The organism is Treponema pectinovorum, assembly GCF_900497595.1.
Taxonomy (GTDB): Bacteria; Spirochaetota; Spirochaetia; order Treponematales; family Treponemataceae; genus Treponema_D; species Treponema_D pectinovorum.
In genome coordinates, this window is record NZ_UFQO01000004.1 from 230,687 (window position 1) to 273,883 (window position 43,197).

Annotated in this window: 39 protein-coding genes (1 of these 39 running past the window's edge); 26 read left to right on the forward strand and 13 right to left on the reverse strand. The window is 36.1% G+C overall.

Going from position 1 to position 43,197, the window contains the following annotated elements; genetic code table 11:
* On the reverse strand, window positions 1-188 hold the 5' portion of the coding sequence (locus tag FXX65_RS07775; RefSeq protein WP_246104359.1) for a winged helix-turn-helix transcriptional regulator. Its footprint begins 136 nt before the window's first position; 188 of the gene's 324 nt are visible here — the first part of the coding sequence; it begins with the start codon at window positions 186-188; its stop codon lies off the left edge, out of view.
* Window positions 189-322: 134 nt separating this feature from the next.
* Here FXX65_RS07775 and FXX65_RS07780 point away from each other — a divergent pair, with 134 nt between their 5' ends.
* From FXX65_RS07780 to FXX65_RS07795, 6 genes are all read left to right on the forward strand, one after another.
* Window positions 323-712, forward strand: a complete 390-nt coding sequence (locus FXX65_RS07780) for a nuclear transport factor 2 family protein (protein ID WP_147615795.1) — start codon at window positions 323-325, stop codon at window positions 710-712.
* A gap of 228 nt (window positions 713-940) precedes the next feature.
* A complete protein-coding gene (locus FXX65_RS09725; RefSeq protein ID WP_222704226.1) occupies window positions 941-1,237 on the forward strand; it encodes a hypothetical protein in 297 nt (98 codons plus the stop codon).
* A 94-nt stretch (window positions 1,238-1,331) separates the two neighbouring features.
* A complete protein-coding gene (locus tag FXX65_RS09730) occupies window positions 1,332-1,556 on the forward strand; it encodes a hypothetical protein (protein WP_222704227.1) in 225 nt (74 codons plus the stop codon).
* Between the two features lie 75 nt (window positions 1,557-1,631).
* Window positions 1,632-2,069 carry a hypothetical protein gene (locus tag FXX65_RS07790; protein WP_147615796.1) on the forward strand — a complete coding sequence of 146 codons (438 nt, stop codon included), beginning with the start codon at window positions 1,632-1,634 and terminating at the stop codon, window positions 2,067-2,069.
* Between the two features lie 277 nt (window positions 2,070-2,346).
* On the forward strand, window positions 2,347-2,484 hold the full coding sequence (locus FXX65_RS09640) for a hypothetical protein (RefSeq protein ID WP_187116247.1): 138 nt from the start codon (window positions 2,347-2,349) through the stop codon (window positions 2,482-2,484).
* 74 nt (window positions 2,485-2,558) lie between these two features.
* Complete coding sequence (locus FXX65_RS07795; protein WP_147615797.1) at window positions 2,559-2,918, forward strand: hypothetical protein; 360 nt, start codon at window positions 2,559-2,561, stop codon at window positions 2,916-2,918.
* A gap of 194 nt (window positions 2,919-3,112) precedes the next feature.
* On the opposite strand, the gene FXX65_RS07800 is transcribed toward FXX65_RS07795, so the two are convergent.
* The 3 genes from FXX65_RS07800 to FXX65_RS07810 form a co-directional block, all read right to left on the reverse strand.
* The gene (locus FXX65_RS07800) at window positions 3,113-4,042 is read right to left on the reverse strand and encodes a sugar phosphate nucleotidyltransferase (RefSeq protein ID WP_147615798.1); all 930 of its coding nucleotides are present in this window, start codon (window positions 4,040-4,042) and stop codon (window positions 3,113-3,115) included.
* A 90-nt stretch (window positions 4,043-4,132) separates the two neighbouring features.
* Window positions 4,133-4,933 carry a hypothetical protein gene (locus FXX65_RS07805; RefSeq protein WP_147615799.1) on the reverse strand — a complete coding sequence of 267 codons (801 nt, stop codon included), beginning with the start codon at window positions 4,931-4,933 and terminating at the stop codon, window positions 4,133-4,135.
* A gap of 267 nt (window positions 4,934-5,200) precedes the next feature.
* On the reverse strand, window positions 5,201-5,902 hold the full coding sequence (locus tag FXX65_RS07810) for a queuosine precursor transporter (RefSeq protein ID WP_147615800.1): 702 nt from the start codon (window positions 5,900-5,902) through the stop codon (window positions 5,201-5,203).
* A gap of 146 nt (window positions 5,903-6,048) precedes the next feature.
* Here FXX65_RS07810 and thrA point away from each other — a divergent pair, with 146 nt between their 5' ends.
* The 4 genes from thrA to FXX65_RS07830 are packed head-to-tail and all read left to right on the forward strand — an operon-like array spanning window position 6,049 to window position 12,817.
* Complete coding sequence (gene thrA / locus FXX65_RS07815) at window positions 6,049-8,544, forward strand: bifunctional aspartate kinase/homoserine dehydrogenase I (RefSeq protein ID WP_147615801.1); 2,496 nt, start codon at window positions 6,049-6,051, stop codon at window positions 8,542-8,544.
* Window positions 8,545-8,553: 9 nt separating this feature from the next.
* Window positions 8,554-10,491, forward strand: coding sequence for a 3-deoxy-7-phosphoheptulonate synthase (aroF, locus tag FXX65_RS07820; protein ID WP_147615802.1), 1,938 nt, complete (start codon window positions 8,554-8,556; stop codon window positions 10,489-10,491).
* Window positions 10,492-10,508: 17 nt separating this feature from the next.
* Window positions 10,509-11,000, forward strand: a complete 492-nt coding sequence (gene ilvN, locus FXX65_RS07825) for an acetolactate synthase small subunit (protein WP_147613991.1) — start codon at window positions 10,509-10,511, stop codon at window positions 10,998-11,000.
* The gene (locus FXX65_RS07830) at window positions 10,997-12,817 is read left to right on the forward strand and encodes a hypothetical protein (RefSeq protein WP_147615803.1); all 1,821 of its coding nucleotides are present in this window, start codon (window positions 10,997-10,999) and stop codon (window positions 12,815-12,817) included. Before ilvN ends, FXX65_RS07830 begins: the two co-directional genes overlap by 4 nt.
* 74 nt (window positions 12,818-12,891) lie before the next feature.
* Here FXX65_RS07830 and FXX65_RS07835 read toward each other — a convergent pair whose 3' ends face one another.
* Both FXX65_RS07835 and FXX65_RS07840 read right to left on the reverse strand, forming a co-directional pair.
* A complete protein-coding gene (locus FXX65_RS07835; RefSeq protein ID WP_147615804.1) occupies window positions 12,892-13,449 on the reverse strand; it encodes an MBL fold metallo-hydrolase in 558 nt (185 codons plus the stop codon).
* Window positions 13,446-14,123: a pentapeptide repeat-containing protein gene (locus FXX65_RS07840; RefSeq protein ID WP_147615805.1), complete on the reverse strand. Its 678-nt coding sequence runs from the start codon at window positions 14,121-14,123 to the stop codon at window positions 13,446-13,448. The genes FXX65_RS07835 and FXX65_RS07840 overlap by 4 nt, the downstream gene beginning before the upstream one ends.
* Before the next feature lie 11 nt (window positions 14,124-14,134).
* Between FXX65_RS07840 and FXX65_RS07845 the strand changes: the two genes are divergently transcribed.
* Window positions 14,135-14,476, forward strand: coding sequence for a hypothetical protein (locus FXX65_RS07845; RefSeq protein WP_246104360.1), 342 nt, complete (start codon window positions 14,135-14,137; stop codon window positions 14,474-14,476).
* Window positions 14,477-14,479: 3 nt separating this feature from the next.
* Window positions 14,480-15,349 carry a glutamate racemase gene (gene murI / locus FXX65_RS07850; protein ID WP_147615806.1) on the forward strand — a complete coding sequence of 290 codons (870 nt, stop codon included), beginning with the start codon at window positions 14,480-14,482 and terminating at the stop codon, window positions 15,347-15,349.
* Window positions 15,350-15,506: 157 nt separating this feature from the next.
* On the opposite strand, the gene FXX65_RS07855 is transcribed toward murI, so the two are convergent.
* The gene (locus FXX65_RS07855) at window positions 15,507-16,706 is read right to left on the reverse strand and encodes an NADP-dependent isocitrate dehydrogenase (protein WP_147615807.1); all 1,200 of its coding nucleotides are present in this window, start codon (window positions 16,704-16,706) and stop codon (window positions 15,507-15,509) included.
* A gap of 314 nt (window positions 16,707-17,020) precedes the next feature.
* Between FXX65_RS07855 and FXX65_RS07860 the strand changes: the two genes are divergently transcribed.
* The 4 genes from FXX65_RS07860 to FXX65_RS07875 all read left to right on the forward strand — a co-directional run bounded on the left by FXX65_RS07860 (window position 17,021) and on the right by FXX65_RS07875 (window position 22,277).
* On the forward strand, window positions 17,021-18,823 hold the full coding sequence (locus tag FXX65_RS07860) for an AMP-binding protein (protein WP_147615808.1): 1,803 nt from the start codon (window positions 17,021-17,023) through the stop codon (window positions 18,821-18,823).
* 178 nt (window positions 18,824-19,001) lie between these two features.
* Window positions 19,002-19,682, forward strand: coding sequence for a response regulator transcription factor (locus FXX65_RS07865; protein ID WP_147615809.1), 681 nt, complete (start codon window positions 19,002-19,004; stop codon window positions 19,680-19,682).
* On the forward strand, window positions 19,683-21,041 hold the full coding sequence (locus FXX65_RS07870; protein WP_147615810.1) for a sensor histidine kinase: 1,359 nt from the start codon (window positions 19,683-19,685) through the stop codon (window positions 21,039-21,041). It begins immediately after the preceding gene.
* A 12-nt stretch (window positions 21,042-21,053) separates the two neighbouring features.
* The gene (locus FXX65_RS07875) at window positions 21,054-22,277 is read left to right on the forward strand and encodes an LL-diaminopimelate aminotransferase (protein ID WP_147615811.1); all 1,224 of its coding nucleotides are present in this window, start codon (window positions 21,054-21,056) and stop codon (window positions 22,275-22,277) included.
* Window positions 22,278-22,555: 278 nt separating this feature from the next.
* Here the strand turns inward: FXX65_RS07875 and FXX65_RS07880 are convergent, their stop codons facing one another.
* Window positions 22,556-23,779, reverse strand: a complete 1,224-nt coding sequence (locus tag FXX65_RS07880; protein WP_147615812.1) for a hypothetical protein — start codon at window positions 23,777-23,779, stop codon at window positions 22,556-22,558.
* A gap of 204 nt (window positions 23,780-23,983) precedes the next feature.
* On the opposite strand from FXX65_RS07880, the gene FXX65_RS07885 reads away from it, so the two are divergent.
* From FXX65_RS07885 to cimA, 5 genes are read left to right on the forward strand one after another with little or no spacing between them, the layout of a single operon-like run.
* On the forward strand, window positions 23,984-26,383 hold the full coding sequence (locus FXX65_RS07885) for a chemotaxis protein CheA (protein WP_147615813.1): 2,400 nt from the start codon (window positions 23,984-23,986) through the stop codon (window positions 26,381-26,383).
* 17 nt (window positions 26,384-26,400) lie between these two features.
* Window positions 26,401-27,834, forward strand: a complete 1,434-nt coding sequence (locus tag FXX65_RS07890; RefSeq protein WP_246104361.1) for a CheR family methyltransferase — start codon at window positions 26,401-26,403, stop codon at window positions 27,832-27,834.
* A 21-nt stretch (window positions 27,835-27,855) separates the two neighbouring features.
* Entirely contained in the window at window positions 27,856-28,338 is a 483-nt protein-coding gene (locus FXX65_RS07895; RefSeq protein ID WP_147615814.1) for a chemotaxis protein CheX, read from the forward strand.
* A gap of 18 nt (window positions 28,339-28,356) precedes the next feature.
* Window positions 28,357-28,791 (forward strand): response regulator, encoded by a 435-nt coding sequence (locus FXX65_RS07900; protein ID WP_147614010.1) that lies wholly within the window; start codon window positions 28,357-28,359, stop codon window positions 28,789-28,791.
* A 58-nt stretch (window positions 28,792-28,849) separates the two neighbouring features.
* Window positions 28,850-30,454: a citramalate synthase gene (gene cimA / locus FXX65_RS07905; protein WP_147615815.1), complete on the forward strand. Its 1,605-nt coding sequence runs from the start codon at window positions 28,850-28,852 to the stop codon at window positions 30,452-30,454.
* A 116-nt stretch (window positions 30,455-30,570) separates the two neighbouring features.
* On the opposite strand, the gene pyrE is transcribed toward cimA, so the two are convergent.
* Entirely contained in the window at window positions 30,571-31,257 is a 687-nt protein-coding gene (pyrE, locus tag FXX65_RS07910; protein WP_147615816.1) for an orotate phosphoribosyltransferase, read from the reverse strand.
* A gap of 154 nt (window positions 31,258-31,411) precedes the next feature.
* A complete protein-coding gene (gene cdd, locus FXX65_RS07915) occupies window positions 31,412-31,813 on the reverse strand; it encodes a cytidine deaminase (RefSeq protein WP_147614013.1) in 402 nt (133 codons plus the stop codon).
* A 121-nt stretch (window positions 31,814-31,934) separates the two neighbouring features.
* Between cdd and leuB the strand changes: the two genes are divergently transcribed.
* From leuB to FXX65_RS07930, 3 genes are all read left to right on the forward strand, one after another.
* Window positions 31,935-33,029 (forward strand): 3-isopropylmalate dehydrogenase, encoded by a 1,095-nt coding sequence (gene leuB, locus FXX65_RS07920; protein ID WP_147614014.1) that lies wholly within the window; start codon window positions 31,935-31,937, stop codon window positions 33,027-33,029.
* A gap of 118 nt (window positions 33,030-33,147) precedes the next feature.
* On the forward strand, window positions 33,148-34,854 hold the full coding sequence (locus FXX65_RS07925) for a DUF5312 family protein (RefSeq protein WP_147615817.1): 1,707 nt from the start codon (window positions 33,148-33,150) through the stop codon (window positions 34,852-34,854).
* Window positions 34,851-35,765, forward strand: coding sequence for a polyphenol oxidase family protein (locus FXX65_RS07930; protein ID WP_147615818.1), 915 nt, complete (start codon window positions 34,851-34,853; stop codon window positions 35,763-35,765). Before FXX65_RS07925 ends, FXX65_RS07930 begins: the two co-directional genes overlap by 4 nt.
* A gap of 79 nt (window positions 35,766-35,844) precedes the next feature.
* Here FXX65_RS07930 and argS read toward each other — a convergent pair whose 3' ends face one another.
* Window positions 35,845-37,689 (reverse strand): arginine--tRNA ligase, encoded by a 1,845-nt coding sequence (gene argS, locus FXX65_RS07935; RefSeq protein ID WP_147615819.1) that lies wholly within the window; start codon window positions 37,687-37,689, stop codon window positions 35,845-35,847.
* Window positions 37,690-37,796: 107 nt separating this feature from the next.
* On the opposite strand from argS, the gene FXX65_RS07940 reads away from it, so the two are divergent.
* Together FXX65_RS07940 and yfcE are read left to right on the forward strand one after the other, a co-directional pair.
* Window positions 37,797-38,936, forward strand: coding sequence for a glycoside hydrolase family 88/105 protein (locus FXX65_RS07940; RefSeq protein WP_147615820.1), 1,140 nt, complete (start codon window positions 37,797-37,799; stop codon window positions 38,934-38,936).
* A complete protein-coding gene (gene yfcE, locus FXX65_RS07945) occupies window positions 38,933-39,490 on the forward strand; it encodes a phosphodiesterase (RefSeq protein ID WP_147615821.1) in 558 nt (185 codons plus the stop codon). Before FXX65_RS07940 ends, yfcE begins: the two co-directional genes overlap by 4 nt.
* Before the next feature lie 167 nt (window positions 39,491-39,657).
* On the opposite strand, the gene FXX65_RS07950 is transcribed toward yfcE, so the two are convergent.
* Together FXX65_RS07950 and FXX65_RS07955 are read right to left on the reverse strand one after the other, a co-directional pair.
* On the reverse strand, window positions 39,658-41,328 hold the full coding sequence (locus FXX65_RS07950; RefSeq protein WP_147615822.1) for an AMP-binding protein: 1,671 nt from the start codon (window positions 41,326-41,328) through the stop codon (window positions 39,658-39,660).
* Window positions 41,329-41,431: 103 nt separating this feature from the next.
* Window positions 41,432-42,115 carry a GTP pyrophosphokinase gene (locus tag FXX65_RS07955; RefSeq protein ID WP_246104362.1) on the reverse strand — a complete coding sequence of 228 codons (684 nt, stop codon included), beginning with the start codon at window positions 42,113-42,115 and terminating at the stop codon, window positions 41,432-41,434.
* Between the last annotated feature and the right edge of the window lie 1,082 nt (window positions 42,116-43,197).

The following is a 43,197-nucleotide window of genomic DNA, read 5'->3' on the forward strand; positions in this document are numbered from 1 at the left end:
ATTAGTTTATCTTTTTCAAGCTGACGGAGCTGTCTTGTTAAAACAGTTCTAGTTGTTGTGGGCATTAATTTTTCGAGTTCATTAAACCTTTTTGTACCCGTACTCAGATGATACAAAATTATAATCGCCCATTTTCCTTGCAATACTCTTTGAGTAGTAGCGAAGGGACACTTATCATAAATCGACATTATAAAAATCCTTCTTAAGTATTATATTTGATACTATATATTATAAATATTCGTACTTATAAATTCAAGACTAAAGACTATAATGATACTTAAAGAAGTGAGAAACACTTCTCAATATTTACTGGAGAAATGTTATGAAACATGAAGTAATGAAGGTCTTTGCTGCTTATCGAGATGCACTGGAAAAGGGTGATTTTGCGGGAGCTTTTGCAACTATGTCCGACACTGTTGTATGGCACATTGGAGGGGAAAGTTCGCTTTCAAGTACGATTATAGGGAAACAAGCATTGGGTGAGCGTCTAGGAGAATTCGCAAAAAGGAGCGGCGGCACATTTAAAGTTATTACCAATTGGGCTGCGAGCAACGAGTGTTTTGTTGCTGCAAGTGTTATCTCCGTGGCACAGAGAGGAACTGATAAGCTAAATGATCCGGGTATTGATTTATTCAAAATAGAAAATGGAAAGATACAAGAAGTATGGACTTTTGCCGAACAACAATCGGCAGAAGACAAATTTTGGGGTTAAGATAGAATTTTTCTGTGTTATAGATAATTCATCGTAGTAAAATAAATAAAAGGCATCTAACACCCACTTCAACTCTGACATTTGTTTTGGCGTAAAACTTGCTTAATGTGCCTTTACGGCACCGCAAGTTTTGAGCCAGCTTTGCCGCTGCTATGCGCATCGGCAAAGCCACAAATGCAGGTTAAGCGGGTGTTATGTGGATTGCCCACTGGGCAACAGGATAGAAAAATGAATAAAATCTGGGGATTTTTGCGAGAAACAACAGAGTTGGCTAAAAAAGTAGGAATAGATAAAGATACGGGCTTAATTAGGACAGGATTAGATGAATATTTGAAAATTATATTTCCAGAAACCAAAGATTGGCTGCATGATAAAGCATTTGGAGAATATAACGGACAAAAGTATAAAATAAGACCAGACTATCGAAGTGAAAATTTGAAATTAATCATTGAGTTTGATGGACTTCCTCATTATAAAAATCCTGCTGTGATAGAAAAAGATTATATAAATCAAAAAGATATATGAAGATAATAGGTATAAAGTTGTAATAGTCCGGTACTTTATTCAACTTTCAAAGGAAGTTGTAGAAAAACTGTTTGGAGTTGAGGTACCAGACCTCTTGTTTGATGCAACAATTCCTTCATTAGGTATTAATGGACAACATTCTACTGCATATTTATGTCCTGCAGGAATCAGAATAATGGTTAAAGAATTTCTTGATTATCCTGAACAATATCAAGTAAATCTTAAAGCTTTAAAAGATGCGAATAATCCGACCTTATCTGGAGTAGGCTTATTGGAGAAAGAAATGGAAAAATTAAAAAAAGAGGAAATTAATGATTGAAATAATAAAAGTTGTAACTCCAATACTAACAGCAATTGTAGGTCTTTTTACAAAAAATTTTTTTTATCTCGTTCTATGAGAAAAACTGAAATTTTTAAACAAATTAGAAAAGAATATCTTGAGGATAAAATAATAGGATATTATTATTTCCAATCGTTCTTAGGGGTTTCTTTACCTAAAAATCAAGTTGATTTTATTTTAAATTCAGAAGAAGCTTATTCGATATTAAAGGTGATAAAAAATTCTAATGGTAAATATACATTTGATGGCAAGAAATTTAAGAGTAAAATAAACAAATTGCAATGCGTTTTTGCTTATACTGGATACTTTATTTCTTCACTTGTTTTAATGTTTTATTTATTATTTTATGGTGAAATACAAACGTATATAAGTTTAAAATTATATATACTATTTTTTATCTTCTTGTCTGCTATCTTTATGCCAATTTTAATAAGTAGTATAATTCGCATTTCAGAAATAAGGGATGTGCAACAATTAGAAAAATTTACATAAAAAAGAAAAAGGTGTACATAACACTCTTTTCAAAAGAGATAAGTTGCTGGGTAACTTGTGCTTAAGGAAAACTTTTATGTTGACAACCTCATAGGCGTCAAGGAGCAAGCGTGTACTTATACAAAATTTTGAAAAAAAAGAATTAAGAAAAGCCTATGAAAATGGCAAAGTTAATGAAGTTTCAACGGGGAAATTTTATTCGGTTGCTTCTTCAAGTAGGTTTGCAGTTGCATCATTTTCAGAAAATATAAATGGCATTATTTACCCTGCAAAAAGAATGAACATATATGGAAAAATTCAGAATGTGAATATAACTTTTGAAAAGGAATTACAGATAAATGACATGCCTTCAAATCATTATCCGCAAATTGATTTAATGCTTGAGACTGTAGAAGATCTGCATTTTTTGAAGTAAAATGTCACGAAATATTTGATAATAATAAAGAAATAAAACTAAAACAAAAGTATAAAGATTCTAAATTTTTCAAAATGTTGTTTGCATCTTCTATTGATAATAATGATAAATTTATCAGAAAAAATGGGAAGTTTTTAACTTCTGCTGACTTTTCGTGCGTTTTAAATACACATCATTTTGATTTTAAACAGTTTCTCTGTCATTTGATGGGAACCCTTTGTTATCAAGAATCTTGTAAAAAGAAAATTCATTTCTATTATTTATTTTATAAAAATGTAGAATACGAAAAAGTTGATTCAACTCTTTATTCAGAGCTGGAAATTGAATTAAAAGGCATTTTTGCGAAATTCGGAAGGTATTTTAGAAATATAGACTTTGGATATCTTTATAATGATAAATTTGATTTGCTGGAAAAAATAGAAAAGAACTCATAACACAGTTTTCAAAACTGATATTATGTTTTCGTGCAATGCAGTCAAAAAAATTGGTAGACAGATAAGGAGTGTCAATTCCAAATATTTTGCGTGTTATCATCTTTAGATTAACACCCATTTTTTATTAAAACGATATCTGCTTTTCTAAGCCGTGATATTCAATCACAGTCAACTTAGAAAAGCATTTTTTACTTTTATTTTTCCCAAAGTTTTTCTGGATAGTAGCCTGTTGCAATTTTTTTTGCGATTGCGTCTTTTACAACTTGCTTGTCTTGCGCGTAAGTCATTCCAAACCAGCTTTCTTCTGACTTAAACACTTTTATCTTTCCTTTGCCTTCTTTTATCAAAGAACTTGCGGCAACTGGTAAAAGTGCTTCTGCCTTTGGTTGAGTTAATCCTGTTGCCTTAAAATCCTGCCAATAGCGTTCAAACTCCTTGAATGCCTGTGGTGTAAAACCAAACAAGTTCATGCTTACGGTTTCTTCGCCAGTAAGTGAATATTTTTTGTCGTCTAGCTCTGAAATTATTTCGTTCCCGCTAAAATCTTTGCCTGTGTAGTAGATCTTTGTGTTTTCTGTTATGGTCTTTAATTCTCCGTTTTCTACGGTGCAAATTCCACGGCTTACAGAACCATTGCGACTCATCGTTTTGCCTAGAATGTAGCCTACCATTGCGTGTTCTGTTGATGAGTTTTCTATTGAAGAAAGATATTTGCCCAAAGTTTCAAAAGCTTGTCTTCCATAATAATCGTCTGCGTTTATAACTGCAAAAGGGCTATCCAATTCTTTTTGAGCACACAAAACTGCGTGCAAAGTCCCCCATGGTTTTGTTCTTCCTGATTTTTGTGCAAGTGCGTATTCTTCCGAAGTTAAAAGCGAGTCCTGCGATTGAAAAACGTATTCTGCATTGAAATTTCGCGCAACTCTGTCAAACAGTTTTTCTCTAAAATCCTTTTCAATATCTTTTCTGATTATATAGACTACTTTTTTAAATCCGCTTTGCATTGCGTCGTATGCCGAATAGTCTAACAAGCATTCTCCGTTTTTTCCTACAGTATCAATCTGTTTTACTCCGCCGTATCGGCTTCCCATTCCTGCTGCGAGTACGAGTAAAGTTGGTTTCATACAAAAATAACTCCAATAAATTTTATATTTGTTTTTGATATTTTTTAATCTTTTCAAAATCTTATCATTTTAAAAGGCGTTTATCAATTTTTAAGCTTTAGATTCGCTTTCTTTTTTAGATGGATTTATATCTTGGCTTTTTTCTTCTTGAATTGATGGCAGAGTCTTTTTTTTGTCTTCTTCGTTTTCTTCTGAATTTTGATTTTGATTGTTTGTGACGGCTTCCGCTTCTGTTTTCGCTTCTTCTTTTATTTCTTCAAGTTTTAGCTTTCCTTTTATCCGTAAGATTTCGTTTTTTAAACTTACTTTTAATTTTCCTGTATATTTTTTATTTGATTTTGGATCTGGCGTGTCGTTTTCTAAGGTGAGTTTTTCCCAATCTAAGCGCTCCGAATTTTTGGAGTCTGCATATTCGCTTTTTACGGTGAAAACGCCTTTATTATTTTGTGCAAAGGATTTAAAAATCAAAAAAGATTCTTCCAGCGAAAGAAAGCCCTCGTTATCCGATTGAATTTTATAAGCGTTGCCGCGATGTGTAAAACTCAAAGTTATTTTTTTGCCCGTTTGCTGAACTTCTAATTCGTCTTTTTGTGCACTTTGCAATGGAGAAATTGCAAACAACAAAAGTGAATAAAGCCCTTTTGGTGCAAGATTTGAGTTTTTGTCGAAAAGGACTTTTCTAAGCTCGCCAGTTGAATATTTTTTTGACGCGCTTGTAATTGCATCAAAAGTGTCGCTCGTCTTTTTTCCGTCGACAATCCAAATTAGGTGATTTTTTTTGTCGCTTTTTTGAGTGTTGAACCTAAAATCTATTTCTAAAGTTTGTGCAAAGAGATTTGTGTTTAAAGCAATTAAGATTGCAAGTACAAATAATTTTATTTTGCGTTTCATCGTTTTGATTGTAGCGAAAAAAAATCAAATGTCGAGAGCTATGCAGAAGAGATTGTCATTTACGAAAAACTTCCGTGTTTTTCGTAAAAGGACAGTTTTTGGCAAAACTGTCAATGTCTCTTGTAACTGCACATCCTGTGCAGAAGAGATTGGAGGGGTGAGCGAAGCGAAAACAAACGAGGTGCGTTTGGTCGAAGGCGTTTAGCCGTAGCCCCGCAAAGCTCGGTTTTTGCTTTAGCAAAAATCTGCCCTTCTCATAAAAAAAAGTTAAACTATTTTTTTTGACATCTTTCTTGCAAGGTACAAAAACGGTGTGTCTAAAAGGCTTGTTGCTATGTATATTGCATAGCCAGAGAGTATTATAGAAATTACGGTTTTTGCATCGTAAGTGAACATAAATGCCAAAAGGTTAAAGATTACGATGTTAATCAATTGGCTTACGAGAGTTGAACCGTTGTTGCGCAGCCACAAAAATCGCTTTGAGTCACCAGTTTTTTTTGTAGTGAGATTCCATAAAAAGTGGTATGCCCAAACGTCGTAAAGTTCGCTGATTGCATAGGCTACAAGGCTTGCTATCATTATGCGCGGTGTGTTTGAAAATACTGCTTTAATCGAAGCGGACATAAAGTCGTTTTCTGATGGTATGAATAAAAACCAACTTTGGCTTATTGCAATGAATGTGATATTTGTCGCAATGCCTAGCCATACGCATTTGTTTGCCTTTTTTTTGCCGTAAACTTCTGAAATTATATCGGTTACCAAAAAACTTGAAGCAAAAAGTACGTTGCCTAAGGTTTGTTCCATTCCGAATGCGTTTACGAGTATTAATACTTCGATGTTTGCAGCGATGGTACAGATTACTGTCCACATGTAAAGACCTGTTTTTGCAAATAGTCTGAAAAACAGCAACACAGCGCCAAAGTATACAAATACTGACGCAATCAAAATCATTTCGTTTTGAAATAACATAAAAATTCTCCCTTACCGGTAATGCAGGCCGGCGGTTTAGTATGATTTGCAAAGTATAGCGATTTTCCAAAAATATTCAAATTTATTGTAAGAGGGTGGGCATTTCACTATACTGAACTGGTTTATAAACGGCAAATGAGGTTTTTATGCTTACATTGAAATTTGGTGGCACATCTATGGGCTGTGCTAAAAGAATCTTGGATTCTGTTGACATAATGATAGAGCGCGCTAAAAATGAAAGAATTGCAGTTGTGGTTTCTGCGGTTGCTGGTGTTTCTAACGCTTTGCAGGCGGCAATTGATGGTTGTATTGCTCAAAATCAACCTGCAACTTTTGTTTGTGGCATAAAAAAAACTCACGAAGAAATTTGCGAAGAATTGCAATCTTGTGTCGAAGGCTTTGATGCTACAAAAGTTATGGCAAAACTTGAACCTAATTTTGTAGAACTTGAAAAACTTCTTTCTGGAGTTGCGTCTTTTGGCGAATGTCCAACTTCTATTCACTGTCGCATAATGGGAATGGGCGAGTTATGCTGCGTTCCTATTGTAAAGGCTGTATTGAAGGCAAAAAATCAAAACGTTTTAAAACTTGATAGCAGAAAATTTATTTTTACGACTGGCGATCAAAAAGAAGGCGACCCAGACTATTCACGCACGACCGACGCTCTCGGAAGGTATCGCGATGGAGCGGAGCAAAATCAAGCGCAGATTTTGTTATTTCCAGGATTTGTCTGCGGTTGGGCGGCACATTCTGAAGACGAAATAAAACCTGGTCTTTTAGGGCGCAATGGTTCTGATTTTTCTGCGGCGATAATAGGCTCTTGTCTTTCTTCTAAGAGGGTTGAGTTTTGGACAGATGTCGACGGAATCTACACCGCAGATCCTCGCGTTGTAAGCGATGCAATTTTGGTCGATGATATGACTTATGAAGAAGCGATGGAACTTTCGTTTTTTGGCTCAAAAGTTCTTCATCCAAAAACTCTTTCTCCTTTGGCTGCAAAAGGAATTGAAGCATGGAGTTTAAACTCTCAAAATCCTAAAGCACGCGGAACTAGAATTGCTAAAGGTCCTTTTGAATGCAATCAAAATGTTGGACCTGTGTGTGGAATTTCATGCCTAAAAAAAACCGCTCTTGTCTCTGTAAGTGGCAGTGGAATGAAAGGTAAAACTGGAGTTGCAAGCAGGATTTTTGCTGCTGTTTCCAGAGCAGGCATAAGCATGCTTTTGATAACTCAATCTTCTTCAGAATACACGATTTCGTTCTGCATAAGACAAGAGCAAGCTGTTGCTGTAAAAGACGCTTTGGACAGCGAATTTGACATTGAAATTCGAGACGGACTTATAAATCCAATATCTGTTATTCATGACTGCGCAATCGTTTCCATAGTTGGAGACGGAATGCGGGAAAATCGAGGAGTTGCAGGCAAATTCTTTAACGCTCTTTCAAGCCGTGGTATAAATATTCTCGCCATTGCACAAGGTTCTAGCGAGCGTTCAATTTCTACCGTAATACAAGGCGAATTTGGTGACCTTGCCGTAAAAACTACTCATAGTTTTTTCTTCAATACAACTCAAGTTGTAGAAGTGTTTGCTTTTGGTGCTGGAACTATAGGAGCGGCTTTGCTCGACCAAATTTATGAACAGCAAAAAAAATTGCGCGAGCAGAATGTGGAAGTAAAGGTTTGCTGTATCTGCACTTTAACTTCTATGATTTTAGATGGCAATGGACTTGACCTTTCTTGCTGGAGAGAATCGCTACAAAAATCAGATAAAAAATCTAATTTGGATGAAATATTAAAATTCGTAAAAGATTTTAAACCTCTAAATCCAATCTTTGTAGATTGTACTGCAAGTTATGAGCTTCCAGAGCGTTATCTTGACATTTTGAATGCAGGCATGAACATTGCAACTCCAAACAAACGCGCAAATTCTATGAGCATGGATTTTTATAAAAAGATTCGAGAAAATGCGAATAAAAATCATGTGCGGTTTTTATACGAAACTAACGTAGGCGCTGGACTTCCAATAATCGACACTTTACAAAATCTTTTTAAATCTGGAGATTCGCTTGTTGGGTTTAACGGAATTATGTCTGGTTCTCTTTCGTATATATTTGGTCAACTCGATGAAGGCAAGACTTTTAGTCAGGCGGTAAAGGAAGCCAAAGAGCTTAAATTTACGGAGCCGGATCCTCGTGACGATTTAAAAGGTACAGATGTTGCACGTAAGGCTTTGATAATTGCAAGAGAAGCTGGAATGTCCATTGAGCTTTCTGATATAAAGATGAATTCGATTTTTCCAGAAGATTTTTCAATTGAAGGTAGCGTAGAAGAATTTATGGATAGGCTTGAACAGGTTGATTCTTACTTTGAAAAGAAAATTGAAAATCTAAAAAAATCGAATAAAGTTTTGCGAATGGGAGCATCAATAAAAGATGGACAGGTTTATGTAGGCATGCTTGAAGTTGGCGTGCAAGACCCTTTGTATGGTGTAAAAGGTGGCGAAAATGCTTTCGTATTTGAAACTGCTCGCTATTCACCAATTCCTTTAACAGTAAGAGGTTATGGAGCGGGAGCTGGTGTTACTGCCGCCGGTGTATTTGGCGATGTACTTAGGGTTGTTTCTTTTAACCCATCAAAATAAGGCAAATATATGGTAATCGTATTAAAAAATGATGCTACAGAAGCAGAAAAAAAGACCATAAAATCACTTTTAAAATCAAAAAATTTTAAGATAAACGAAGTTAAAGGTGAAGAATCAACAATTTTTGCTGCGGTTGGAAAACTTTCGATGGATATTAGAGAAGTCGAAGTTTTGGCTGGTGTTGCAAAAGTTGTTCCAATTTCAAAACCCTATAAGATGGCTTGCCGCGAATTTAAACCTGAAAACACTATTGTAGAAATTTCTAATAATCGCGGTCAAATAATAAGGGTTGGAGGAAGCCGTCTCATATCGATTGGAGGCCCTTGTGCAGTAGAAAGCCACCAGCAGATGATGGACGCTGCCAGTGCGGTTGCTTCTTCTGGCGCTACAATGCTTCGCGGTGGTGCATACAAACCAAGGACTTCGCCCTATGCGTTTCAGGGATTGGGGGAGGAAGGCTTAAAATATCTAAAAGAAGCAGGCGACAAATACGGACTTCCAGTTGTTACAGAAATTGTTGCAAGTGAGTACATTCCTGTTATGGAAGCAAACGGTGTTGACGTTTATCAGGTTGGCGCACGCAACATGCAGAATTTTGAGCTTTTAAAAAGGCTCGGAAAACTCGGCAAACCTGTAATCTTAAAGCGCGGACTTTGTGCAACAATACAAGAATGGCTCATGTCCGCAGAATATCTTCTTTCCAGCGGAACAGAAAATGTAATCCTGTGCGAAAGGGGAATACGCACCTATGAAACTGCAACACGCAATACTTTAGATTTGAGTGCAGTGCCTGTTTTAAGGAGCCTTACGCATCTTCCTATAATTGTTGACCCAAGTCATGCTTTGGGTGTGCGAGATAAAATTCCTCCAATGGCTTTAGCTTCTATTGCAGCAGGGGCAGATGGAATCATAGTCGAAGTTCACTGCAATCCAGAAAAAGCACTGTCCGATGCAGCACAGGCTTTGTATCCAGAGCAGTTTGACAAAATAATGCGTGATATAGAAGCGCTGGCACCAGTTATTGGCAAAGAAGTCGCACATATCCGCTCAAAAGAAAGTTTTGAATCCCATAAATCAGAAGCGTTTGTCGATAAATTCTCTCTTCCTCTGTGTGCTTACTCTGGAAGCAAGGGTGCGTATGCGGAACAGGCGATTTTAACTTATTTTGAAGATTCGGCAAAACCTGTAGAAACTTCATCATTTGACGAAATTTTCCAGGAAGTTGTAGATGGCAAAGTTCAATATGGAATGATTCCCATTGAAAATTCCACAGCAGGTTCAATATACAACAATTACGACAACCTTACCCGTTACGAAGATGTTTCAATAGTTGGAGCGGTTACAATAAGAATTGAACACAGCCTTCTCGCTCCTAAGGGTGCAACTTTGCAAACAATAAAACATGTTTACAGCCATCCACAAGGACTTTCCCAATGTTCTGCTTTCATAAAAAAACACGGATATATTGGGGTTGATACTGTTTCTACAGCGACAGGTGCCCAGCTTGTGAGCGAAAAAAATGACATAACTTGTGCTGCAATCTGCAATGCAAGAAATGCAAAACTCTACAACATGGAAATTATTCAGCAGGGAATAGAAAATAATCCAAATAATTACACTCGCTTTGTGATTATCGCAGCAAATCACACTCAGAATTCAAAGAATATTATTGAAGAAAAAAGGCCAAATAGAGCGAGCATAATGTTTTCTACAAAAAACGAAGCTGGTGCACTTTATGATGCTTTAGGCGTATTTAAAAAGGCAAATTTGAGCATGAACAGGCTCGAATCCCGTCCCATTGCAGGAAAACCCTGGAAATATTGGTTTTATACCGATGTTGTTATTCCACCAGAAGCGAAAAATCCTGTAAAATACATTGACGATTTTTTAGTTGAATTAAAGACACTTGCAGAAGACATAAGGCTTTTGGGTGTATACGCAGAGTAAAATAAAAGGTGGTTTTTATGGAAAAATATGTGCTTTCTGTTCTTGTTGAAAATAAATCTGGTGTTTTAAGTCGGGTTTCTGGTCTTTTTAGCCGTCGTGGCTTTAATATCGATTCTCTTACTGTATGCGAAACTCACAATCCTGGACAATCGCGGATGACGATTGTCGTTTCTGGCGACGAGTATATTTTAGAGCAGATTGAAAAACAACTCTCAAAATTGATAGAAATCATCTCTATAAACCACTGCAAAAAAGAGTCAACCTGCCAGAGAGAAATGGCTTTAATAAAAGTAAAGGCGGCAGGAACTCAAAGAGCGGTAATAATCGAAACCTGCGAAATTTACCGAGCACATATCGTAGATGTTTCTTTTGATTCTGTAATTATAGAATCCACAGGAAGCGAAGAAAAAATTGAAAGTCTCATAAAACTCCTTGAACCTTACGGAATTCTTGAACTCGTAAAAACAGGAATAACAGCGATGGAACGCGGAGAAGGGGTGATGAAGTGATTAAACCTTGCAAAAAAATCTTTTTACTTTTTTTTCTTGGTTTTTCTGTATCGATTTTTTTTTCTTGTTCTTCAAAATCAAATTTTGATTTGAGTTTTGCACCTTATTCTGAGCAATCAATCGGACACGAAACGTCTTATAAAAATTCTAAACTTAAAAAGATAAACAAAGCAAGTTTAAAAGCATATTATTTTTCGCCTTTGCAAAATCAATATTTAACTCAATATGCAAAAGAACGAAAAAATGCAGGGCTTTTGCTAAGATTTTTTGTAAAAAAAACAAAAAAGTCACAAGCAAATGAAAATTCAATAGAGCAGGAATTCGATGCAGATTTTTTGAACGAAAAGACCGATTCTGCATCCTTTGGTTTTTTATACAAAACGGCCTTATCTTCTTCAAACTTGAAGTCGGAATTAAAAAAAGACAGACCGATTGTTTCAATAAATTTTAACGATTTTGAAGGCGAAACCTTTGATGTTCTTTTTTCAATCTCTAACGAAAGAGAGTTGCCCTTAGGATTTTTCATAGATTCAAAAGAAAAAATTTCTATTGTAAACTGCCAGATTCAAGCAGCTTGCTCTGGTTTTGATTTTTCGGGTGATATTCCTCTTTTTGCTTTTGGTCCAAGCGGCGGAAAATTACAAAAAGATGTAAAAAATGTTGATTTGCGCTCGCTTTCGCAGTGTTTTGTAACACAAAATTCAAATGAAAATCTCATGCCTTCCATTGAAGTTTCGTTTTACAAAAATCTTGAACAGTCAAATACTTTTTCGGAACTTATAATCGGCGGAGAAAAACTTTCAATCAAAAAAAATGAAGGGGGGAACTTTTCAATTCCGCTTGCTTCTCTAAAATATCCTTATTCTATCGTTGAACTTTCGAAAAATTCAAAAAATTTATCTTCTGTTTTGCTAAAAGAAAGTGATGCAAATCGCTTAAAAAAATCTTCTGTCGTAAAAAATTCTCCGATAGTCCCAATAAAAATAGACCCCGGGCTTATAATCAAATGGGATAAAAAGAATTGGCGCACAAAAGATTATGAACTTTTTGAATGGGACAGGTTTGACGGAGTTTTGTGTTTTGATACTGCAAATTATTCTGTTCAGGATGATTTTTTTCTTCGCCTTGCGTTTTTTACAGAAAAAAAAGGTTATAAAGGCAGACTTTTAACAGATAAAGAACTGTCCTATATGCACGGCTATAATGCTCACGATTATAAGGCTTATGACCTTGCTCGTTTTTTTGACCTCGCACAAAAACAAAATTTTTCGTTAAACGAAAAAGAAAGGCTTTTAAAAGAGATTTTGCTTGAAAACGGTGTTATAGGGGTTGATGATAAAGGAAATATTCAAGAAGGAAGGGGAGCGGTTATATCCTTAAGCCAGGAAAATCAGCCATATCTTCGACCTGTTTTTTTGGCGCACGAAAGCTGGCATGGAATTTTCTTTGTTGATGAAGATTTTAGAAACACTACAGCAAGCATTTATTATTCACTTATGGCAAGCGAACCTATGGCGCTAAATTTTTTGCTTAAATATTTTCAAGTTACGCCTAGTTTAAACTATGACACAAACGACGAATATCTCATGAAAAACGAATTTATGGCTTATATGTTGCAGCGACCTGTAAGTTACTGCGAAAAATATTATGTGGACATGGCTAGTCGCGCTCATGCTCAAAAATTTATAAAAGAAGAGTCGGATTACATAATTCAAACTAAAGCGGCTGGCTTTGTAGGCTGTGCGCAAATGTTTGAAGAATATGTCGGTAACAGATGGAATCTTGCAGCGGGTAGGGTTTGGCTGATAAGCCGATAAGATATTCAATTTATATTGCAGTAGTTTTGCATTTCGCTTTTGCAAAAATCGCTCGTACTAGCTGCGGGAGAATTTTATATATCGATATTAAAAGAACGCTCTGCCGCAACGCAGGTTAAAGGTCCGTGCCCTGGCATTATAGAAATATCTTCGTTTAAACTCAGTATTTTTTGGTTTATTCCTTTTTTTAAAATCATCTTAGAATAATTGGAATTTGTTTCGCCGATTGTGCCCGCGCCAATTACATCGCCTGTGAATAAAGTATTCCCAATTTTAAATACCAAAGAATCTGGAGTGTGCCCAGGAACAGACATATATTCTATATGGAGATCTGCAACTGTTATGCATCCGTCGCCGTGGATTGGAGTTGTCATAATCCCAGAAATTTTTTGTTCTACAGCGTATACTTCGCATTCGTAGATTTTTAAAAGAGTTGAAAGACCTTTTGTGTGTCCAGGATGATTGTGTGTTATGAGGACTGCAACAGGCTTGTAAGAGTTGTCTTCAATCTGCTTTATCATTTGGTTTGTAATTTTTGCAGGGTCAATTATTATCGCTTGTTTTGTTTTTTCGTTTACGACTATGTAGCAGTTTGAAAAACTTTCTGCGTTCATGTGCAAGTAGATTTTCATTTTTGCCCCTCTTTTTTTGTGTCGTCTAATGAGTCAAGGCCTGTCAAAAGAGCACTTCCCTGAATATAAAAAATCGCTTCGTTTGTGTTTGAAAGTTTAAAAGAAACATTATTCCGAACGGACTCTACAAAGCAGGTCTGTTTTATGTTGCAATTCCTTATAGAAGTATCCGTTAAATTTGAGCGGATAAAGCGGCTATTGTATAAATCAGAATCGTCAAAAGACGATTGGTACGAAGAAAGCCCACAAAAATTATTTTGAATTAAGTCTGAACCTGTAAAAAGCACGTGGCTCAATTTTGCACCAGCAAACGAAGAAAACTGAATATTGCTTCCAAGCAAATTGCAGTCGGTAAAAACCGTAAAGTCAAATTTGCACATTCTAAAACGCAAGTTTGTACAATTTAATCCTGAAAAAAAACAGTGCGAAAAATCACAACCGTAAAAACTGTAACCAGAAATATCGAACGCAGGAAAAGTGATTCCTGAACAGTTTATGCCCACAACTTTTTTATTGTTGTAAAGATATTTGAACAGAGCATTTTTTGTGGCTTCTGGATTTTGAATGTGCTTATAACAAAAATGCGAATCTTCAATCAAGTTGCCATTTTCATCAATAGAAGAAATTGCGAGCCGCTTACATTCTGGGTGTGAGCATGGGTTGTTCAAAAACATTCTCAAATTGTATGGAATTGAATGATTTTAATCAAATGGGTAAAATCGGAACGATGAAATTGACTTGCAGAAAATGCGGAAAATCAATCGAAATCTCTCAAGTTTATAGAACTACAACCTGCCCAAGTTGCAGTGCGGATTTACATTCCTGCATAAACTGCAATTTTTATTCAAAAGGAAGCCACTACGACTGTAAAGAAACCGTCGAAGAAAATATTGCAGACAAAGAAAGAGCAAATTTTTGCGATTTTTTTTCTTTTAACAAAGATTCTCTATCGGGTACAAACATTTCTCTCAATTCAAAAAAAGCGGACGAAGCGAGGGCTTCTTTTAACGCTCTGTTTGGAAATTAAACGATGGATTTAACTCTTCCTGCCGATTTTGCTTTTTTGGATTCTGGCACAGGCGGAATTCCTTACATGCTTGCCTTAAAAGAAAAACAGCCGCAAAAAAAATGCGTTTATCTTGGCGACACAGAGCATTTTCCCTATGGAGAAAAATCAGAAGACGAAATAAAAAACTGTGCAAAACTTGCGGTAAATTTAATCATCAAAAAATGGGCGCCAAAAACTTTGATTGTCGCTTGCAATACTATTTCGGTTACCGCTCTGGATTTTTTAAGAGGAGAGTTTCCCTTGCTTCCAATCGTGGGAACGGTGCCTGCAATAAAACTTGCAGCGCAAATTACAAAGAACAAAAAAATAGGTTTTTTGGCAACCAATGCTTCGGTAAATTCGCCGTATAGCCAGAAGTTAATAGATGATTTTGCTTGGGATTGCGAGGTTTTAAAGAGGGGAGACCCAAAACTCATATCTTTTATTGAAAGGGAATTTTTTACTGCAGATGAAAATCAAAAGATACAAGCAGTAAAACCAGCCGTGGATTTTTTTAAGAAAAACGGCTGCGATACGATAATCTTAGGTTGTACTCATTTTACGCACATTGCAGATGTAATACAAAAATTGGCAGGAAACAACATAAAGGTAATAGACAGCAGGGAAGGTGTTTCCAACCAAGCGATAAGGCTTGAAAATTCAATTCTCAAAAAAAACATCGAAACCGATTTTTGTAAATCGCAGGCGACAACATGCCACAATCAAAATGCCATAGAGCCTTTTAAAGATTTATCCTTTTATGTAACAAAGGCAGAAAAAAAAGAGACTCTCGAATACAAGAGTCTCTGCCAAAAATTGAATATCACCTGGGGCGGAATCGCAAAACCATAAATCGTTTTTGTTTTATATAGCAGTCCGAAAGAGTTTATTGTTTATGACAAAATCTTTCGTTTGTCGCAACGTCTGCATTCAAAAAAGTGGTTGTATTCAAAACGGCGATTGCCTTTTCTCCCCAGCACAGTTTTTTAGCAATTTTGATTTTAGATTATCATTTTAACTTTGCAGCAATTTCGTCTATAAATTCCCACGAATTTACTATGCGTTTTGCCTTAGGTTCTGCAAGGAGTGCAAGATCGCCTGTCATAACACCGCTTTCAATAACATCGATTGTTGCTTTTTCCAGTTTTTTTGCAAATTCTTTTAATTCAGGAGTGTTGTCGAGTTCCGCCCTTTTTGCAAGCGCGCCAGTCCACGCAAAAATCAGTGCAACAGGATTTGTGGAAGTCTTTTCGCCTTTTAAATAGCGGTAGTAGTGTTTTTGCACAGTTCCATGGCTTGCTTCGTATTCAAATTCGCCGTTAGGGGAAACAAGTATGCTCGTCATCATCGCAAGCGAGCCGCAGGCAGAAGCAATCATATCACTCATAACATCGCCGTCATAGTTTTTACAAGCCCAAAGCATTCCGCCTTTGCTCTTCATAATTCTTGCAACCGCATCGTCAATCAAAGTGTAAAAATATTCGATTCTCGCTTTTTCAAATTTTTCCTTGAATTCTTCATCAAAAATCTTCTGGAAAATGTTTTTAAAATTTCCATCGTAAATTTTAGAGATTGTATCTTTAGTTCCAAGCCAGCAGTCAATTTTTTTATCAAGCGCAAACGAAAAACAGCAGCGTGCAAAACTTTCTATTGAACAGTCCATATTGTGAATTCCCTGTAAAATACCAGGTCCTTTCATTACTTGAATCGTCTTTCTTATTTCTTTTCCATCTTCACCAGTAAAAACCAATTCCGCTTTTCCAGGCTGGTCAATTTTTAGCTCGCAGTTTTTGTAAACATCGCCGTATGCGTGCCTTCCCAAAACAATCGGTTTTTCCCAGGTGCTTACCGAGCAGTGAATATTTTTTACAAAGATAGGCGTTCTAAAAACGGTTCCGTCGAGTTCTTCGCGAATAATTCCGTTAGGCGAGCGGGTGAGCTGTTTTAAGTTGTATTCTTTAACTCGTTCTGCATTGGAAGTTATGGTTGCGCATTTTACTCCAACTTTTAAACGCTTAATGCTTGCAGCGCTGTCGTAGGTAACTTTGTCGTCTGTGTCATCGCGGTTTTTAAGTCCCAAATCAAAATATTCGGTTTTTAATTCAACAAAAGGTTCAAGAAGTTTTTCTTTAATCACTTTCCACAAAACTCTAGTCATCTCATCACCGTCAAGTTCGGCAATCGCATTTTTCATAATTATTTTAGCCATTTAAAAGTCTCCAAAAATATGATGAGCAATTATATAAAAAAAAAGATAAATAAAAAATATCTTATGGGGCTTCCCACAAAACTAAAGTTTTGTGGGGCAGGCTGTCCGCCCTTGCGCTTTCGCTCCATTATGGCTCGCTTTAACGCTCGCCATAACTTCCGGGGCTCCCATCCTTAAGCCGATTCAAATTGTTTTGTGCGAAATTCATTTTTTTGTTCATAAATTAGACAAAGCCTTGTTAATGCTTTATATTTTTTTGAGGGGAGAATGCTTTTTTGCAGTTTTTAAAATTTTAGCGTAATTTTGGAGCATTTATGGAAACTTTGCAGGATTTGGGTACTTATACATTTCCCGCACTTTTAAAAAACAGCGTAAAAAAATTTGCAGAACGACCAGCCCTTTGTTTTGTAGAAGGTGAACCTTTTTCTTATTCTCAAGTTGCACAAAAAACAGTTCAAATTGCACAAATGCTCAAAGGTCTTGGACTTTGCAAAGGCAGCAAGGTTGCAATCCTTTCCACAGGAAGACCAGAATGGGGCATCACTTATTTTTCAATCGTAAATTATGGCATGATTTGTGTTCCTCTCCTGCCAGATTTTTCGGAAGTTGAACTCCAGACTATTTTTGCACATTGCGAAGTTGATGCAATTTTTATTGAGCAAAAACTCCTTTCAAAAATCGAAAAAATCTCTACTGCGCTTCCGAAGTATGTTATAAGCATAGAAGATTTTTCTGTTTTAAAAGTGAACACTCATCTTTCAAAAACTCAAAATGAAAATTCTTTTTTGGGAAAAACGCTTGATTTTTTCAAAGATGAAAAACTTTTGAGCGTTTTCATAAGCGAAGATGATACTGCTTCTATCATCTACACTTCTGGCACAACAGGACGCTCCAAAGGCGTTGAACTTTCGCACAAAAATCTGGTCTGGTGTGCAGTTTACGGTCAGTTTTTTCATCGTGTAAATAAATTTGACAAGTGTCTTTCTTTTTTGCCGCTTTCGCATGTTTACGAGTTTACGATAGGATTCTTAATGCAAATTTTAAACGGTTCTTGCGTCTACTATCTTGGAAAACCTCCAGTTGTAAACGCACTCCTCAGCGCTTTTAAAAGTGTACAGCCGACTATTGTCCTTTCGGTTCCACTTGTAATGGAAAAAATCTACAAAGCAAAAGTCGTTCCAGAACTTACAAAAACAAAATTTTTAAAGTTCTTATACGGAATCAGAATCTTTCAAAAGCAACTTCATAAAATTGCAGGCAAATCGCTCAAAAAGAAATTTGGTGGCCGCCTTGAGTTTTTTGGAATTGGAGGTGCAAAAGTAGACCCTGCCGTTGAACGCTTTATGAAAGATGCAAAATTTCCTTATGCAATAGGATATGGGCTTACAGAAACTTCGCCATTGCTTGCAGGCAGTGGAGTTCGTTTTACTTCCCCAGGAAAAATTGGCGTTGCTGTTCCAGAAGTTCAGTTAAAAATCAACAATCCAGATCCAAAAACTCATGTTGGAGAAGTTGTTGCAAAAGGTCCTAATGTGATGAAAGGCTACTATAAAGATGAAATGCTTACAAAGCAGGCTTTTACGACAGACGAAGATTCTGTAGGAAAAGGATTTTTTAAGACTGGCGACCTTGGAATTTTTAAAAAATATCGTGGAAAGCAGTATTTGATTTTAAAAGGGCGCAACAAAAATATGATTTTAGGACCTTCCGGCGAAAATATATATCCAGAAGACATTGAGTTTGTTTTAAATCAGCATCCGCTTGTAACAGAATCGTTGGTTGTAGAAGACGATTCAGGTCTTGTTGCTCTTGTGCAAATGGACGAAGAAAAACTCAATGAAAAAGCTGAACAAAACGTAAAGCGGAACGAAAATTTAAAAGACCTTGTAAAAGAGGTTCAGGAAAATTTTGATAAGCGTGCAGAGGAATTTAAAAATGCAGTCGCCTACGAAAAAGCTCGCCTCATAAATGAAATTCAGTTTTACATAAACTGCCGTGTAAATAAAAATTCAAAAATAAGTAAAATTCAAACAGTTTCAGAATTTCAAAAAACTGCAACTCAAAAAATAAAGAGATTTTTGTACGATTTACGATCCAAAAAAAGCGGAAAAAATTAAACTTCAAAACTTGCGATGCAATCTTAATGTAATTAGATTATCGCAGGTTTGCTTTAGTTTGCTTGTTTTGTGCCTTCGTTTTTCAACTTTTTTTGAAGAAAACCGTTTTTTTTTTTGTACAAAACTGCTTTATTTTATTTTTATTTAAGTTTACAATGCTAAAGTATATAATAGAAAAATGCGAATATTACTTGTAGAAGATGAAGAGAGACTTTCTGCTGCTCTGGTGCAAATTTTTAAAAATAATCAAATTGGTGTGGATGCTGTCTATAACGGTAATGATGGTTTAGAATATGCATTGGTAGGAAATTATGATGCAATCATTTTAGATATAATGCTTCCTGGAATTGACGGATTTAAGGTTCTAAAAGCGTTGCGTGCACAAAAAAATAATGTTCCAATAATGGTTTTAACGGCAAAAGATGAAATTTCCGATAAAGTTTCCGGATTAGACTGGGGTGCAGACGATTATGTTACAAAACCGTTTGATGTGAATGAACTTTTAGCCAGACTTCGTGCTCTTACAAGACGCAAAGGAGAAATTCGAGAAGATATAAGGCAGTTTGGAGATTTAATTTTGAGTTCCAGAAACTGCGAACTTCAATCTGCCGACGGAAAAGCGATAAAACTCTCATTAAAAGAATATCAAATCTTGGAAAGACTTTTTGATCATCCGCATCAGATAATAACAAAGGAATATTTAATCGACAAAATTTGGGGTGGCGACAGCAATATTGAATACAACAACGTCGAAGTCTATATCAGTTTTATCCGCAAAAAGATAGAAAATTTAAATGTAGGAATAAAAATAAGAACCGCACGCGGAATAGGCTACTTCCTAGAGGATGAAAGTAGATAATTGAAATTATTAAAGATAACTCGTTTAAAAATAATTATTCTCGTAATGTCTACGATAACAGTTACAGTTGCTTTCGTAATGTTTACTTTAAACATAATACTTTCGAGTGTGGTGTATAATGAAGCCTGGCAATATCTTGAAAAAATGGCAAAAAATGATGGAATTGACAAAACTTTGCCGGTAATAAATTACGATTTTATTTTAAATACAAAAGAACATAACGAAAATTCATTGGAAAAACACGATAAAGAATTCGGTGCCCTAACAAATGTAGAAGATAACTATCCTTTTGGTGTTTTTAATAATCCTATAGAGCACTATATAGGAAGACACTACTATCATCTACCAATTGCAAAAAATTTAGATTTTCATTTTTCTTTTTCATTAAAAATTGACCTAATTAATAATAAATATGAGTATGTCTACGGTAAAAACCAAAATTTTTATGATGGCGATATTGAAAAACTTTGTCTCAATATTATAGAGAAAAAAAAACATCGAGGAATATATAAGGGGTATTTTTACATTGTTCGTAATTATGAAGATAATACTTCTTTAATATGCTTGATGAATCGTGTATCAGAACTTCAATACTTAAAAAATCTATATATATCTTCAACAATCATCTTTTGTATTTCGGTTTTTATATCTTTTATCATAAGTTTTATTTCTTCAAGGCTGTTATTACTTCCAGTAGAAGAATGTTTTGAATCTCAAAGACAGTTTATATCGGATTCAGGACATGAATTAAGAACGCCTATTGCTACAATAGAGGCAAATCTTGCTGTTGTTATGAGCGAGTATCCAAATAACAAATGGTTGCAATACATAAACGAAGAAAATAAAAGTATGGGAAAACTTGTAAACAATCTTTTGTTTTTGAGCAGAAACGATAAATACTGGAAAAAAGTTACATTTAAACAATTTGATTTGACATCAGCTATTAATAATGCAGTTCTTCCATTTGAAAGCATCTTATACGAACAGAAAAAAAATCTTAATATTCAAATAAATCGTAACATGAAACTTATAGGTGATGAAAACGCTATAAAACAAGTGATAACAATCTTAATGGATAATGCAATAAAGTATTCTTTAACAGGCGGAATAATTAGAGTTCTAGCGTACAGCGAAAATCAATTTTATTTTATAAAAATCTACAATACTGGAATGGGAATTCAGTTAGAAAATTTGACAAAGGTTTTTGATCGATTTTTTAGAGAAGATTCTGCTCGTACAAAAGGTGGATATGGACTTGGACTTGCTATTGCACATAACATTATAAGGGAAGCTGGGGGAGTTCTTACTGTGGACTCTGACGGAAAAACTTGGGTTGAATTTACGATAAAGCTTCGATAAACTTTGCCTATTATGATTAAAAGAAATATTGGTTTTTCAAACCTTACAGCAGGCTACCTTTTTCCAGAGGTTGCTCGTCGTCGCCGTGAATATGTTGCTCTTCATCCAAATGCAAAGATAATAAGCCTTGGAATAGGAAACACGACAGAGCCTCTTTCAAAACACATTGCAGCAGCAATGTCAAACTATGCTTTAGGACTTTCAACATCAGAGGGATATTCTGGCTATGGAGATGAACAGGGAAATCCTGTTTTGCGTGCAAAAATCGCTTCTGTTTTTTATCCTGGGCTTGCAGAAGAAGACGAAATATTTATTTCCGACGGAGCAAAATGCGACATCGCTCGCATCCAAACTTTATTTGGTTCAAAAGTAAATGTTGCACTCCAAGATCCCGCTTATCCGGTTTATGTTGACGGTTCTGTTGTAATAGGTGCTGCTGGCAAAAATACAGGCAATGGTTACAAAGGAATTACCTATCTTCCTTGCACTCCAGAAAATGACTTTTTCCCAGAACTTTCAAAGGTAAAAAAGAATTCTTTAATATATTTTTGCTCTCCAAATAATCCAACGGGAGCAACAGCCACAAAAAATCAATTACAAACTCTCGTCGATTTTGCAATTTCAAACGGCTGCATAATAATCTACGATGCAGCATATTCGGCATTCATCCGTGACGAAAGTCTGCCAAAAACGATTTTTGAAGTTCAAGGTGCAAAAAAATGCGCAATCGAAGTAAATTCTTTTTCAAAACCTGCGGGTTTTACAGGTGTTCGATTGGGGTGGTCTGTAGTTCCAAAAGACTTAAAATTTGCGGACGGCACAAGCGTAAACCGCGACTGGAACAGAGTTATGACAACTCTTTTTAACGGAGCGTCAAATATAGCCCAAGCAGGCGGAATTGCTGCTCTGGATGAACAGGGGCTTTTGGATATGAAAGCTCAGGTTGATTTTTACTTGGAAAACGGAAGGCTTATAAAAGAGACCCTCGAAGGCGAAAATTTCAAAAAGGCAGGCGTTGTTTCGTATTTTACAGGAAATGGCCCTTATGTTTGGGCAAAATTTCCTGGCAAAAAGAGTTGGCAAATCTTCGATTTAATCCTCGACAAATGCAATGTCGTTACAACTCCAGGTTCTGGTTTTGGTCCTAGTGGAGAGAGTTTTGTGCGCTTTAGTTCCTTTGGGCACAGAAGTGATGTTCAAGAAGCGTGCAAACGGCTTTCAGAACTTCAGTTGTAAAATTGCGGATTTCTATCAGATTATAGACAAATGGCGCACCTTTTGGTGCGTTTTTTTTGTTTATACGAAAGGGGGAAGTCTCCCCCTCGCTCCCAAGTCCTCGTCGCTTTGCTACTGCGGTCTTGTACGCTACCCCCTCTCCTAGGGGCTTCGCCCCTAAGACCCCATTGTTTATTTTAAGAGATGATTTTTTCGCTGGTGACAGTTTTTTTTTAATAGTTCGCCGTGTATTTTTTAATTTTTATTTTTAGAGATGAATAATTTTCACCTAAAAAAAATTACAAAACAGATTTATATCCAATGTTCAATTTAAAATTGTTTTTCCATTCATCCTTTGAAAAACCTGTAAGTTTTGCTTGCAACATCATTTTTAATTCTCCTGTCATCACAGGAACATTTACAAACGGACTAACTTTTACAGTGTAATCTTCTTTTATCAATTCTTTTATATCTTTTAAATCGTAAAAATCTTTTCCTTCAAGAGAAAAAGTTGTGTTAAATCCAAAAGTTATATCTTTGTTTTTTACGTATAATTTGTCGGTAAATATACAAAGATTTGCGCCTAAAGTGTTGTCCTTTTCTACAAAGACCAATTTTTCTATCTTTTCTTTTGGAATGCTAAATAAAGTTATGTGTGCTTGAAATTTTCCTGTGTAAAGGCGAGGTTCAACCAAAAGATACAACTTCTCAGAAGAAAGTTTTATTTGCTTTGAAGAAGAATCTATGAGTGTGTTTTCAAAACCTGCTTGAATAAAAAGATTTGGACTGTATTTTTTGCCGAGCAATAAATCAATTCCCGCATGCAGATATAATTCATCAATCAACAAAATTACGTTTTCGCTTCCATTTTTTGAATTGATTGGTGCGGCAAACCCCATCGCATAATCTAAAGTCATATATTTAAATACGGAGGCAAATCTTAAATCCATATTTATCTGCTTTTGCTTTTCTTCATTTTCGTTGTTTTTATAGATGTAAAGTCCTGTGGCAATCGGCTGGTTATTTATGTGAACAACATAAGAACCCCCAATTCCATTTAATGTATAAGGAGTCGCCCCTTTTAAACCGAGCCAACTTTCTGTCATAAGAGACGTTATTCCTGCTATTCCAAATTGTCTCTGCAAAAAGATGTCTGTTCCAATTCCTTCAATATTGCCTGAAAAAAGACTTACAAATTGCGTTATCCCCAAAAAAGGTTTTATATATGTTAGCGAAAGTTCATCAAGACAAAAAACGGCGGGTGTTTTTTCCGTCATTTTTGATTCGATTAAATCCTGTGTTTGAATGCTCATAGCAGTTCTAAATAGAAGGTTTTGGTTAAAATCCAGTTGCCCTGCAAAATATCCGTCTAACTTTAGCGCAGGCGAAAAATTTGAAGAACTTGAATTTGATTCTAAATCTCCCTTTATTCCTGCATAACCGCTAAAGGAGGCTGAATAGGAGAAAGTTGTTGCAAAAAAAATAAATGTAAAAAACTTAAAAATAATCGATTTATAATTCATTCTGAAATTTCTCCCATAATTGTAAACTTCATTTTTATAGAAAGTTTCGTTTTTATTTAAATATAACTTTCCTCGTTGATTATCGGCATAAATTTGCATTTGGTTTAGTCTAAAATTATAAATCAAAATTGTGCTTGTCTAAAAACATATTGTTAAAGTCTTTTTATTGCTTGACTTTGAAAATTGAACTGTTAAAATATGGCTATGAGTGATTATCTTGATATCAACAATGAGGAACTTTTAAAAGATTACTTCTCAGAAGCAAATCTTATGGTTGATAACCTCGAAAGTAATATACTTGCAATAGAAAATGATCCAAACAATCACGAGGCTATTGATGAGATTTTTAGAGCAGCGCATACTTTAAAGGGAAATTCTGCAACAGTCGAATTTTCAGAGATTTCCACCTTTGCACATACAATGGAAGATCTTTTGGATGAAGTTCGCTCGGATAAAGTAAAGGTCACAGAAGACGTTGTTGATACTCTTCTTACTGCATTGGATGTTATAAAAGCCATGCTTGAACAAAGGCAGAACGGTTCTATCTATGGAGAAAGCGTAGAAGAAATTTCTTCAAAAATAAAAAGTCTTTTATCAGAAGCTGGCGGAAAATCTCCTGCGCCTGCAAAAAAAGTTGAATCTCCTGTTCAAAATAAAGTTGCTCAAGCTTCATCTAACACAAATTCTGGCAAGACTTCTTCTGATGAATTAAAAATAGATATGTCGGAATTTGAATTACTTGAGTTAAAACAGAGCCTTGGAAAAGGGCAGAGCCTTTGGGGTATTACTGTCGTATTTGACGAAAATAATCCTATGAACACTGTAGGCGGAATTCAAGTTTTTGCAGCTTTAAAATCTTGCGGCACGGTTTTAAAAACTGTTCCGGATTTTGAAGAACTTTACGAAGATAGGTTTCATAAAGAGGTTATTTATTATGTTGGTTCTTCAAATTCTTTAGAAGAACTTGAAGACACTGCATTTTTAAACGATGTAACTTTGAGTGTAGAAGCCAAATGCCTTGATAATGCAGTTGCTTCTTCATCTGACTTATATACTTCACCTGCTGCTGAAGAGAAAGAGGCAGAAAAAGCGCAAGTTGTTGAAACTAAAGTAGAGGAAAAAGCGGAAGAACCTGTTCAGTCGAAAGTTGAACCACAAACTGCGGCAGAACCTGCGAAACCTGCAGTAAAACAAGCACCAGCAACTGGACATGCTCAGCAGAGTTCTATTTTGAGAGTTGATTCAAAACGAATCGATTATCTTTTGAACCTTGTTTCAGAAACAGTAATAACAAAGGCTTCTTTTAATCAGAGTGCGCAACAGCAGTCTGATATGCTTGTTCAATTTCAATCTCTAGATTCTTCTTATAAAGAAAAAATCAGAAAGATGTTTGAACAGTTGCCTCAATATTTAGAGCAAATTCAAAATGGTGTTTCTGTAAAAGATATTAGAAACAATATTCTCCAAGAATATGGTGATATTTCGAACTACTTTGATGCTTTTGAAGCAAGGTTTAAAGATTTAAATACGAAATTCCATTCTGCAACACAGAATTTGGGACGCATCGCTGGAGAACTGCAAGAAGGCGTAATGAAAATACGAATGGTTCCTATAAGCCAAATTTTCGATCGTTTTCCTCGTGTTGTTCGCGATTTGCAAAAGGATTTGGGCAAAAAAGTCAATCTGTTAATCGAAGGTGAAGATACAGAACTCGATAAAACTGTAATCGACGATTTGATGGATCCTATAATGCACTGTGTTCGTAACTCCGTTGATCACGGCATTGAATCTCCAGAAAAGCGCAAAGAATCTGGAAAAGATGAAACCGGTACTGTCTTATTAAAAGCTTCCAACGAAGGAAACATGATAATAATCGATATAATCGATGACGGTAAGGGTGTTGATACTCAAAAAGTTCGCAACAAAGCGATAGAAAAGGGGCTTATCCATCCAAATAAAGTAATTTCTGAACAAGAAGCGGCAAATTTGATATTTTTACCAGGTTTTTCTACTGCAGAAAAAATTACGAACGTATCTGGTCGTGGAGTTGGTCTTGACGTCGTAAAAACGATGATTGATAAGCTTAACGGAACTGTTAATGTAACTTCTGAAAAAGGCAAGGGTTCTAAATTTTCTATAAGACTTCCTCTTACATTGGCAATCATACAGGGACTTTTGGTTCGCGTTGGAAGGGAAGTTTATTCAATTCCTATCGCTTCTGTTATCGAAAGCCATCGTGTAAAAAAAGAAGATATAAACAGAATAGATAACTATGAAGTTTTAAATGTTAGAAATGAAGTTATCTCGGTTTTAAGGCTTAGCAGACTTTTCAATATCCATAATGCAGAAGATGGAGAGTATTGCTTTATAGTAATAGTTGGAACTCAAGATAAAAAGATTGGAATTATGGTAGATTCTTTGATTGGAGAAGAAGATGTCGTAATAAAACCTTTGCGTGACCAATTTACTCAATCTCCAGGAATCGCAGGTGCTTCAATATTGGGAGACGGTTCTGTTTCTTTGATTATTGATGTAAGTCAGTTGCTTGAACTTGGTGTAAGACAAGAAATTGAATCTCGTTCTGAGTATTCAATTTCAGACTGAAAAAGCGGAGAATATGTATGGCAAACGAAACTATGACCGAAACTAAAAGCATAAATGACGCTCTTGCTCAGAATTTAGGTGCTTACGCAAACACTGTTCCAGACGCGACAAAAGATGCAAGCGATAAAAACGAAAAAATTGCTCAGATAGATTACAAAATGGTAACATTTTCTCTTGCAGGAAAAGATTACGCTATAAATATCATGAAGATTAAGGAAATTGCAAAAGCAGGACGCTTTACCTATGTTCCTAATACACTTCCCTTTGTTTTGGGTGTTTATAATCTTCGTGGTGAAATAATTCCAATTGTAGATTTACGTCTTTTTTTTAACATAGACGTTGAACAGCGAAAAGACAACGCTTTAGAGAATATGCTGATCGTTTCTATAGAGGATCAGACCTTTGGGATTGTAGTTGATGTTATAGATAAAGTTGTTGGTATTCAAAAGGCGACTATTCAACCTCCTCATCCTTTGTTTGGCGACATAAATATAAAATACATACAAGGTGTTGTAGAAGTTAACAACAGACTTTATATCTTGCTTGACATAGAGCGAATCTTTGGTTCTAAGGGAGAAATTCAACCTGTAGAAGAAGAAACTGTTAGAAAGAATCTTGCAAATAATGCAAAAGTTGAACTTAAAGCTGATGCTCAGAAATCTCCTGTTGTTCAGCAAAAAGTACCTACGATTGAACAAAAAGCAGTTCCAAAAGAAAATTTGGATTTGTCTTTTATAAAAGAATCTTTAATGCAGATGAGGAAATTCTGTGTTTCTTCTATAAATGAATCCTGGGTAAAAGAGAGATTCTCTTCTTGGGTAAAGGAGAGAGGTAAGGATAATACACAGCTTTCTTCTTTTGAAGATGCGGATTCGTTCTTAAAGAATTTTTATTCGCCTTGTACTTCTAATTGGTGGACAAAAGAATACGCGGATTCTGTTTATAAAATACTTCCAGAAAATTCAGCAAAGCAGATAACAGTTTGGAATCCTGGTTGTGGTAAAGGTATGGAATCTTATTCGCTTGCTTGCTTGTTAAAAAAACGCTATCCAGATGCAAAGATAAAAATTTATGCGCATGACATAGATTTGCTTGTTGTTTCAAATGCACCTTTGATTTCTGTTCCAGCATCTGTTGCGGAAGGTTGGTATGCTCCTTTTGTTACAAATAAAGCGAATAACGATTTTACTTTTTCGCCAGAAGTAAAAACCAGTGTTATGTTTGAATATCATGACTGTGCAAATACAAATGCTTTGCCTGTCTGCGATATGATTTTTGCAAGAGATTTGATTTCTTTCCTTTCTTCATCTGGGCAGTCAGCTTTGGTATCTGATTTTGAAGAAAAATTGAAAGGAAATGGTGTTCTTGTTATTGGTTCTAACGAGTCCTTAAATGGAATCGGAAAATGGGTAGCGCATAAAGAGGGTAATTTGACCTTCTATACAAAATAACAAATAAATTGGGAGAAAAATATGAGAGTAGAGTACATCAATCCATTCGTTGAAACTTCGTTTCAGATTTTGAAAGAAGTGCTCGGTGGTGCAGAAGTAAAACGTGGGGATCTGTATCTTAAATCTACTGCTATGCCGGTGATGGGAGTTGCAACTCTTGTTGGTCTTGCAGGTGATGTTGAGGGACGTGTTCTTTTTGACATGTCTTACGAAACTGCTTTGAACATTGCTTCAAAGATGAATGGTGAGCAGTTGACTCAGTTTGATGATTTGGCTAAGGCTACTATAAGCGAACTTGCAAACTTGATAACCGCACAGGCTGTTACAAAATTGCATGAATTGGGTTTTAAGTTTGATCTTACTCCTCCAGCACTTTTTGCAGGAGAAAAAATGGAGATTGCCGCTCTTGGTAACCAAACAGACAGCGTAGAAGCGTTGATTGTTCCTTTGATTACTGAATGTGGTAAAATCGAAGTAAACGTAGCAATTCGCGAACGCATGTAGAAATTTCGGAGGCACTAAATGAAAACTAAACAGGATTTCCCTTCTATAAATGAACGTCCACCTGAGGGTGTTAGAGTTGACGGAACTAAAATTCGTGTGCTGATTGTTGATGATTCAATTTTCGTTGCGAAACAGTTGGGACAGATTTTGACATCCGAAGGATACGAAGTTGTGGCAACTGCTGTTGATGGAAAAGATGGAGTTGATAAATACAAGGAACTCTGTCCAAATGTTGACTTGGTAACAATGGATATAACAATGCCAAGGATGGACGGACTTACCGCTTTGGAACAAATTATGGCTTTTGATAAAAATGCAAGAGTTGTTATGGTTTCCGCTCTTGGTAAAGAGGAACTTGTAAAAAAATCGCTTTTGCTTGGTGCAAAGAACTATATCGTAAAACCTCTTGATCGCAAGAAGGTTCTCGAAAGAATAGGTTCAGCCGTAAAATAAAAATTGCATATTTCCCAGTTCTTGAAGAACTGGGATTTTTTTTGCATAATTGCCGTGTATGGCAGAAAAAAATAAAATTGTTGTTTTTGATTCAACCTTGAGAGATGGCTCTCAAGGCGAAGGGATAAGTTATTCAGTTCAAGATAAGATAAACATTGTAAAAGCTCTGGATGAACTTGGAGTTTCGTTTATAGAAGCGGGAAATCCTGGAAGCAATCCCAAAGATATGGAATTTTTTGTAGAAGCAAAGAAACTTTCTTTAAAAAATTCTAAAATCGTAGCTTTTGGTTCGACAAGACGAAAAGATATTTCTTGTGCGGAAGATGTAAACCTTCAAAGTCTTTTATCCGCAGAAACAGAATATGTTTGCATTTTTGGCAAAACTTGGGATTTTCAAGTTACGAATATAATTCATGCGTCTTTAAAAGAAAATCTTGAGATGATAAGGGATACTGTTTCGTATTTAAAAGAAAAAGGGCGAAAAGTTATCTTTGATGCGGAGCATTTTTTTACAGGATACAAAGAGAATTCAGAATACGCTTTAAAAGCTTTGAATTCTGCCTTTTTGGGTGGAGCAGATTGTTTATGTCTTTGCGAAACAAAGGGTGGTGCAATGCCTTCTGAATGCAGACTTGCAGTTGAAGCGGTTTGTAAAGAATTTAAAGGCAAAGTTGATATTGGAATTCACACGCATAACGATTGTGGACTTGCTATTGCGAATTCCATAATTGCAGTTGAATCTGGTGCAAATCATGTTCAGGGGGTTTTGCTTGGATTTGGCGAGAGAACTGGAAATGCAAATCTTTCTACGATAATTGCTGATTTGCAGTTGAAGTTAGGGTATGAATGTATTCCAGAAGAAAACATGCCATTGCTTACGCCTGTGTGCAAAAAGGTTGCAGAAATTACAAATATCGCCTTGAATCCCAGCATGCCTTTTGTTGGCTCTAGTGCTTTTGCTCATAAGGCAGGAATGCACATTGATGCGGTTATAAAAAATCCACTTGCATACGAGCATATTGACCCAAAAATTGTTGGCAATGAAAGGGTCTTTTTGATGAGCGAAGTTGCAGGAAAAAGTACGATTGTTGAAAAAGTCCAAAAATTTGATAAGGGCCTCAATAAAAATAGCCCAATCGTCGCCGAAATTGTAAAAAAAGTTAAGATTCTGGAACACGAAGGTTACCAGTTTGAAGGTGCGGACGCGAGTTTTGAGATTTTGGTTAGAAAAACTATAGGAAAATACGAGCCGTTTTTTAATCTGCATTATTATAAGACTAGCGGAGAGTTCCCTCGTTTTGCTGATGACAGAAGTGCTTTTGCTCAGGTAAAACTTGATGTTGAAGGAAATTCTATAGTTACAGCAGGCGAGGGCGACGGTCCTGTAAATGCTATGGATGTAGCGCTTAGAAAAGCCTTGGGAGAATTTTATCCTGCAGTTGCAAAAATTCATTTGACGGACTACAAGGTTAGAGTTTTGGACGGAAAAGACGCAACTGCAAGTTCTGTTAGAGTATTGATTGAGTCTAGCGATGGAGAAAACTCTTGGAGCACTATGGGAGTTTCAAGCGATGTTATTGAAGCAAGTTATCTTGCGCTCGTTGACTCTTTTGAATACAAACTTATAAAAGATTTAGAAAAGCGATATTCTAAAATAATATAGTTGCACTAGCGCTGGGAGTGGCGGCTTGCCGTTCTGGGCAACTGCATTTTGCAGTTGCCCAGAATGACCGTTAGGGAACCACGGACATAGCGGTCTGCCTTTGGCAGACAGTGCACTTATTCAGCACCGTATTGTTTGTAATATTCGTCTAATTCTGCTTTTATTTTGTCTGTGATTATTTTTTTGTCGCCATTTGTGTAGAGGCGCTCGATTACGTCCTGCATTGTTACGATTGCACACGCTGGAAAGCCGTATTTTTGACTTATGACCGAAAGTGCGGCTCTTGTTGTTTCTGGAGCTTTTTCCATGCGATCTAAGGAAACTATTTCGCCGACTATTTTTATTGCTCCTGCTTTTGTTTCTTGTGCTTTAATTTTTGGGTAGGTTTCTTCGATTGATTTTCCAGAGGTCGTAACGTCTTCGATGATTATAACCCTGTCGCCGTCTTTTATTTTGTAACCCAAAAAAGAGCCTTTGTCTGCACCGTGGTCTTTTTCTTCTTTGCGGTCTGAGCAATATTTGACTTCTTTACCGTAAAGTTTTGAATAAGCGATTGCTGTTACGACTGCGAGTGGAATTCCTTTGTAGGCAGGTCCAAAAAAAACGTCAAAATCGTCTCCAAAATTTTTGTGTATCGCCTGGGCATAAAATTCGCCGAGTTTTTGCAGTTGACTGCCGGTTACATAAGCGCCTGCATTCATAAAAAAAGGTGATTTTCTGCCAGATTTTAAAGTAAAAGAGCCAAATTTTAAAACCTCACATTCGACCATAAAATCTATAAAATTTTTTTTGTAATCTTCCATGATAATTTCCTTGATTTTTTTATTGATAATTTTCTTGATTATTTTGTCCTAAAAAGACTAGCACAGTTTTTGATTTGATGGAATTAGTTTTTTACGCGCAGAATTTTGTGCAAAAAGCGGTTGTTGTAAAAAAGCGAATTTAATTTTAATTTGTCTATTTCAGTGAAGAAGATTCAAAGTTAGATGGAAGAATCGATGAAAGTTTTTTCTCTTCGTATTTCCCTTCCACGTTTGCACATAAAACTTTTAATGAAGATGAAAATTCTGCCATAAACTGTCTGCAAAGTCCGCAGGGTGTGCAAATTTCTTTTGAAGAGCCTGCGATTGCGATTTTTACGAAATTTGTGTTTCCTTCTGATATTGCTTTTGACATTGCAACTCTCTCGGCACATAACCCGCAAGGGTAGGAAGCGTTTTCTATATTTGTTCCTGTAAAGATTTTTCCATCCTTGCATAAAAGTGCGGCGCCAACCTTGTATTTTGAATAAGGCGAATACGAATATTTTTGAGATTCAATAGCTTTTTGGACGAGTTCTTTGTCGGTTAAATCATTCATCGTTACAAAATTATATTATAAAATTTCTTAATTGTAAAAAACGGTTAAAAATGATATTGTTTTTAGCATTATTGAAGTAATTAAGCGGAATTAAAATTTTCGCTTTTGGAGAAGTTATATTATGGAAAAAACTATTGCTTTAATTCATGGAGATGGAATTGGTCCCGATGTTGTTAGCGAAGCGGTAAAAGTTTTGGATGCTGTCGCTAAAAAATTTGGCCACAAATGGAACTATAAAAATGTTATTGCCGGCGGTCAGGCGATAGACACCTTTGGAGTGCCTCTTCCGCAGGAGCAGCTCGACATCTGTCTTTCAAGCGATGCAACTCTTTTGGGTGCTGTTGGAGGTCCTAAGTGGGACAATGTTGCACCAGAAATTCGCCCTGAAAAGGCGCTTCTTGGTTTACGAGGTGGAATGAAGGTTTTTGCAAATCTTAGACCTGCGGTTATGTGGCCTCAGCTAAAAGATGCTTGTCCTTTAAAAGACGAGATTGTTGGCGACGGTCTTGATATTCTCGTTGTGCGCGAACTCACTGGCGGTATATATTTTGGCGAGAGGGGAACTTCTCCAGACGGAAAAACTGCCTGGGATACAGAAAAATATTCTTGGCAAGAGATTGAAAGAATTGTAAGACTGGGCTTTGAATTTGCAAAAAAACGCAAAAATCACCTTACGGTTGTTGATAAGGCTAACATTTTGAATTCGAGTAGGCTCTGGAGAACCGTTGCAGAAGAAGTTCACAAAGAGTACAAAGATGTAACTTTGGATTTTCTCTACATCGATAATGCGGCTATGCAGTTGGTTCGCTCTCCTCGTCAATTTGATGTTATTGCGACTTCAAATATGTTTGGCGATATTTTAACAGACGAAGCATCGCAAATTACAGGTTCTATCGGTATGCTCGCCTCTGCTTCTTTGGGAGACGGAACAGGACCTGGGCTTTATGAGCCAATCCACGGTTCTGCACCAGACATTGCAGGAAAAAATCTTGCAAATCCACTTGCAACAATTCTTTCTGCTGCAATGCTCTTGCGATACAGTTTTAAACTTGAAAAAGAAGCTCAATCTATAGAAGAAGCGGTAAAGTCTGTCTTGGATGCAGGCTACAGAACTGGCGACATTGCAGGTTCTAAAATTGCTCAAATAAAGGCAGATGGAAAACTCGTTGGAACAAAAGAGATGGGGCAACTCGTCCTTAAATATTTAAACGCATAATAATTTTATTTGATTTTATAAAAATCGTGTATGTAAAGTGTACCTATGTGGGTGGTATGTACATGCACGATTTTTTTTTTGCACTTAGACTTTGTTTTACTATATAATGGTAACGCTTATGGAAAATAATTCCTTTGATAGACTTGTTTCTGGGCTTTCGGAAGGTGAGAGAAAAGAGATGCTCGAAAAAATGAAAGCATCTGGTGGCGTAAACGAGTCTTTAACTTACGATGATAAATTTGAAAATGACGAGCAGATTCCGTTTAGCGAGCAGATAAAAAATGAATCGATATTTTTTCGTATATACCTGTGGATTAAATCGCTAATTTCAAACACTTCTATACAGGCTCTTTATAATGAGCGTAAAATTTCGTTGATTGCTCGCTATATCGACAAAATAAGTCCGAATCTTTTAGACAACAAGCGAGCGGTTTTGCAGTCTGCTTTTTACGAAAAACTTTCTGAACTAAAGTTGAGTGCAGATTTTTTTCGACCGTACATAACAAATATGGAAGGCGATGAAAATTCATTTCTTGTTTTTTTAGGTTCGCTTGTTATAACCGATATTGAAAAACAGATGGATGCAGAAGTTGACCCATATTCAATTCCGTTGAGCAATGGAGCTCGCCCTGACCAAAGAATTGCGCTTTTACGTAAGATGGATGAAATTATAAACAATATTCCTGCAACTGATAGAAATGCCATGTATGCGGCAGTTCGTGCAGTTGAATGGTTAAGGCAATTTTCAAAACTTCCTTTTCAAAGATTTCTAAATTTCTTTTCTGCGGTTGTCGAAAGCAATTATTCGTGTTCGTTTAATGTTTTGGAAAATGAAATAAGCCTTTTTGCAAAAATTTTGTGCAACGGAATGATTATTCCAGATGAAGTTTTTGAAGCGCTTTATCTTTTTTCTAGAAGGAATACGAGCGAAAAAACTTTAGATGGAATTGATGAAGTTTCTGATAAAGCGTTGGATTTTATGGAAAAGGCTAAGGCGCAAATCGCTTTGATGAAGATGTTTATAACGACTGTTCCAATGCGCTCTGTCGGAAAAGTTGTATATGCAGATTCCACTTGGACTCCAGAAAATTTTACAGGTGGCGAAGATTGGTATCAAAAGTATAAAGCTAATTGGAAAAGACTTTTTGATAAAAAATGGCAGGCTTGGAGTCATGATTGCAAAAAAGAAGCGTTGCGAATCGATTTAAAAAACAATTTTTCACTTGAGCAGTTTCCTCTTTTGCCAGAACGTCCTTGGGCAAATCTTTGGGCTGGACTTACTTTTAGATATGAACTTACGGCTGGTTTTTTAAATTGGTATATAAAAGAAAAATTCCCTGAATACGAACTCACTTTAAAAACCATAATGCTCGAAGGGGATTTTATTCAAAAAGAAAATCGCTCTGAGTATAATGATTCTTTTAACAAGCTTATTCAACTTTCCATTGATTTACGAGCTTTAAATGAAGGTCTTTCTTCTGGTGGAGAATACGGCTTAATTTTTAACAAATTGATGAACGAACGATTGCGTTCTTTGCAAGCGTATTCAAAAATAGAAACAATAATTCGTAGCGTAGAAAGCGATGTACGTTCTATGCTTTCGACTTTTGGAGAGGCGTGTAGAATTTTAGAGCTGTGTTTTTCTGGAATTTTTCTTGAAAAAACAGACAGCCGTTACGATTCGCTTTCTAATTTTAATAGAATTCAAGGAAAAGATAATGAAAAATTCAAAGAAAATCTTCTTGCTGCCAGAGCATCTATTTTTAATGCCTCTGCTATGATTAGAAACCTTGAGCCTATAGATACTCCGAGCCTTTTAAAATGAACGGTGTAAATTATTTAAATGTTGCTTCGCCTTTAGATGAACTTTCTCCTGAAAAAAAATATTTTCTTCTGCCGTTCTATAAAGATTCAAAACCTTTAAAAAACGGAAAACGATGGGGAATGACATTTTTGGCTGCCGGTTCTATGAGATTTCGATGGAACGAAAAAAATGAAAGGCGAGAAAATCTTTTAAATTCAATAATCGCTGACAATTATGCATTGCATTCCGTTTCGACCACCATAAACAAAAACGAAAATTTTAGTCAAAAAATTAAGATAGTTCCATTGGAGTTGATTCATTCAAAAAAAGTTTTTTCTGTAGAATGCGGGGATGAAACGAAAAATTGCACTGGCGACGGAATTGTAACGGCAAATCCGCTTTTGATGCCAGTTTTAACTGTTGCAGACTGTGTTCCAATTTATTTTTACGATGATACAACTGGCGTTTTTGGCGTAGTTCATTCTGGCTGGAAAGGAACAGGAATAATCGAAGTTGCCATACAACTTGCAGTTGAAAAATACGGTTGCAAAATAGTAGACATCTGCGTTGCGATTGGACCTCACATTCAAAGCGAGTGTTATTTTATAGAAAAAGAAAGACGAGATTTTTTTGAAGAAAACTTTGGATCTTGCACTTCTAAAATTCTCTCGACAAATCCGCCCCAAACCCCAGACGGAAAAGTATTGAATTACAAACTTTCTTTAACAAAGGCAAATTTAAATGTTTTAAAAAAGATAGGAATAAAAGAATCTAATATTGTAGTTGCAAATGAATGCACTTCTTGTTCAAAATTTTTGAGCGGAAAATACATTTTTGGAAGTTTTAGAAGACAAACTGCCCACTTGCCACAAGATATGGATATAGAAGAAAAAAATAAGATGATGACAGTGCAGGCGGCTTTTGTATTGTAAAAATTAAATTCAAATACAAAAACGCAGTGTTTTCGCTTTCTTCCTGCACCTTTATTTTTAATTTTTGCTGCTCGTTTGCTTACATTCTGTCGAGATATGGAACTAAGACAAGCTCCATCGCTTCTTTTAAAATCTGTAAAGTAGATTTTGCAAGTGAAAGTCTTGCGCGCTTTAAATCTTCGGTTTCGGCAGAAAGAATAGGGCAAGATTGATAAAATTTTGCGAAAAGTTTTGCCATATCGTAGATGTATGCGGTGACTACCGAAGAATCCTTATTTTTTGCAGATTTTTCTATCGTATCTGGGTAGTCGCCCAATTTTTTTACAAGTTCCCATTCGTCTTCTTTGTTTAATAATCTAGAAGCATCCGCTGTACTTAACGATTTTATTTTTTGCTCTTCTGCTCGTCTTAAAATTGAAGCGATTCTTGCACCCATGTACTGAATATAAGGGCCTGTATTTCCGTTAAAACTAAGGCTTTCCTCAGGATTAAAAACCATATCCTTTACAGGATTCACTTGGAGAAGATAATAGTGCAACGCTGATAAAGCAACTTTTTCTGCTACGAAATCCGCATCTCCTACATCATCTTCTCTTCCTCGCTCTTGAATTGCTTTTAAAGCATCGCTATGGAGCGAATCTATTAAATCGTCTGCGTCGACAACTGTTCCTTCGCGGCTTTTCATCCTTCCGTTTGGCAAATTTACAAGTCCATAACTCAAATGATAGAGTTTGTTTGCCCATTCAAAGCCGAGTTTTTTTAGGATATAAAAAAGCACTTTAAAGTGAAAAATCTGCTCCGATGCAACAACATATACGAGTTCATTGAAATTCCAGTCGTCGTGGCGGCTTATTGCAGTTCCTATGTCTTGAGTTATGTACACAGAAGTTCCGTCTTTTCTTAGAAGAACTTTCTCGTGCTCTTCGCCGTCTTTTCCTTTTCCAACCGCTTCTGTAACATCTACTCGAATTGAGCCGTCTGCTGCTTTAAAAAATATCCCTTTTTCAAGACCTTTTAATATTTCGTCTTTGCCTTTAAGGTAGGTATCGCTTTCAAAATAAAATTTATCGAATGAAACTCCTGTTCTTTCGTAAGTTTCTTTTACTCCTTCAAAAGTCCAGTCGTTCATCATTTGCCAGAGTTTTCTTGTTTCGCTATCTCCTGCTTCCCACTTTCTTAAAAGTTCTTCAGCCATTTCCTGTGCATCTGGATGTGCACTTTTCGGATTCTCTTTTTCGCCTTTTAGGTACTTATCAAATTCAACATAGCATTGTCCTACAAAGTGGTCGCCTTTCATTCCAAGTTTTTCAGGAGTGTCGCCATTTTTTTCGTGAAAAAGTTTATATGCAAGCATCGATTTGCAGATGTGGATTCCGCGATTGTTTATGATATTTACTTTGTAAATTTGAGCACCAGCTTTTTTTAATATGCGGCTTACGGATTCTCCTAAAGCATCGTTTCTTAAATGCCCTAAATGAAGTGGCTTGTTTGTGTTTGGCGAAGAAAATTCTACCATTATCTTTGCTCCGCCTAAAAAACTCTTTCCATCATTGTTCAAGCTTCCGTAATCTTTGCCTTGCTTCTCAATTTTTGAAAGAATCGCGTTTATCGCTTTTGTTTTGTCGAGTTTTATATTCACATAAGGACCCACGTTCAACACTTCGCCGATAGAATTTTCACCCTGGCTTTGAATTTTTGCCGTGATTTTTTGAGCAACTTCTTCTGCAATTTTTTGAGGTGGCATTTTAAAAGCTTTTGAAAAAGCAAACATTGGAGAGCCTAAATCGCCTATCGAAGAATCTGGAGATTCCTGAACGATAACCTGTTCTAAAGCTGGCAAAAAATCTTCTATATTTTTTTCTTTTGATAATGAAGTTATAGCATCGAAAATTAAGGATTTAAAACGTGATTTTGAATCAATCATAAAATTGCTCCAGGATAAATAACTGTACTTAGAATTTTTTTTCTGATATACTAGCAAAATAAATTGTAATTTACAACTTCGATGTTGCTTAGAGGTGCACACGTATTATGGACACAGTTGTTATTGAGCAGTACATAGACGATTTAATGACAAAATCTACTGCGGAATTTCCTATATGGAATATTGAAAAAGCAAGGGCTGGTAAAAAATCCGGCTGGGATTACATAGACGGCTGTATGATTATGGCTCTGCTTGAAATTTATAATACGAGTGGTGATGAAAAATACCTGAAATTTGCAGATTATTACGAAGATTACAGAATTGCAGACGATGGTTCTATCGACGGCTATAGCAAAGATACTTGGAATTGCGATGAAATAAATGGCGGTAAAAATCTCTTTACGCTTTATCGCCTAACTAAAAAGGAAAAATATAAAAAAGCTCTTGATAAACTTTTTGAGCAGGTAAAAGAACAGCCGCGCACAAAAGAAGGAAATTTCTGGCACAAGGCGATATATCCAAATCAGGTTTGGCTTGACGGTCTTTATATGGTTCAGCCTTTTTATATGGAATATGAAAAACTCTTTGATAACTCAAAAAATATTGACGATATATACAATCAGTTTTTTAACGTTTATAAGATAATGCGAGATAAAAAGACAGGTCTTTACTATCACGGTTACGACAGTTCAAAAAGCATCTTTTGGGCGGACAAAAACACAGGCTTGAGCAAGAATTTCTGGCTTCGTTCGATTGGTTGGTTTAGCATGGCCTTGCTGGATACTCTCAATTTAGCGCCAGATAGAGAAAGCGAAAACTGGAAAAAATTAAAATCGATTTTTTTGGAATTATGCGAAAGCATGTTGCTTTTTCAGGATGAAAGCGGAATGTGGCATCAGATTCCAAATCTTTGCGACGGAAAGAAAAATTATCTTGAGACTTCTGGTTCTGCAATTTTTGCATATTCGCTTTTAAAAGGTTTTAGAACAGGAATTTTAGACGATAAAAAATTCAGGCAGGCAGGAATAAAAGCCTTTGAAGGAATTTGCAATCGCTATTTGAATACGAATTCGGGCAAATTGAGCCTTGGTGGAATCTGCCTTGTTGCAGGTTTAGGCCCTGAAAAAGACACTCGTCGTGACGGCAGCTATGAATACTACATGAGCGAGCCTATCGTGCAGGATGATGCAAAAGGCGTTGGCCCTTTTATTCTGGCTTACAACGAATATAAACAGATAAAAAAATGAAATATTTAGTGGTTTCCGATATTCATGGCAGCGAAGAATCTCTTGCGAAGGTTTTTAAAAATTTTCAAAGCGAAGTTGATTTTATAATACTCTGCGGTGATTATCTGAATCACGGACCTAGAAATCCTCTTCCAGAAGGGTGGAATCCTAAGGGTGTCGCCGCAATTTTAAATGAGCATAAAAATCGAGTAATTGCTGTTCGTGGAAATTGCGACTCTGAAGTTGACGAAATGGTGCTGGAATTTCCTTGCCTTGCTTCTTATACGAATATTTTGGATTGTGGAAAAAGGATTTTTGTTCATCATGGACATCTTTATGAAAGGCAAAAACTTGAATCCTGGCTTACAAAAGGAACTTTAATAATAAGTGGGCATACGCACATTACTGTTTTGGAAGAAAGCAATGGATTTTTTTATTTAAATCCTGGTTCTATAAGCTTACCAAAATGCGAAGATGGGAAAACTTGTGCTACTGTAGAAATTGACTCCCAAAAAAATGTAAAGGTTTCTTTATATACGATAGAAAAAACACTTTTACGCGAACTTTCTTTTTAAGATTTTAGCAAACTGTCGACATAATTTGTAGGTCGCACATCCATGTGCGACAAACGGCAGTGATTGGAGGGGCGCCGCAGGCGTTGGCGTAGCCAATGCAGTGAAAGCGGAACCCCGAAAAGCACGGTTTTTGCGATTAGCAAAAAGCCGCCATCATAAATAATAATCTATTTTTTACCTTGGTCTTTTTCTCGTATTTCGACGCGACGAATCTTTCCAGAGATAGTCTTTGGCAGTTCGTCTACAAAATCTATTATTCTTGGATGCTTGTAGGTCGCCGTTTTGCTCTTCATAAATTCAAAAATTTTAAGTTCAAGCTGTTTGGATTTTTCAAAACCTTTATTTAAAACAACAGATGCTTTTATGACCTGTCCTCGCTTATCGTCTGGAACGCCTGTAACCGCACATTCGAGAATTGCAGGATGCATCAAAAGCACGCTTTCAACTTCAAAAGGGCTTACTCTATATCCAGAAGTTTTTATTACATCGTCGCTACGGCCAGAAAACCAAATGTAGCCATCTTCATCGTAACTTGCAACATCGCCAGTGTTATAAACTCCGTTTGCAAAAGCCTTTTTTGTCTGCTCTGGATTTTTGTAGTAGCCGGTGAAAAGTCCATGCGGATGTTCTTTTTCGAGGCGAATTATGATAGAGCCATTTTCGTTAGGTGCACATTCTGAACCGTCTGGACGCACAATTTGTATGTCATAGCCTGGTGCGGGTTTTCCCATTGAACCAGGTTTTATTTCCATTCCAGGAAAGTTTCCAATCATAACGGTTGCTTCTGTCTGACCAAAAGCTTCGTACATTTTGAGCCCTGTAGATTCGTAAACTTTATTAAAAAGTTCTGGAGTCAACGCTTCTCCTGCTGTTACGAGATATTTTAAAGATGAAATATCGTATTTGTTTATGTCTGCTTTTACTAAAAATCTGTATGTCGTTGGAGGTGCACAGAATGTTGTTACATGATATTTTGAAATTACAGCCATCATTTTTGAAGGCGAAAAACTTACCATGTCGTATGCCATAACAGCAGTTCCGCAAATCCATTGCCCGTAGAGTTTTCCCCATACGGCTTTTGCCCAACCAGTTTCTGCAACAGAAAGATGAAGTCCGTCGTCTATTACATTTTGCCAGTATTTTGCTGTTACTATATGACCAAGCGGATATGTAAAATCGTGCTGAACCATTTTTGGACTTCCGCTAGTGCCAGAAGTAAAATACAAGAGCATTGTGTCGCTGTTTTTAATTTCATCTTCGCCCTTAGGTCGAGCAAAACTGTCTGACATGAGATTTAGCTCATCGTAAAAACTTTCCCAGCCAGAACGATTTTTACCAATCGTTATTAGAGTCAATTTTTTGGCTGCTTCTTTGCAAGCTTCTTCAACTCTTTCCTGAACAACTTCATCATCGTAAGTTACAACGGTTTTTATCCCTGCAGCATTTATGCGATATTCAATATCCTTTGCCGTAAGTTGATTTGTTGCTGGAACTGCGATTGCCCCAATCTTGTGCAAAGCCATAGTCAAAAACCAGAATTCAAATCGCCTTCTCAATATAAGAAGAACTCTGTCGCCTTTTTTTATGCCGTGTTTTACAAGGTAGTTTGCAGTCTGCGATGATTTTTTAGAAATATCTCCAAAAGTAAAGATTTTTTCTTCGCCACTGTCATCGCACCACACGAGTGCTTTTTTTTGCGGTTCTAATTCGGCATACCTATCTACAATGTCGTATGCAAAGTTAAAATTTTGGGGAACCGCTATTTTAAAATTGTTTTTAAAATCTTCATAATCTGCAAATTCAGTTTTGTTTAGAACATAATCTTTTAAAAAGTTCATTTTTTAATTCCTTTTGATGCAATAGATGCAATAAATTTAATTCCTATATCTGTAGACACAACAAAAATAAAAAGGTTGCATAAAAATGCAAAAACTTAAATTTTTAATCCATGTGCTGCAATTCTATCGCAATTTCTTCCATTTCTCTATCAGTCATCGCAATCGTTTCTGCAACTCTATAGAGTTCTCTTCGAACGCTTTCTGGAACTTTTGTTGAAGTTTTATAATGGAGTTGATGTTCAAGGCTTGCCCAAAAATCCATTGCAATCGTTCTGAGTTGAATTTCAACTTTTACTTCGTGAGAATTTTCAGAAAGATATACAGGAATTTCAATAACGAGGTGCAAACTTCTGTAACCGCTTTCTTTAGGTTCTTTTATATAGTCTTTTTCTTTTATCAATTTTATGTCTGGTTGTTTTAAAAGGCTTTCTCTGACTCTGTATATGTCAGAAATAAAAGGGCAGACAACTCTGACGCCGGCAATATCGTTTAAGTTTTGAGTCATCGCTTCAAAACTCATCGGAAGATTTTTCTTTTCTAGTTTTTTAGAAATGCTCTGCGGAGATTTTATCCTTGACTTTAAGCTTTCAATCGGATTTCTCCGCCCGGAAACTTTGTTTTCCTTGTTCAAAATGTCGAGTTTTGTCTCAATTTGTTTTGTGGCACTTTCGTAAATCATCATTATCTGCTGAAACTCAAACGCCATCTTGTAAAAATCTTCAGGATTGGATAGAGATTTTTCAATTAATTTAGGAAAGTTGTTATCGTTAGATTCTTTTGAATTCAATTTTGTTTGTCCTTAAAAATCATCTTTATCTTCCACTATAAATAAAAAAGGGCGGCTTTTGCTACACATAGTTTCGCAAAATCGGGCTTTGCGTGGTTTCGCTAACGCTCCATCGTCCTCGTCGCTTTGCTCCTGCGGTCGACGGCTTCGCCGCCCCTCCAATCCCTGCCGCATTTGTCGTACACGGATGTACACCTACAATCGATGTCGACAGTTTCCGTGAGGAAACTGTCTGTCAAATAAAATCACGGAAGATTTTATTTGAACACAATCCTTGCCGATGGAAGCTCGCATGTGGGTAGCGGGGCTACAAGTAGACCTTGCCGCATTATCGCACAGGAGGTGCGACCTACAAGCAATGTTGACAATTTTGTAAAAAACTGTCGCTTAAAGAAAAGCAAGGAAGCTTTTCTTTAAGGATAATCCCTGCCGCAAAAGTATAAATGCCATTCGTATAAATATAGTTACAAAAATGACTTTACAGCAATAAAATATGCAATTCTATTTAAAAAGTTAAAATTAAGTTTTTTATTTTATTTTTTTTATAGAAAACAAACACTCAAAACGAACCGCAAAAAAACTCACAATAAAAATCACATCAAAAAACAGAATCTCAAAAAGAAATCATCAACTTTACACACACAACATTTTCAAAAAAAAGACATCTACAAACAAAACAACAACACTGCGCATACAATTCTTTTCAAAAAAACATCTCGTCCAAAACCAATCGTCAAACTTCGCCTGCAAAACCTCGTCTAAACAAAACAACAACACCGCATATACAATTCTTGTCATAAAAAAAACATCTCGTCATAAAAAACATCAAATACCGCTCACACAACATTTTCAAAAGAAAGAAGAATCAAAACGAAAAATAAAGTAAATAAAAAAAATATTTGAAAAAGAAGAAAAAAAAAGGGGAAAAGGAAGAGGAAAGTATTGACAAAAGAGAAAGGAGGGTGATATAGTCATTCTCACCCGCTACAAACACTAGCGGCCAGTTCTTTGAAAAGAAAATTAGTGAAGGAAAAAAGACAAGACAAAGCACTAAAAGAAAGGCAAAGAAATGAGTTTTTCTT

Coding starts and splice junctions, on each gene's coding strand:
- FXX65_RS07780 (WP_147615795.1), top strand. CDS start 323: ATGAAACATGAAGTAATGAAGGTCTTTGCTGCTTATCGAGATGCACTG.
- FXX65_RS09725 (WP_222704226.1), top strand. CDS start 941: ATGAATAAAATCTGGGGATTTTTGCGAGAAACAACAGAGTTGGCTAAA.
- FXX65_RS07790 (WP_147615796.1), top strand. CDS start 1,632: ATGAGAAAAACTGAAATTTTTAAACAAATTAGAAAAGAATATCTTGAG.
- FXX65_RS09640 (WP_187116247.1), top strand. CDS start 2,347: ATGAACATATATGGAAAAATTCAGAATGTGAATATAACTTTTGAAAAG.
- FXX65_RS07795 (WP_147615797.1), top strand. CDS start 2,559: ATGTTGTTTGCATCTTCTATTGATAATAATGATAAATTTATCAGAAAA.
- FXX65_RS07800 (WP_147615798.1), bottom strand. CDS start 4,042: ATGAAACCAACTTTACTCGTACTCGCAGCAGGAATGGGAAGCCGATAC.
- FXX65_RS07805 (WP_147615799.1), bottom strand. CDS start 4,933: ATGAAACGCAAAATAAAATTATTTGTACTTGCAATCTTAATTGCTTTA.
- FXX65_RS07810 (WP_147615800.1), bottom strand. CDS start 5,902: ATGTTATTTCAAAACGAAATGATTTTGATTGCGTCAGTATTTGTATAC.
- thrA (WP_147615801.1), top strand. CDS start 6,049: ATGCTTACATTGAAATTTGGTGGCACATCTATGGGCTGTGCTAAAAGA.
- aroF (WP_147615802.1), top strand. CDS start 8,554: ATGGTAATCGTATTAAAAAATGATGCTACAGAAGCAGAAAAAAAGACC.
- ilvN (WP_147613991.1), top strand. CDS start 10,509: ATGGAAAAATATGTGCTTTCTGTTCTTGTTGAAAATAAATCTGGTGTT.
- FXX65_RS07835 (WP_147615804.1), bottom strand. CDS start 13,449: ATGAAAATCTACTTGCACATGAACGCAGAAAGTTTTTCAAACTGCTAC.
- FXX65_RS07840 (WP_147615805.1), bottom strand. CDS start 14,123: ATGTTTTTGAACAACCCATGCTCACACCCAGAATGTAAGCGGCTCGCA.
- FXX65_RS07845 (WP_246104360.1), top strand. CDS start 14,135: ATGGAATTGAATGATTTTAATCAAATGGGTAAAATCGGAACGATGAAA.
- murI (WP_147615806.1), top strand. CDS start 14,480: ATGGATTTAACTCTTCCTGCCGATTTTGCTTTTTTGGATTCTGGCACA.
- FXX65_RS07855 (WP_147615807.1), bottom strand. CDS start 16,706: ATGGCTAAAATAATTATGAAAAATGCGATTGCCGAACTTGACGGTGAT.
- FXX65_RS07860 (WP_147615808.1), top strand. CDS start 17,021: ATGGAAACTTTGCAGGATTTGGGTACTTATACATTTCCCGCACTTTTA.
- FXX65_RS07865 (WP_147615809.1), top strand. CDS start 19,002: ATGCGAATATTACTTGTAGAAGATGAAGAGAGACTTTCTGCTGCTCTG.
- FXX65_RS07875 (WP_147615811.1), top strand. CDS start 21,054: ATGATTAAAAGAAATATTGGTTTTTCAAACCTTACAGCAGGCTACCTT.
- FXX65_RS07880 (WP_147615812.1), bottom strand. CDS start 23,779: ATGAATTATAAATCGATTATTTTTAAGTTTTTTACATTTATTTTTTTT.
- FXX65_RS07885 (WP_147615813.1), top strand. CDS start 23,984: ATGAGTGATTATCTTGATATCAACAATGAGGAACTTTTAAAAGATTAC.
- FXX65_RS07890 (WP_246104361.1), top strand. CDS start 26,401: ATGGCAAACGAAACTATGACCGAAACTAAAAGCATAAATGACGCTCTT.
- FXX65_RS07895 (WP_147615814.1), top strand. CDS start 27,856: ATGAGAGTAGAGTACATCAATCCATTCGTTGAAACTTCGTTTCAGATT.
- FXX65_RS07900 (WP_147614010.1), top strand. CDS start 28,357: ATGAAAACTAAACAGGATTTCCCTTCTATAAATGAACGTCCACCTGAG.
- cimA (WP_147615815.1), top strand. CDS start 28,850: ATGGCAGAAAAAAATAAAATTGTTGTTTTTGATTCAACCTTGAGAGAT.
- pyrE (WP_147615816.1), bottom strand. CDS start 31,257: ATGGAAGATTACAAAAAAAATTTTATAGATTTTATGGTCGAATGTGAG.
- cdd (WP_147614013.1), bottom strand. CDS start 31,813: ATGAATGATTTAACCGACAAAGAACTCGTCCAAAAAGCTATTGAATCT.
- leuB (WP_147614014.1), top strand. CDS start 31,935: ATGGAAAAAACTATTGCTTTAATTCATGGAGATGGAATTGGTCCCGAT.
- FXX65_RS07925 (WP_147615817.1), top strand. CDS start 33,148: ATGGAAAATAATTCCTTTGATAGACTTGTTTCTGGGCTTTCGGAAGGT.
- FXX65_RS07930 (WP_147615818.1), top strand. CDS start 34,851: ATGAACGGTGTAAATTATTTAAATGTTGCTTCGCCTTTAGATGAACTT.
- argS (WP_147615819.1), bottom strand. CDS start 37,689: ATGATTGATTCAAAATCACGTTTTAAATCCTTAATTTTCGATGCTATA.
- FXX65_RS07940 (WP_147615820.1), top strand. CDS start 37,797: ATGGACACAGTTGTTATTGAGCAGTACATAGACGATTTAATGACAAAA.
- yfcE (WP_147615821.1), top strand. CDS start 38,933: ATGAAATATTTAGTGGTTTCCGATATTCATGGCAGCGAAGAATCTCTT.
- FXX65_RS07950 (WP_147615822.1), bottom strand. CDS start 41,328: ATGAACTTTTTAAAAGATTATGTTCTAAACAAAACTGAATTTGCAGAT.